The sequence below is a fragment of the Pseudomonas sp. HMSC066A08 genome, assembly GCF_001813025.1.
Taxonomy (GTDB): Bacteria; Pseudomonadota; Gammaproteobacteria; order Pseudomonadales; family Pseudomonadaceae; genus Pseudomonas; species Pseudomonas aeruginosa.
Window position 1 is genome coordinate 13,661 of sequence record NZ_KV811270.1, and the last position, 56,021, is coordinate 69,681.

The window sequence follows — 56,021 nt, forward strand, 5'->3', positions numbered from 1 at the left end:
GCTGCTGCTGGACGAACCGACCAACCACCTGGACGCCGACTCGGTGGCCTGGCTGGAGCATTTCCTGCACGACTTTCCCGGCACCGTGGTGGCGATCACCCACGACCGCTACTTCCTCGACAACGTCGCCGGCTGGATCCTCGAACTCGACCGTGGCCATGGCATCCCGTTCGAAGGCAACTACTCCGGCTGGCTGGAATCCAAGGCCGCCCGCCTGGCCCAGGAGGCCAAGCAGGAAGCCTCCCACGCCAAGGCCATGAAGGCCGAGCTGGAGTGGGTGCGCCAGGGCGCCAAGGGCCGCCAGGCCAAGTCCAAGGCGCGCCTGCAGCGCTTCGAGGAACTGCAGTCGCAGGAATTCCAGAAGCGCAGCGAGACCAACGAGATCTACATCCCGGCCGGTCCGCGCCTGGGCGACAAGGTCATCGAACTGCACAATGTGACCAAGGGCTACGGCGACCGCGTGCTGATCGACAACCTGTCCCTGAGCATTCCCAAGGGCGCCATCGTCGGTGTGATCGGCGGCAACGGCGCGGGCAAGTCGACCCTGTTCCGCATGCTTACCGGCAAGGAGCAGCCGGACTCCGGCACCATCGAGATCGGCGAGACCGTGCAGATCGCCAGCGTCGACCAGAGCCGTGACAGCCTGGAAGGCAACAAGACCGTGTGGGAGCAGGTCTCCGACGGTTTCGAGCAGATCAGGATCGGCAACTACGAAGTCCCGTCGCGCAGCTATGTCGGTCGCTTCAACTTCAAGGGCGCCGACCAGCAGAAGTTCGTCAAGGACCTCTCCGGCGGTGAGCGTGGCCGTCTGCACCTGGCCCTGACCCTGAAGCAGGGTGGCAACGTGCTGCTGCTCGACGAACCGTCCAACGACCTCGACGTGGAAACCCTGCGTGCGCTGGAAGAGGCGCTGCTGGACTTCCCCGGCTCCGCCATCGTGATCTCCCACGACCGCTGGTTCCTCGACCGGATCGCCACCCACATCCTCTCCTACGAGGACGATGGCAAGGTGACCTTCTTCGAAGGCAACTACACCGAGTTCGAGGCGGACCGCAAGAAGCGCCTGGGCGACGCCGCGGCCCAGCCGCACCGCGTGCGCTACAAGAAACTGGCATAAGCGCGCCCTCGAGAAACCGCCCGCCGGCGTTGCCGGCCGGCGGTTTTTTCATGCCTGGAATTCAATGAGCCATGCGCTGGGGAACATGGGAACTGCGCAGGACACCTCCATCGGCGGTACCCGGGGGGAGGCTCCCAAGCAGCATGCCTGAGCCTTCACCTAACTAAAGATGGGGGTGCATCGACGGCCGCGATGGTGTCAGCTCTGCTAGTGGTCTGCGCAGCCGATCCGTGCGCTCAATACCGCCTGCCCGGAGAGGCCGCGCCACATGGCGAAGCCCGGCGGAATCGAGTACCGGCATCGGCCGGGCGGACCAGCCGCTACCTTCGCTCGGCGCTGGCGCCTCGGGGTAGCGTTGCCGGTGGTGGCGGCTTGTGCGCTGTCTCCATCATCAGCAGTATGGCCGTTCGGCCTGTATCGCCGGCCTTGCGGCGGTACGACCGGGCGGGCCTTGAAGGGATGCGAGCGGTCGGGTGCGAATGCCAACAACAAACAAGCACGAATCATTGATCTCCCTGCGGGGGATCGGCAAGGGCTACCTCCTGGGGGGCCAGCCGTTGCAGATACTGAAAGACGTCTGCCTGGACATCTTTCCCGGAGAAAGCTGCGCGATCGTCGGCGCGTCGGGCTCGGGCAAGAGCACCCTGCTGAATATCCTCGGCCTGCTCGACCGCCCGGACAGCGGTGCCTACCGCTTCGCCGAGCACGACATCTTCAGCGTCGACGGGGACCGACTGGCGGCGATCCGCAACCGTCTGATCGGCTTCGTCTTCCAGAGCTTCAACCTGTTGCCGCGGCTGAACGCGCTGGACAACGTCGCGCTGCCCCTGAGCTATCGAGGGGTGTCGCGCCGCGAGGCGCTGGAGCGGGCCGAGGCGATGCTCGCCCGGGTCGGCCTGGCCGAGCGCGCCGGCCATCGTCCGGCGGACCTCTCCGGCGGCCAGCGACAGCGCGTCGCCATCGCTCGCGCGCTGGTCGGCGAGCCGGCGCTGATCCTCGCCGACGAACCAACCGGCAACCTCGACGCGAGCACCGCGAAAGAAGTGCTGGAGCTGCTCCTCACGCTCAACCGCGAGCGCCAGGTGACCCTGGTGGTGGTCACCCACGATCCCGGCCTGGCCGCCCGTCTCGGGCGCCAACTGACAGTGCGGCATGGCGAGGTGCACGAGGACCTGGCGGAGGCCTGCCGGTGAGCGCCAGCCCGTCGCCCCGGCAATTGCTCCACGAGGCCCTCGCCAGTCTTCGTGGGCTGGGGCGCCGCTCGCTGCTGGCGTTGCTGGGCATCGTCATGGGCTGTTCGTCGGTGATCGCGATGCTGAACATCGGCAGCAACGCGACCGACGAAGCGATGAGCATCTTCAAGGACATGGGCACCGACACCCTGGTGGTGCAGTTCCCGTTCGCCCCGCAGGCGCCGATGCCGATGCCGGCGGCGCTCGACACCGGACCGCTGCTCCGCGACGTGGCCGGCCTGGAGCACCTGGCGGCGCTGGGCCTGTACTCGGCCCCGGTGACCTTTCACGGCCGCACCAGCAACGCCAGTATCGTCGGCGCCAGCGCCGGGCTCGCGGCCGCCGCCAGGCTGCGGTTGCGCGAAGGACGTTTCCTCTCGCGCTTCGACGATCACGACACCTACGTGGTGGTGGGCGCGACAATCGCCGAAGCCCTGGGGGCGCCCGGCGATCCGCTGCGCCTCGGCGAGCAACTGACGGTCAACGACTATCTGTTCCGCGTGATCGGCATTCTCCAGCCGCAGGCCAGCGCCGCCCTCTTGCCGTTCGCCGCCAACGACTCGCTGTTCGTGCCGGCGCCGGGCATGCCGCGCCTGCAGCCGGCCGCCGAGGTCAGCCACGTGGTCGCGCGGGTCACGCCGGGAGCGGACGTCTATAGCGTCGGCGCGGCCCTGGGCGCGGCCCTGACGGCGCGGTTGCCCGGTCACGAGGCGCAGGTCCAGGTCTCGCAGCAGGTGCTCGATGGACTCAAGCGGCAGACCCGGACCTTCACCTACCTGCTGGCCGGACTGGGGATCATCTCTCTGCTCGGCGGCGGCGTCGGGGTGATGAACGTGATGCTGATGAGTGTCGCCGAACGCCGCCGGGAAATCGGCGTGCGCATGGCGCTGGGCGCGCGCCAGCGGGACATCCGCAACCTGTTCCTGATCGAGGCGGTGACCCTGACCGCCGCGGGCGCGCTGTCGGGCGCGGTGCTCGGCGTGGCGGCTGCGTATCTCTACGCCAGGTTCTCCGGCTGGACCTTCTCCCTGGCCTACGCGGCCCTGCCGCTGGGGATGGGCAGTACCCTGCTGGTGGGGCTGTTCTTCGGGCTCTATCCGGCGGTCTCGGCGGCTCGCCTGCAACCGGTCGAGGCGCTGCGCGATGAATAGGTGGGGCCTGGGCGTGCTGTGGCTGGTCGCCGTTCTTCCGGTGGCGGCCAGCGTCAACCCGGCGCTGAGTCCGGACGTACCGAGCATGGCCCGCGAGCAGGGCAGGTCGATACTGCTCAGCGAGCAGGTGATCGACCTCAGCCTGAGCGACGCGGTCTATCTTGGCCTGCGCAACAACCGTGGAATCCGTAGCGCCTACCTGCAACGGATCGCGCAGAAGTTCGACCTGCGCGTCGCCGCCGACGCCTTCAACCCGAAGCTGGTGGTGCGCGGCGACTATCGCGCCAACCGCGCCACCGAAGACCGCACGAGGAGCAGCAATGTCTCGCCCACCGCGACCCTGCTTGGCGAATATGGCACTCGCTTCAGCCTGGCCTGGGTCAAGCAGTTCCGCACCGCCGACGAGGCCGGGCGCTACCGCAGCGATGGTCTCGACCTGACCGTCGTCCAGCCGTTGCTGCGCGATGCGGGCTGGGACGTCACCACCGCGCCGCTGCGCCTGGCACGTCTCTCCGAAGACGCCAATCGCCTGCAACTCAAGGCCAGCGTGTCGCAGACCATCAGCCAGGTCATCGGCGCCTACCGGGAGCTGCTGCGCGCCCAGGAGCAGGCGCGCATCGCTCGCGAAGCCCTGGCGCGGACCCAGGAGCTGCTCGAGGTCAACCGGGCGATGATCCGCGCCGGGCGAATGGCCGAATTCGAGATCGTGCAGACCGAGGCCGACGTCGCCAGCCAGGAGCTCAACGTCGAGGAGTCCGCCAACCAGGTCGACAGCGCACGCCTGGCCCTGCTGCAACTGCTGGCACTGGACCTGTCGACGCAGATCCGCGCCAGCGATGCGCTGGCCGCCACGCCGATCGAGGTCGACCGCCAGCAGGCGATCAGGACCGCCCTGCAGCAGCAGCCGGAATACCTGCAACGCCTGATCGGCAGTCGCCAGGCCGATCTCAACCTGGTGCTGGCGAAGAACCAGCGACTGTGGGATGTCTCGCTGGTGGGCGGCGCCAGCCAGATCCGCGACCGCTACAGCGAGGGCGGCGGCGACAATTCACGCAGCTGGGACAGCTACGCCGGGGTACAGGTGGAAATTCCCATCGGCGACCTCAGCCGCCGGCAGGCCGAGGTGCGCGCCCAGGTCGACGTGGAGAACCAGAAGATCCTGATCGAGGATGCCCGGCAGACCCTGGAGCAGAACGTCATCGATGCGGTGCGCGACCTCGGCACGCGCTGGCGCCAGTACCAGATCGCCCAGCGCGCCACCGCGTTGTCGCGGCGCAAGCTGGAGATCGAGCGGGAAAAGCTGCGCGTCGGGCGTTCGAGCAACTTCCAGGTGCTGAGCTTCGAGACCGACCTGCGCAACGTCGAGAACACCCAATTGAATGCCCTGATCTCGTTTCTCAATGCGCAGACGCAGCTCGACCTGATCGTCGGCATGACTCTGGATAGCTGGGAGATTTCGCTCAATGACCACTGACCGGTTTTCCTTCCTGCGCCGGCCGGCATTGCCGCTCGCCGCCGGCCTGGCGGTTGTCGCGGCGCTGGCCTGGCTGGTCCTCGCCGGCGGCACCGCGAAACGCACGCAAGGGGAGCGCTGGGTCGCCGTGCGGGCGGCCCCGCTGGTGCATCAGATCGGCCTGGTCGGACGCCTGGAGCCGGGGCGTGTGGTGACCCTGGCGGCGCCCTTCGCCGGCAATGTCGAGGCGCTGCTGGTGGAGCCGGGACAGCGGGTCGCGGAAGGACAGGAGCTGCTGCGCATGGACACCCGCGAGATCGCCGTGCAGGTGCGCGAGGCACAGTCGGCGCTGCTCAAGGCCCGTCGCACCCTGCAGGACCTGCGCGACTGGGAGCGTGGCGAGGAGATGGCGCGGGTCCGTCGTGCCCTGCGCAGCGCGCAGCTGGCGCAGAGCAGCACCGAGCGCAAGTTGCGCGAGACCCGCGAACTGTTCCAGCGTGGGATCGTCCCGCGCAACGAACTCGACGATCTCGAACAACAGGCCAGCCAGCAGCGCATGGACCTGGAGGCGGCCCGGCGGGAAGTGGAGTCGACCCGCGCCAAGGGGCAGGGCGAGAATCGCCAGATCGCCGAAATGGACCTGGCCAACGCCAGCGTGAAATACGAGACGCTGCAGGCCCAGCTGGATGGCCGTACGGTGCGCGCGCCCTTTGCCGGTATCGTCGTCGCGGCGCCCGGCCTGGCTGGCGAGCAGGGCAGCCGCGAACCGGTGCAGGCCGGTAGCAAGCTGGGGCAGGGGCAGGCGTTGTTCGGCCTGGCCAGCGTCGAACGGCTGAAGGTATCTGCGAAGGTTTCCGAACTGGATATCAACCAGTTGCGCGAAGGGCAGGCGGTGGAAATCAGTGGTGATGGCTTCGAGGGCACCACGCTGGCGGGCGTCATCGCCGCCCTCGGTGGACAGGCTCTGCCCGGCATGGCCCAGGGAGGTAGCCCGCAGTTCGAGGTGACGGTATCGGTAGCGCCGCTCGATCCCCGCCAGTTGCAGAAGATTCGTCTGGGAATGAGCGCCAAGCTGACGGTCACCACCTATCGCAACGAACAGGCCATCGTCGTGCCGCCGGAGGCGATACGCCACGAGGGCGACCGGCTGTTCGTGGACTTTCGCCAGGCTCCCGGCGCCAGTGTGATGGCGCAACAGGTCAAGATCGGACGCTCCACGCCGGAGGGCGTGGAGGTGTTCGAGTTGCAGCCGGGTCTCGTTCGCGTGCCGTCCTCGTCCGACCGATAGTTGGCAACCTAACTTTGGGTTGGCCTGTTCGCTTCGCGAGCTGCCAATTCTGGTAGGTATGCCCCGTCATGGTGCGTTTCTTCCCGACGCGGATGTTGACAGAGGTATCAGGATTCCTTCGTGGCGACGCTTCGTCCGCTCTCCACGGCATTCACCGACCTTCCTTCGGAAGGGCAACCCCCTTCTTTCGCTAGGCTTTTCCAGAGCCGCGCTGACCGTACTCTGGCCCCCGTCGTTGACTGGTCCACTGCCCCCTCGCGGTGTTTGTCAGCCCTGTCAGGCCTGCGTTCGCGGAGGTCGGCCAGGCGGGCATTCCGAGGCGCGGCGGGTTGGCAAACCTATCGGATCTTTCCGATATCCGGTCTGTCCCGGCTCGTCGTGGGGACCGTCAGCGTCGGCACCGGATAGGACTCATGAGGTAAAGCCTCTCCCGAATCCCGGTACGCACGGCCAAGGCGGGTGGTGTGGTTCGCCTGGCAGGTGGATCGGACGGGAAGGCACAAGGTGGTCGTGGGGGCGGGTCGGCGACGATCCTGCCGCATGATCAAGGCTCGGCAACCGCGGGTGTTGCCAACTCACTGGAAGGATACAAAACAATGAAATCCATCAAGTCCCTGCCGTCCTTTGCTGCTCTTGCTCTCTGCCTGAGCGTTTCGTCCATGGCCAGCGCGGCCACCATCACCCCGGTCAACTCGGCCTTCACCGCACCCGGCACCATCAGCGTGAGCTCGCCGGCGTCGCTCAATCTGCCAGTGACCTGCAACATCACCTTCAAGGGCACGACCGCCGCCGATGGCTCCTATGCCTCGATCGACAGCGTCACCGTCAGTGGCAGCAACACCCTGTGCAGCGTGCCGCAGATGACCGGCCTGCCGTGGAAGCTGACCGTTTCCAGCACCACCGCCGGCAAGGTCGATGGCGTCGGCTTCAAGATTCTCTCCTCTACCTGTGGCCCGAGCACTGTCAACGGTTCCTGGAGCAACGCCACCAACACCCTCAGCGCCAGCAATCAGTCGCTGGCTGGCAACTGCAAGATCAACAGCCTGAGTGTGCAGCCGACCCCGGCCTTCGTAGTCAACCCGTAATCCGGGCTGCCGCTGGCGCCCTCGGCGCCAGCGGTTTCGCGCTCCCGCTGCCAGGCGTCCTTCGCGGGCCGGCAGGTCCGAGGGAGTTTCCGCCGGAGGCGGCGCAGAACCTCGTTCGCACATGGAAAACGGTCTGGGGGTGGGTGTCCGCCAGGACGCTCAAGCAGGCCGACCATCGTGCCCCGTGCACTAGCAGTCCACCAGGGGTGAAACCTTGAACAACAAAAACGATATTTCCTGCCTGTTTGCCAGAAAACCATTGCCATTGCTCTGCGCCCTGATCGTCGGCGGACTGTTCGGCACGTCCCAGGCGCAAGCCGGCGGCTTCATGGTGCCGACCACCAACACGGCGGGCTGGGGCCGTGCGATGGCCGGCGGCTCGCTGTTTCCCAACGATCCGAGCGCCGCGTTCAACAACCCGGCGGCCATGGCTTTCATCGACAAGCGGATCGCCCAGTTGACGGTCAACTACGCCGATATCGACATCAAGTACAACGGTGATGCCTACGACTACCAGGGTAATCCCATGACCGGTGGCTACCAGGACGGGCCCGGCACCCCCGAGCTGGGTACCAACGATGGCGGCCAGGCCGGATTCGGCGCGTGGCTGCCGACCGGCTTCCTGGTCGTACCGATCAACGACCGCTTCGCCTTCGGTCTGAGCCAGGTCGTTCCGATGGGAATGCGCAGCACCTGGGACCCGAACTGGAAAGGCCGCGATTTCGCGGTGGACACCAAGATCGAGACGATCGGCCTGACCGGCTCCCTGTCGTTCAAGGTCAACGACAACTTCTCCCTGGGCGCCGGGGTGATCATCCAGCGCACCTCCGGCTTCGTCAGCCAGAACCTCGATCTCTATGCCTCGGCCGCCAACTCCCCGGGCATGGGCGGGATTCCGTTCCCGGCCTCGAACTCGTCCGCGCTGATGCGGGTCAAGGTGGACAACACCTCGCCCGGCTTCTTCGCCGGCGCGGTGTGGAAGCCGACCGACCGCGACACCCTGGGCTTCGCCTACCACGCGAAGATCCGCAATAAGCTGAAGGGGCACTACAACCTCTACGACCACGACGGTGGGCTGACCGAGGGCGCCATCGAGGGCGGCACTCCGGGCCTGGCCTATCCCGGCCTGGACCTGCGGATGGGCGCTTCCGCCTCGGCGCGCCTGGATATCCCCGCCTACGCCTCGCTGGATTGGGTACACCAGTTCAACGACCGTCTGAGCCTGGGCGCCAGCGCCACCTGGACCGAGTGGTCGTCGTTCCAGGACCTGACCCTCAAGTCCCACGGCAACACGATCGTCTCCATCCCCTACACCTACCGGAACACCTGGACCCTGGCGGTGGGCGGCGACTACAAGGTGACCGACCAGTGGACCATGCGCGCCGGGGTCGCCTACGACCAGACGCCGACCCACAATGCCACCCGCGACCCGCGGATTCCCGACGGCGATCGCTACTTCGCCTCCCTGGGCGCCGGCTATCGCTTCCAGTCGATGCCGGAGTTGTCGATCGACGCGGCCTACTCGCGGCAATTCGTCAAGGAGGTGCCGTTGAAGACGGTCAACCAGGATCGCCTGGGCGGCGGGCGCCTGGATGGCAGGGCAACCAGCAAGGGACAGGTGTTCAGCCTGTCCGCGACCTACGACTTCTAGACCCGGCCGTAGGTAGAGGAAGGGTCTCCCCCTGGCGGGGGAGGCCCTTTCGCATCTGGCGCCGGGTGCACGCAAACGGTGCTTTCGTCGCCCGTCAACAGTGCGTGGCCTGCGCGGGAGGCAGCCTGGTTCCGGGCGCGCGCTCTGGCCCGAGCCGTTCTGGCGGACCCGGAAAGTTTCAGTTTTGCACCATAAAGATTCATCAATGCGTCATTTCGCACTTTCTAGGTGCCGCCTGGCTTGTTAGAGTCACGCGCAAAAAATTGTTCACAAAACTAGAAACCGGTGAGAAAAATGACGCAATCCGTCGACGCTTTCCTCGAGCGCCTGAAGCGGCGCGATCCCGATCAGCCCGAATTCCACCAAGCGGTGGAAGAGGTGCTGCGTTCCCTCTGGCCGTTCCTCGAGGCCAACCCGCACTACCTGGAAGCCGGCATCATCGAACGCATCGTCGAACCCGAGCGGGCGATCCTGTTCCGCGTACCCTGGGTCGACGACCAGGGCCGGGTACGGGTCAACCGTGGCTACCGGGTGCAGATGAGCAGCGCTATCGGCCCGTACAAGGGCGGCCTGCGCTTCCATCCCTCGGTCAACCTCGGGGTGCTGAAGTTCCTCGCCTTCGAGCAGGTCTTCAAGAACTCCCTCACCACTCTGCCCATGGGCGGCGGCAAGGGCGGTTCCGACTTCGATCCGAAGGGCAAGAGCGACGCCGAGGTGATGCGTTTCTGCCAGTCGTTCATGAGCGAGCTGTACCGTCACGTCGGCGCCGACCTGGACGTGCCGGCCGGCGACATCGGCGTCGGCGCGCGTGAGATCGGCTACCTGTTCGGCCAGTACAAGCGCCTGTCCAACCAGTTCACCTCGGTGCTGACCGGCAAGGGCCTGAGCTACGGCGGCAGCCTGATCCGCCCGGAGGCGACCGGCTTCGGCTGCGTCTACTTCGCCCAGGAAATGCTCAAGGATCGTGGCCGCGGCTTCGACGGCCAGCGGGTGGCGATCTCCGGCTCGGGCAACGTCGCCCAGTACGCGGCGCGCAAGGTCATGGAAATGGGCGGCAAGGTGATCTCGCTGTCCGATTCCGAAGGCACCCTGTATGCCGAGGCGGGGCTCTCCGACGAGCAGTGGGAATACCTGATGGAGCTGAAGAACGTGCGCCGCGGGCGCATCCGCGAGATGGCGGAGCAGTTTTCCCTGCAGTTCCTCGAAGGGCGCCGGCCCTGGGGCCTGGCCTGCGATATCGCGCTGCCCTGCGCGACCCAGAACGAACTGGATGCCGAGGATGCGCGGCGCCTGTTGGCCAACGGCTGCGTCTGTGTCGCCGAAGGCGCCAACATGCCCTCGACTCTGGAAGCCGTCGACCTGTTCCTCGAGGCCGGTATCCTCTACGCGCCGGGCAAGGCGTCGAACGCCGGCGGGGTGGCGGTGAGCGGTCTGGAGATGTCGCAGAACGCCATGCGCCTGCGCTGGAGCGAGGGCGAGGTGGATACCAAGCTGCACGGCATCATGCAGTCGATCCACCATGCCTGCCTGCTGTACGGCGAGGAGCAGGGGCGGGTCAACTACGTGAAGGGGGCGAACATCGCCGGCTTCGTCAAGGTCGCCGATGCGATGCTGGCGCAGGGCGTGGTCTGAGGTCGTCCCATAGAGGAAAAACGGGGCTCCAGGGAGCCCCGTTTTTCCTTGTGGCGGTTATTCCGCGGGACGCGGCGTGGTCTCCGTGCTGGCCGGCAGAAGCGGATATTCGACGCGCGGCTGCTGGCCGCTCAGGCTGTGCAGGAAGGCGACGATGTTCTCCACGTCGTCCGGCGCCAACTGCTTGCCGAGCTGGGCGTTGCCCATGATCGCCACCGCGTCCTTGAGTTCCCAGACCTGGCCGCTGTGGAAGTACGGCGCGGTGAGGGCGACGTTGCGCAGGGGCGCGGCGCGGAATACGTACTCGTCGCTCTGGGTCTTGGTCACGGCGAAGCGGCCCTTGTCGCCGCTGGGCAGGACGCTGGCGTCGGGCTTCTTCACCAGGCCGAACGGGAAGTAGGCCTGGCCGCCCAGGTTGATGCCGTTGTGGCAGGCGCTGCAGCCACTGTCCATGAATGCCTTGAGGCGCCTTTCTTCTGCTGTGCGTCGAGCGCCTTGTCGTCGCCCTTGAGATACAGGTCGAAGGGCGAGTCCGGAGTCACCAGGGTCGCCTCGTAGGCCTCGATGGCCAGCGCCATGTTGTCGAAGCTGACCGGCTTGCCGGCCTTGGGGAAGGCCTTGCGGAACGCGTCCACGTATTCCGGGATGCTGCCCAGGGTCTGTTCGACCAACTGCGGGGTACTGTGCATCTCGACGCTGTTCTGGATCGGGCCCTTGGCCTGCTCCCCCAGGTCCTTGGCGCGGCCATCCCAGAACTGCGCGGCATTGAACACGGCGTTGAAGACCGTCGGCGAATTGCGTGGCCCCTTCTGCCAGCCGTGACCGACCGACGTCGGTACGTTGTCGGCGCCGCCGGTGCCGACGTTGTGGCAGGTGTTGCAGCTGAGCACATGGCTGCGCGACAGGCGCGGGTCGAAGAACAGTTTCTTGCCGAGTTCGCGCTGTTGCTCGCTGATGGGCTGGCCGCGTAGCTCGGTGACCTGCTCGGGGATGGGTTTGAACAGCGCGCTGGCCTGGTCGTGCAGGGCATCGGCCAGGGCGAGGGGCGTGACGAACGACAGCAACAGGCTGCCAAGCGGGAGCAGTTGCGAGGACTGCATCTTTTTTTCTCCTTATCAGGCGTTACAACCGGTCCTGTGAGGAGAGGCCAGCGGCGCGCTGCCCGGCTTGACGTGGATCAAGTGCACCGGGATCGGTGCTGTGGATGGTTGTCGCAGCGTGCATCAGCGCTCGCGCAAGGCCCTGGCCAGCGCGCGGTCGCGGTCGCGCTGCCAATCGTCGTCGCGGTCGTTCCACTGGCGTTCCTCGAAACGCCGCCGCTCTTCGCTCCGCGCCATCGACCTGCATTGCTCGAAGCCGTCGCCCCAGCCGCTGGCGTAGGTCGCCTCGCGCAGGTAGCGGAGAACGTCCTTGCGGAATTCGCCGCTGATCGAGCCGGCCGCCTGGCGGCCGCTACCGCAGCCGTCGTCGAAACCGTCGGCATAGGCGGGCGGGTAGCCTTGGGCGAGCAGGTGCTGGTGGGTGCTTTCGCAGCCGCCGAGCAGGGTGGCGGTGAGCAGGAGCAGGGCGAGGACAAGCACGCCGAGACGCGAAGAAGACATGGCTGGGACTCCTCGACCGCCGGGACGGGGCTCCCGGAGGTTCGCGCCGGGCCCGCTGGCAGGTCCGGCGCGAGTCTAGGTCGGCATTGGTGAGGAATTCGTCAAGCCGATGTGATGACGATGCGATGACCGCCGCCGTCCAGCGCCTGGTCGCCGATCCTTACCGGCAGGAAGCGTTGGATAACCCGGCGGTTGCTTTGCAGATGGGCGCTCAGCGCAGCGCGTCGATGACGATCTGCCGGGAGAGCAGCCGCTGTTCCTGCAAGGCCTGGAGATGCGCCAGCAGTTCTTCGCGGCGCGCCGCCGATGTGGCGTAGTCGATGGCGCTGCCGCGCCGCTCGCGCCAGGCGAACAACAGTCGCTGCCAATCGTCCGCCGCCAGGCCGGGGCGGGCCCGCAACAGGTAGTCGAGCTGCTGCCAGTACGGTTTGAGCGCCAGCAGGAGGTCGGCCCGCTCGAGCCGGCCGGAGTCGAGCAGGCTCCGCAGCTCATCGTCCAGGCCCTGCGGGCGTTCCTGTGGCGCAACGTTGCGCAGCCACCGCAAGGCGCTGGCGAAGACCTTGGCGGAGGGATCGTGCAGGGCTGGCAGGCAGGCTTCGCCGAGGTTTTCGGCGTGCAGCGCGGAAAGGCTTTCCAGCGCTGCGCCGCGCACCTGCTGTGACGGGTGGCGCAAGGCTTGCCGGGTCAGCGGCAGGACCGCCCGGGCCTGCCGCTCGCGGGCCAGGCCGAGCAGGCCCAGCCACTCGCGCTTGGTTGCCGGTGTCGAAGCAAGCCGTTCGGCGAGGACCCGGTCGACGTCCGTTCCGGCGTTTTTCGCCAGGTACTGCGCCAGGCCGCGCACGCTCGGCGAAGCGTCGAGCAGCGCCCTGGCCATGATCGGTTGCGGCAGCGAGCCGGCGCCCAGCGCCCGCTCGTACAGGTGCAACGCCTGGGCCCGAAGGCTGGCGCTGCTGTCGACGAGCCCGCGCTCCAGCAATCCGGTCGCGCTGGCCTGCGGCAGCTCCGCTGTCGCCAGCAGGGCGAGGCGGCGGACGCTCGGGTCCTGGCTGCGCAGCGCCCGTTCGAGGACCCCGAGCCGCGCGTCCTGCTCCAGGCGCAGCAGGCTCTCCAGGAGAAAGCGCGCAGCGGCGGCACGTTCGTGCAGTAGGGCTTCGAGGACCCCTTCGCGTTGTTCCGGGGCGGCCAGCAGCGCACGCACCTGCTCCAGCAGGGCGGCATGGTCGGCCCGGCTTTTCCTGCCCAGGGCGACCAGTTGCGGCAAGGCACCGAGGAGGGCGGGTACCTGCTCGGGAACCAGGTAGTCCGCCAGGCCCGCCATGGCGGCGGTCCTGACCGGGCCGACCCAATCGTTGACCCGCTCGATCAGCGCCAGCAGCGCCCCCGCCGCGGGGTTGGCGCCGAGCGCGAGGACCGCGGCTTCGCGAACGAAGCCGTTGTGTGCGCGGCTGAGTTCGATCCAGTCGGCGTCGTTTTCCCACAGCCGGCGTTCGACCAGGGCCAAGGCCTCGCGGCGCTGACGCTCGCTCCAGGTGTCCGTGAACTGGGCCTGGCGTTGGCGCTCCAGCCAGAGCTTCAATCGTTGCATTTCTCTCATCCTTTCACGCACACCACCTGACGCAGGGTGTGCAGCACTTCCACCAGCTCGCGCTGGGCTTCCATGACCCGGTCGATGTCCTTGTAGGCCATCGGGATCTCGTCGATCACGTCGGCGTCCTTGCGGCATTCGACGTGGGCGGTGGCACGCGCCTGGTCGGCGACGCTGAAGACCTTCTTCGCCTTGGTCCGGCTCATGGTCCGCCCGGCGCCGTGGCTGCACGAGCAGAACGCTTCCTGGTTGCCGAGGCCGCGGACGATGAAGCTCTTCGCCCCCATCGAGCCGGGAATGATGCCGAGCTGGCCCTTCTGCGCGGACACCGCGCCTTTGCGGGTGACCAGTACCTCCTGGCCGAAGTGGCGCTCCTTCTGCACGTAGTTGTGGTGGCAATCGACCGCCTCCAGGTTGGCTTCGAACGGCTTGCGGATCACCTGGCGCGCCGCCTCGATCACCGCGTGCATCATCAGCGCGCGGTTCTGCCGGGCGAAATCCTGGGCCCAGCCGACCGCTTCCACATAGTCGTCGAAGTGCCGGCTGCCTTCCTCGAAGTAGGCCAGGTCCTTGTCCGGCAGGTTGGCGATGTGCTGGCGCATGTCCGCCTTGGCCAGTTCGATGAACAGGTTGCCGATGGCGTTGCCGACCCCACGCGAACCGCTGTGCAGCATGAACCAGACGCGGTCGGCCTCGTCCAGGCAGACCTCGATGAAGTGGTTGCCGGTGCCGAGGGTTCCCAGGTGCTGGCGGTTGTTGGTCTTCTCCAGCCTCGGGTGCTTGTCGGTGATCGCCTTGAAGCGACCGGCGAGCGCCTTCCAGGCCTGGTCGGCCGCCTCCGGTACCTCGTGCCAGGCGCCGCGGTCGCGGCGGCCGAAGGTCTTGCCGTGGGGTACCGCCTGCTCGATGGCGCTGCGCAGGCCGTGCAGGTTGTCCGGCAGGTCGGCGGCGACCAGCGAGGTGCGCGCGGCGATCATTCCGCAGCCGATATCCACGCCCACCGCGGCCGGGATGATCGCGCCGAGGGTAGGGATCACGCTACCGATGGTCGAGCCCTTGCCCAGGTGTACGTCAGGCATCACCGCCAGGTGCTTGAAGATGAAGGGCATCTTCGCCGTGTTCAGCAACTGCTGGCGCGCTTCCTCCTCCACCGGGACGCCCTGGGTCCAGAGCTTGATCGGCTTGCCGCCGGCCACTTCGAGGATATTCATGTCTTTCATCGTGCTTTCCTTGTGCTCCGCGCCGTCTTGTCGACGGCGCGGCTATCGTTCGTGATCAGGCCTGCTTCAGCGTGACCAGTCCGTTCAATACCTGGTCCAGGCCACCGAATACCGAAATCCGGTCGATGCGCTCGGCCACCCGCTCCAGGGTTTCCAGTTCCTTCAGACGCAGCGCGGTCGGGTTTTCCTCCATGACCTTCGCGGTATTCAGCAGCGAGCGGGTCGCCGAGGTTTCCTCGCGGCGGCGGATCACATTGGCCTGGGCCGCCTTCTCCGCCTCCACCACCTGCGCCAGCAGGGTCTTCATTTCGCCCGGGAGGATGATGTCGCGCACGCCCAGGCCGCTCACTTCCAGGCCGCTGTCTTCCAGCTTGGCGGCCAGGTGGGCGCTGACCGCTTCGTCGATCGACTGCTTGTTCTCCAGCAGTTCGTCGAGGGTGCGGGTGCCCACTGCCGCACGCAGGCCGAACTGCAGCTCGCGGTACAGGTACTCCAGCGGCTTGCTCAGCCGCGAGAAGGCGGTGAGTACGTCGTTGTAGCGCCAGTTGGCGGCGAGGTTCAGGCGCAGGCTGACCTTGTCGCGGGTGAGGATCTCCTGGCCGCTGACCTCCAGCGCCTGGATACGGGTGTCGACCAGTTCCACGCTGACTTGCCGGTTGTAGCGCCAGAAACCGTATTGTCCGGCTTGCAGCAGGCCGGCAAGGGCGCCGTCGACCTTGAGCACGCCGACCTGGAACGCCGGCACCTGGACCAGCAACACTGCGTCCAGGCCCGCCAGGGCGCGGTCGCGCAGGTTCGGCTGGTGCAACTGGGCGACCAGCGCGGCGGACAATCGATAGTCCTGGGTCAGGTCGATGCGCTCCAGGCGCTGCTCGGTCTGGCCTTTCCAGTACAGTCGGCGGCTGCCCGGTGCGAGCAGCTCCACCAGCACGCCGTCCTCGTAGCGCAGGCCGGCCTCGTTGTCGCCCAGGTCCATCCGGGTGAAGTAGCGCTCCACCAGTTGCGGTTCGCACTGCCGCAGGTAGCCGGCCAGGCGGTGTTCGAACTGCGGGGTGTTCAGGCTGAAGCTTTCCAGGCTCAGGCGGTCGTACGGATCGAAGCGGCGGTAGGTGCCCGGTTCGAGCACGGCGAGGAAGTCGCCTTCGGAGTACAGCAGGCCGCGTTCGTTCTTCTTCACGATAAAGCGCTTCAGCATTTTCATCTCTTCATTCCTTTCATTCTTCCGTGGTGCCGGTGTTGCCGGCCCGTCGAGCGTCGCGGGTGGAGCGCGGAGGAGGTTGGCCTGGCGGACGTCCTGTCCATACGATCGATTCCCTCGATCCCCGGCCTGCCTTGCCCCGTGCCCGAACCGCGGGCCGGACGGGCCGGCGGCGGCTTCGGCTCCCTTGCGTTCTCCGGCCTTCCTGGCCGCTTGTGCAGTTCGCCTCGGCCACACCGGCGGGTGTTGCCATTGAGTGATTGCCGTTAAGGCAACGTTCGAGCGGGAGTCGAACCCGCGACAGACCATTTCGTGGATGGTTGCTCTACCAGGCTGAGCTATCGAACCGCGAAGCGGCATTGCCGTCATTCGCGAATGACCGTCGTTGTTGCGGGCGGCATGCACGACGCCGACACCAGGGGTGGGCTCGGGCACCGGCGGGACTGGAGTCCCGACCCGTCGGCCTGCATGGGCGATGCGGTCGAAATCGATATAGCGAGCGGCGTGCCAGGTTTTTCTCGATGAACCTGTTTTTTGTTTAACTATTTGATTTTAAAGGTAAATAAATTTTTTATTGCGCTTCGTCGGCGAATTCGATGGAGAGATGCCTGGCTATTTCTATATATTTTCATATCGTTATTTATCTTGAAGGATAAGAAGTGATGAAACGCACGGTCGCCATCGGCTTCATCGGCGCCACCCTCGACCGTCTCGGCAAGGGCGCGGCGCGCTGGCAAAAGTGGCGGCCGAGCATCGGCCTGTGCCAGCAGCCGGACCTGCCGATCGATCGCCTCGAACTGATCCACGGCAACGACGCCCGCGACCTCGGCCTGGCCGAGCGGATTCGCGCCGACATCGCCGCGGTGTCGCCGCATACCGAGGTCCGCCTGCAGCAGATGGAACTGCGCAACCCCTGGGACTTCGAGGAGGTCTATGGCGCCCTGCACGATTTCGTCGGCGCCTACCCCTTCGACACCGAGCGCGAGGATTACCTGGTGCATATCACCACCGGGACCCATGTCGCGCAGATCTGCTGGTTCCTCCTTACCGAGGCGCGCTACCTGCCGGCCCGGCTGGTGCAGACCTCGCCGTCGCGGCGCAAGGACGAGGCGCGCCATCCCGAGGGCTCGGCGACGCTGATCGACCTCGACCTGTCCCGCTACGACCGCATCGCCTCGCGGTTCCGCCGCGAACAGGAGGAAAGCCTGGCTTTGCTCAAGTCGGGAATCGCCACGCGCAATGCCGCTTTCAACCGCTCCATCGAGCAGATCGAGCGGGTCGCCGTGCGTTCGCGGGCACCCATGCTGCTGGTGGGGCCGACCGGTGCCGGCAAATCGTTCCTCGCCCGGCGCATCTATGAACTCAAGCGCAGCCGGCACCAGCTCGACGGGCGTTTCGTCGAGGTCAACTGCGCCACCTTGCGCGGCGACGGCGCGATGTCGGCACTGTTCGGCCACGTCAAGGGCGCCTTCACCGGCGCGCAGAACGCGCGCGAAGGCCTGCTGCGCGCAGCCGACGGCGGCATGCTGTTCCTCGACGAGATCGGCGAGCTGGGCGCCGACGAACAGGCGATGCTGCTCAAGGCGATCGAAGAAAAGCGCTTCTTCCCGCTGGGTTCGGACCGTGAGGTAGAGAGCGACTTCCAGCTTATCGCCGGGACCCACCGCGACTTGCGCGGACGAGTGGCCGAAGGCCTGTTCCGCGAGGATCTGTTTGCCCGCATCAACCTGTGGACCTTCGAGTTGCCGGGCCTGGCTGGACGCCGCGAGGACATCGAGCCGAACATCGACTTCGAACTGGAGCGGCACGCCCGCGAGCAGGGGCGGCAGGTGCGTTTCAACCTGGAGGCCAAGCGTCGCTACCTGGCCTTCGCCGGTTCCAGCGAAGCGCGCTGGGCCGGCAACTTCCGCGAGCTGTCGGCTTCCATCACACGGATGGCGACCCTGGCCGACAGCGGGCGGATCGACGAGGCGCTGGTCGAGGAGGAGATCCTCCGCCTGCGCCAGGCCTGGGGGCTCGATGCGGGCCGGGAGCCACTGGCTGATCTGCTGGGGCAGCGGGTGGAGGCCCTGGATCTGTTCGACCGCCTGCAACTGCAGGCGGTGCTGGAGGTGTGCCGCGGGGCTAAGACCCTTTCCGAGGCGGGACGCCGGCTTTTCGCCGTTTCGCGCCAGGACAAGCGCAACCCCAACGACGCCGACCGGCTGCGCAAGTACCTGGCGCGTTTCGGCCTGGACTGGGCGCGGATACGCGCCTGAACACCACTTCGGGATATCCTTGGCGTCTTTTCACGGGCTCCAGGGACGAATGCCGATGAGCGAGATAATGGACGTCGAGCGGCTGCGCCAGCGCTGCGCGGCCGGCGAAAGCTTCAAGTACCTGTATTTCTGGGGACATCGCCCGGCGACGGATGACAAGGTCGGCAAGAGCTGTTTCAGCCAGTGGTACGAGGCTTCGTTCAAGCTCGACGGGGTGCGCTACGCCAGCGCCGAGCATTACATGATGGCGGCCAAGGCACGCTTGTTCGACGACCCTAGGCTGCTCGAGCGCATCCTGGCGGCGCGCAGCCCAGGCGAGGCGAAGGCCCTCGGCCGCGAAGTCGCCGGCTTCGACGAGGCACGCTGGAACGCCGAGCGGGTGGGAATCGTGATCGAAGGCAACCTCGGCAAGTTCGGCCAGAACGCTTCGCTGAAGAAATACCTTCTGGGCACCGCCGACCGGGTGCTGGTCGAGGCCAGCCCGGTGGACGCGATCTGGGGCATCGGCCTGGCCGCGAGCGATCCCCTGGCAGCCGAGCCGGCGACCTGGCAAGGCCTCAACCTGCTCGGCTTCGCCCTGATGGAGGTGCGCCGGAGGCTGGCTCAGTAGTAGTACCAGCGCAGCTCCAGCTTCACCTCGTTGATCGGCTTGCCGACATGGCTGAACTCGCGTTCGGCGCTCAGGCGCAGGCCGAGGTCGCGGCCCAGCTCGACCTGCTGGACGAAGCCCAGGCTGCGGCGCACTTCACCGTTGTGGAAGTAGTCGCCCTTGGCCTCCAGGGTCAGGTTGCCCAGCGGGTTGCGCCACAGCAAGCCGCTGTCGAAGCCCATGGCCGGGGCGATGGCGGCGGCGAAATCCCTGTTGTTCTCGATCCGCGCGGTGCCCATGGCGTAGAGCAGCAGGTCGTCGCCGAACATCCAGCTGCCGCCGGCGCCGCCGTTGAGGTGGCTGACCAGGTTTTCGTCGCCGTCCTCGCCCGGCACCCGCTCCAGGCCGCCGGCGACCTGCCAGGACAGCGGCTTGAGCAACTGGTTGCGCGGGGTCAGCGAGCGGATGGTGACCAGATCGAGATTCTGCAACTGCCAGCGGTTGCCTTCGTACTGGCGCAGCTTGAGCTGGCCGATCTCGATCTGCGCGCCGAGGGGGAAGCCATAGGCGTTATCGGCGAGGTCATGGTAGGCCATGCGCAGGCCGTACTCGGCGAAGGCTCGGTCATCGCGGCTGCCGACGCCGAACTGCCAGGTCCGTGACTCGTGGCCGTCTTCCGGCTGGCCGGGGCGCTCGACCTGGAGGTCCGGCGGTGGGTTGCGGTTGATCGCTCGCAACAGGTTGTAGCTGCGCGAGGCGATGCCGCTGTCACGCGCCTGGCCGGTGGCGCGGTAGCGCACCAGGCGGAAGGCGGCGTCCTGGATCAGCGCCTGGCGCGGCATCGGCAGGGCCTTGAAGTCGGGAGCGTCGAGCAGGCTGTCGTCGTCCGCCAGGCGCTTGGCCCAGTCGCGTTCGGCATGGTCGAGCGGTTCGGCGCGGGCGAGCAGTTCCTTCTCGCGCGACGGCCGGTAGTCGATGCGCTCGATCAGCCCGGCGTTCTTCACCGCGCGGACGGTATCGGTGGGGATCGCGGTAAGCGGGAACTGCTCGGTCAGCTCGATGCCCGGGCGGGCGATCTCCATCAGTTCGAGCAGACGGAACGAACAGTTCTCGTCGAAGAAGTAGTAGTCGAAGCGGACCTGCTTGAGTTCCCAGACGTGCTCGACCATGCGCCCGGTCTCCTCGGGCGTCAGGTTCAGCTTGTATTCCCAGAGGTCGCGGTTCTCCAGGCGGCTGTATTCGGCCAGCTTCTCCCGGTACGGGACCAGCGCGAACAGGCCGGGATAGCCGCCCATCAGGCCTTTCCAGGCATAGAGGATACTGTTGTCCATGCCTTCGATGTAGGCGCCGAAGTTCAGCGCGTAGCTGAGCAGGGCGGTGTTGTTGCTGGTGACGTCGGCCTGGTCGATGCGCAGCAGGGTGTGGCCGAACATCGACGACGGGCTGTTCAGGTAGGCCGCGGGGAACACCAGCACCGCACTGTGCGGGTTGATGTCGCGGTACCAGTTGTCGTATTCGCCGCACTGCGGCTGCGGCAGGTCGTCGAGTTGCAGTTGCTGGCGCAGCCAGCGGGTGCGCGCCGGGTAGACGCACTGGGCATGCTTGTCGCCAAGGCCGGGCGAGGCATAGAGCGCCTTTAGCGTGGCCGCCAGTTCGGCGTCCGGATGGCTCTCGCCGTTGTCGGCGAGGAAGAACCGCTCGTCGTCGACGTAGCTGCGCCAACCGCCGAGCTTGCCGCGTTCGTAGTGGCCGAGGGCGATCCAGTAGGGATCGGCGGCCAGTTGCTGGAGGCGGGCCTCGGGAACCGTGGGCGCAGCCAGAAGGGGGGAGCAGGCGCACAGCGCCATCCAGGGCAACAGGCGTTTCGGCATCGGCAAGGCTTAATGCTTGGGGAAAGGGGCCTGCCCGCGAGCGGGCAGGCGGCGAGGCTCAGGCCTGCTCGGCGTACTTGGCCAGGCGGGCATCCTGTTTCAGGATCGCCTGGGTGTTGGCATAGACGTCGGCGGCAGTGGCGTCGGACTTGTTGAAGATCTCGGAGAAATGCTCGTGGGTGACGGCGGCGAAGTGCTCGCGGTCCTGCGGTTGCACGCCCAGCACCACGGCATAGGTGGTCAGTGCTTCGCCATTGCCCTTGGCCATGTCTTCGGACAGCTCGTCCATCATGCTGCCGAGCACCAGCAGGGGCTTGCCGCCATAGGACAGCGCGCCGTTGGTATGGCAGCCGTTGGTGCCGGTGGTCATGCCGAAGGTGTTGTTGCCGGAAGTGCCGTTGGTGGTCGCCGCGACCACGTGGGTGGCCACGCCGCGCTGGCCTTTGAAGAGCATGTTGCCCCAGCCGCAGCCGGCGCCGCCGGGAGCGTCGGCGAAAGCGTTGAAGGAGGCGGCGGCGAACAGGGTACCGAGCAGAATCCGTTTCATCGTTTGTTCTCTCTTGAGGTGGATCGGAGCCATCTGGAGCGGGCCAGCGACGCCGTGAGCTTTTCGGAATGCCACCGGGGTGTCAAGGCACCGAATGGGTGGCAGCGCGCAATGCCGGGCGAAAATTGACCGGCGTCAGCGGCAATCCGCTTGGAACCGTCCAGACTTGGGAAAGTTCTGGTCGGTCTGAGCGAAACCGGCCTTGGTCAGCCGTTCCTCATGCAGGAGGTGGATATGAGCGCTTTCGACCCCGCTACCGCCCTGGAAACCCTGGCGGCCGAGTACGCCGCACGCGCCGCGGCGATCCGCCGGGACCTGGCGCGCAGCCATTCGCCGGACTTCGCCGAGCAGGCGGTGCAGCGCCAGAACGACGAAGTGCTCGAAGGCCTGCTCGCCGAGGCGGAGGCGGGGATGCGCCAGGTCGGCCTTGCCCGCCTGCGCCTGGCGGAAGGTCGCTACGGCCAGTGCGAGCGCTGCGGCGAGGCCATCGAACCGGCGCGCCTGGCCGCCCTGCCTGCGGCGGAATACTGCCTGCGCTGCGCCGACCTGGTACATCGGTGAGATAGCGCCATCCGCGCCTTGTCAGTGGCGCGAGGCTGGGGGGAGAATGCGGGCGACGACACCCCGCGGCGATCTGCCGCCCGATGCAAGGATTCCCGATGCCCGATTCCGTCGCTGCCGGCCTGCGCCTGGCGCCAGAAGAACTGACCCGCCCGTTCGCTCCCGAGCAATTCGCCTTCGATACCACCGATGACCTGGAGCCCTTCCGCGGCGTGCTGGGCCAGGAGCGTGCGGTCGAGGCGCTGCAGTTCGGGGTGGCGATGCCGCGTCCGGGTTACAACGTATTCGTCATGGGCGAGCCGGGCACCGGACGCTTTTCCTTCGTCAAACGCTACCTGCAAGCCGAGGGCAAGCGCGTAGCCACCCCCTCCGACTGGGTCTACCTGAACAATTTCGACGAGCCGCGCGAACCTCGGGTGATCGAGCTGCCGCCGGGCAGCGCGACCGAATTCAGCGCCGACATCGACCGTCTGATCGACAACCTGATGTCGACCTTCCCGGCGGTCTTCGAACATCCGGCCTACCAGCAGAAGAAGAACGCCGTCGACCGCGCCTTCAACCAGCGCTACGACCGCGCCCTGGACTCGGTGGAGCGGCGCGCCCTGGAGAAGGACGTGGCGTTGTACCGCGATAGCGCCAACGTCGCCTTCACCCCGATGAAGGACGGCAAGGCCCTCGACGAGGCCGAATTCGCCCAGTTGCCCGAGGCCGAGCGCGAGCGCTTCCACAAGGACATCGCCGCTCTCGAGGAGTACCTCAACGAGGAACTGGCGAGCCTGCCGCAGTGGAAGCGCGAGTCGAGCAACCAGTTGCGCGAGCTCAACGAGGAAACCATCACCCTGGCCCTGCAGCCCCTGCTGGCGCCTCTGGTGGAGAAGTACAACAACAACCCGGGTGTCTGCGCCTACCTGCAGGCGATGCAACTGAACCTGCTGAAGACCGTGGTCGACCAACTGGTCGACGACAGCCGCACCGACGCCCAGCGCAAGCAAGGGCTGATCGAGCAGTACGCGCCGAACCAGGCTATCGTCCACCACGCGACCAGCGGCGCGCCGGTGGTGTTCGAGTCGCACCCGACCTACGACAACCTGTTCGGCCGCATCGAGTACAGCTCGGACCAGGGGGCGCTCTACACCAGCTACCGGCAGTTGCGTCCGGGGGCGCTGCACCGGGCCAACGGTGGCTTCCTTATCCTGGAAGCGGAAAAGATGCTTGGCGAGCCGTTCGTCTGGGACGCGCTGAAGCGTGCCCTGCAGTCGCGCCAGTTGAAGATGGAGTCGCCGCTGGCCGAACTCGGCCGCCTGGCTGCGGTTTCCCTGACCCCACAGGTGATCCCGCTGCAACTGAAGGTGATCATCATCGGCTCGCGGCAGATCTATTACACCCTGCAGGACCTCGACCCGGACTTCCAGGAGATGTTCCGGGTGCTGGTGGACTTCGACGAGGACATCCCGCTGGGCGAGGACAGCCTCGAACAGTTCGCCCAGTTGCTCAAGACGCGCACCTCGGAAGAGGGCATGGCGCCCCTCAGCGGCGCGGCGGTGGCGCGACTGGCGACCTACAGCGCGCGCCTGGCGGAGCACCAGGGGCGGCTTTCGGCACGGATCGGCGACCTGTTCCAGTTGGTCAGCGAAGCCGATTTCATCCGTCAGCTGGCGAATGAGGAGGTGATTCAGCTCGGCCACATCGAGCGTGCCCTCAAGGCCAAGCAGACCCGCACCGGACGGGTGTCGGCGCGGATCCTCGACGACATGCTGGCGGGGATCATCCTGATCGACACCGCTGGCGCCGCGGTCGGCAAGTGCAACGGACTGACCGTGCTGGAGGTGGGCGACTCGGTGTTCGGCGTGCCGGCGCGGATTTCCGCGACCGTCTATCCGGGCAGCAGCGGCATCGTCGATATCGAGCGCGAGGTCAACCTCGGCCAGCCGATCCACTCCAAGGGCGTGATGATCCTTACCGGCTACCTGGGTAGCCGCTACGCCCAGGAGTTCCCCCTGGAAATCTCCGCCAGCATCGCCCTGGAGCAATCCTACGGCTACGTGGACGGCGACAGCGCCTCGCTCGGCGAGGTCTGCACGTTGATCTCGGCGCTGTCGCGGACGCCCTTGAAGCAGTGCTTCGCCATTACCGGCTCGATCAACCAGTTCGGCGAGGTGCAGGCGGTCGGCGGAGTCAACGAGAAGATCGAAGGCTTCTTCCGCCTCTGCGAAGCACGCGGCCTGACCGGCGAACAGGGCGTGATCATCCCGCGCGCCAACGTCACTACCCTGATGCTCGACGAGCGCGTGTTGCAAGCGGTGCGCGCCGGGCAGTTCCACGTCTACGCGGTGCGCGAGGTGGACGAGGCGCTGGCGCTGCTGGTGGGCAAGCCGGTCGGTGCCCAGGACGAGAAGGGACGCTTCCCGAAAGGCAGCGTGAACGATCTGGTCGTGGCGCGCTTGCAGGAGATATCCGAACTCGGCATGGAAGAGGACGACAAGGAAAAGGACAAGCCGGCGGAGAAAGAGACCGTCGTGGCGAAGGACAAGGCCGCGGCGAAGAAGGACTGAGCCTGGCGCGCTGTCGGAACCTGTCGAGGGCGGGGCTGGAAAGCCACGCCCTCGTGCGTTTCAGCCCTGTGGACAAGTTCCCGCCGGCGCTATGCGGAACCTGGCGGCAGGTGTAGGCTCAAAACTGGGAACCCCCGTGAGGATGCCGCCATGCCGCGTAACCTCTGCCTCATCCGCCCTTGTCTGGGGCTGACCACGCGAATCGAATGCGTGGTCAGGCCGCTGGCCGGAGAGAACGGACTCTGGACCCTGCTTTGCGCCGCCGGCATGTCCGGCTCCCAGCCTTCGGCGATCAAGGCCCAGGGCCCCTTCCACGGACCGCTGGTGGCCGAAGGGGTGTTGCAGGCGATTGCCGACTGCCTGGCCCAGCAAGGCTATATCGAAGCCGTCGACCCGCCGATCTGGCGGCTGCACCTGCAGGGCGAACTGCGCCGACTCAATGGCGAACGACGGCCGCATGTCGGCGACTACCTGTTTCGCCCGGAATCCTGAGCGGCGCCTGGGCAAAGCCTGAGCAATCCGGCCGAGGCCCCGTGCCATCATCGCTGGCGGGATCCATCCCGGCTCGGTGCACATATTTATCCACAGATTTTCTGGATAAAAACCACCGGCCGCTGCGTTATACTCGCTGCCCCATTTTCCCCTGCACATACACACAAGAGACCATGGAACGCTTTTTCGAAAACGCCATGTACGCCTCGCGCTGGCTGCTGGCTCCCATCTACATGGGCCTGTCGCTGGCGCTGCTGGCGTTGACCATCAAGTTCTTCCAGGAAATTTTCCACGTCATCCCGAACATCTTCGCGATGGCCGAGGCCGACCTGATCCTGGTCCTGCTCTCACTGATCGACATGGCTCTGGTCGGCGGCCTGCTGGTCATGGTGATGATCTCCGGCTACGAGAACTTCGTTTCGCAACTGGACATCGACGAAGGCAAGGAAAAGCTCAGTTGGCTGGGCAAGATGGATTCCGGCTCGCTGAAGAACAAGGTGGCCGCCTCCATCGTGGCGATCTCTTCGATCCACCTGTTGCGCATCTTCATGGATGCGAAGAATGTGCCGGACAACAAGCTGATGTGGTACGTGATCATCCACATGACCTTCGTGCTCTCGGCGTTCGCCATGGGCTACCTGGATAAGCAGACCCGGCACTGACGCCCCTCTCCAGCGCTTCGCTCGCGCCGCCCGGCCGTTGCAAAACGGACGGGCGGCGGCGTTTCCGGCTTGCGTTGCCTGGTGCCTGGGCAAGACTTTCCTGTGATATCGGGCGGGCGCCGGGAGCGGGCGTCCTTCGCATCGTCGGGGCCTGGCGGCCGGACGATGCCGGGAATCGGGCCGGCGCTGTCGGGACCGAAGCGGTTGGCGGAAACCTGGAGGCTTCCGCTGCCTGCGCAACCTCGAGAGGTTCGCGATGAACATGCAGGATCTCGCCGGCCGGGTCCAGGCCGGACATATCGACGCCTTGCACCTGGTGTCGCTGGAGGGCGGCATCTATGTCCTGGAGGCGCAGATGGGCGACCGTGCCTATCCGGTGGAGGACGATCTCGGCCAGCCGGTCAGCCTGCGCTCCGTGGAGCATGCGCGCCAGGTACTGCGCGGGCTGGACAGGGTTCCGGTGGAGTTGGTGTGCGCCGATGTCGATGACGAGATGTGTGGCCTCCTGGCCGAGTCGGGTTCGTTTATCGGCGGGCTGCCGCTGTCGATCCGCCAGGGTTGAGCACAAGCGGCTGCGCCGTAGGGGGAAAGGGCCTTCTGTGCTAGGCTGGCCGCCCTTTTTCGACCCCACAGCGGAGCAGCGCCATGAGCGAACTCAACCTGACCACTGACGAAGCCCGTGTCAGCTACGGCATCGGCCGTCAACTGGGCGACCAACTGCGCGAGAACCCGGTTCCGGGCATGACCCTGGACGCGGTCCTGGCCGGCCTGTCCGATGCGTTCGCAGGTATCGACAGCCGGGTTTCCGGAGAGGCGCTGTCGGCCAGCTTCCAGGTGATCCGCGAACGCATGCAGGCCGAAGCCCAGGCCAAGGCCGAAGCCGCCGCTGGCGAAGGCCGCGCCTACCTGGCCGAGAACGCCAAGCGCGAAGGCGTGACCGTGCTGCCGTCGGGCCTGCAATTCGAAGTGCTGAGCACTGGCGAGGGCGCCAAGCCTTCCCGCGAGGATACCGTGCGCACCCACTACCACGGCACCCTGATCGACGGCACCGTATTCGACAGCTCCTACCAGCGCGGCCAGCCGGCCGAGTTCCCGGTGGGCGGCGTGATCGCCGGCTGGGTCGAAGCGCTGCAACTGATGAACGCCGGCTCCAAGTGGCGCCTGCATGTCCCGAGCGAGCTGGCCTATGGCGGCCAGGCGGTCGGCAGCATCCCCCCGCACAGCGTGCTGGTGTTCGACGTCGAACTGCTGGAAATCCTCTGAGGCGCATCGGCCCCAGGAAGGAGCGAAACGCCCCGTCGACGCATCGACGGGGCGTTTTTCATTGCGGCATCAGTAGCGGGCATCCACCGGACGCTTGTCCTTCGGCCAGTCCTTGATCTTGTCCGGGAAGTCAGGGCGCGGCTGGTGCGAAAAGTACTCCGCGACGTCCACTGCGTCCTGGTCGCTGAGGCCGCCCTGGCCGAGCGGGAAGCGTTCCTGGAAGCCGATCGGCATGTTGTGCTTGACGAAGGCGGCAGCGGTGAAGGTCCGTGCCATGCCGGCGCCGATATTGAACGACTCGTCGCCCCACAACGGGGGGAAGAGCATCTCGCCGGCGCTGTTCCTCAACCCCTCGCCATTCTCGCCATGGCACACCGCGCATTGTCGGGCGTAGACCTTGCGGCCGTTCTCCGGGTCGGGTTTCAGCGCCGGGTCGACCTTGCCGACGCCGCGGCCGGCGACCTTGTCCTGCGGCCGGGTGTTGTTCTTCATCCAGTCGAAGTAGGCCACCATCGCCTGCATGTCGGCAGAGTCCGGCGGCAGAGGCTTGCCGTTCATCGAGCGCCGGAAGCAGCCGTTGATGCGTTCCTCCAGGCCGATGACCTTGCCCGCCCGGGGCGCGTAGCTGGGGAAGAACGCCGAGACGCCGACGAAGGGCGAGCCGTCGGCTACGGTTCCGGCGTTCAGGTGGCAACTGGTGCAGTTCAACTGGTTGCCGACGTTCGCCGGCAGCAGCTCGCGGGTCTCCAGGTGCAGGCGCATGCCGCGTACCACCTGTTCGGCGTTCGGCGCCGCGAGCATGTCCGCCAGGCGCGGAGAGACGAAGGTCGTGGCCGGGCCGTTGCCGGCCTCGATCTGCTGGCGCAGTTTCTTCACCTGGCCGGCATCGATCGACGAACCCTGGTTGCCCCAACTGCTGCGGACGAAGCTGAGGATTTCGGCGATTTCGCGGTCTTCCAGCTGGGCGAAGCCGGGCATGGTGTAGACCCGCGAGTGGGTTGCGGTCTCCGCGGTTTTCCAGCCGGTAAGGGTGATATGCAGTAGCGTGCTCGGGTTGGCCGAAGCGACCGTGGGGTTGCCGGCCAGCGGCGGGAACATGCCTGGTACGCCGCTGCCGTCCTTGCGGTGGCAGTCGGAGCAGAACTGCGCGTAGCCGAGACCGCCCCGCGAGCTGTACAGGTCGACCGGTGCTGCCAGTGGGCGTTCGCTGTCGGGCATGGGCAGGTCATCCTTGCCGGCCGGCAGGGACTTCAGGTAGCTGGCGATGGCCAGCAGATCGTCATCGCTGAAGTGCTGGGTGCTGTGGTGGATGACATCGGTCATGCTGCCGGACACCGTGGCGAAGCGGTTCTGCCCGGTCTTCAGCAACTGCACGGTGTCCTCCACCGTCCACAGGTTGCGCAAGCTCAGGGCTTGCCATTGTTCGACGGTTTCGCCGGCGAGGTAGAACTGCCCGGAACGGCCGGCTTCGCTCATGGCTTTTTCCTGGAAGGCGATGCCGCGCGGAGTATGGCAGGCGCCGCAGTGGCCGAGCCCCTGTACCAGGTAGGCGCCGCGGTTGATCGCCGGGTCCGCGTCGCTGGAGGGGGTGAACGGCGCGTCGTCGAGGAACGCCCAGTTCCACAGCGACAGGCCCCAGCGCTGGTTGAACGGCCAGCTCATCGCGCTCGGCGTATTCGCCTGGGTGACGGGTTGCACGCCGTGCATCAGGTAGGCGTACAGCGCACGCATGTCTTCTTCGCTGATCTTGGCATAGGACGGGTAGGGCATCGCCGGATAGAGATTCACCCCCTCGGCGGTCACCCCCTTGCGCATGGCGCGGTCGAACTCTTCGAAGCTGTAGCGGCCGATGCCGGTCTCCCGGTCGGGAGTGATGTTGGTCGAGTAGATGGTGCCCATTGGCGTCTTCAGCTCCAGGCCGCCGGCCATCGGCGCGCCCTGCGGGCCGGTATGGCAGGCGATGCAGTCGCCGAGCTGGGCCACGTAGCGGCCTTTTTCGATGAGCGCAGCGTCCGTGGTCGGTTCGCTGGCATGGAGCAGGGGAACGATGGAGCACAGCGCGCCGAGCAAGCCGAGGCGCGGGAAAGAAGCAGGCATTTCCTCATCCTTAGGCGTAGGCCTGGGGCGGTCCCCTCGGCCACGGTCCATTCTTTTTTTCGTTATGCGGCCGTCGACAGGACGACGGTCACGCCGCTGTTGTAACGGCTTTCAGGCGAGGTCGGCTTGATGTGGATCAGGCAGGAATCCCTATCGCGGCGAGGGGCTGCCGGCGTGCGCGGGCGAGGCGTTGCGGAAGGACCGGGACATGAGGAAAGTGACTCCGGGAAGGTCGTCCGTGACCTTCCCGGAACCGGCCGGAGGCGCCTTTGCCTCCGTTCGTGCGATCCGCCTCCCGGGCAGCGGCGCACGGATGACGCGTCCTGGCGTCATCGCAAAGGCTCAGCGCAGGGCGCGGGCGTAGCAGAAGAGGAACAGGTTGCGTACCAGCTCCTTGAGGATCAGCGGTTCGCTCGAGTTCAACTCGTGCAGGTCCAGGCCGCCCTGGTCACGCAGTTCGTCCAGCGCGTCTTCTTCCAGGACTGCGCAGATTTCCCCGGTTTCTCGGTGCAGGATCCGCAGGTAGGGGTGTGGCCGATCAAGCCAGGCATCGATCAAATAAGTCATGGCGCTCATCTCCGTGACAAGACTGTGAGATGAGAATAATTCTTATTATCGTAATAGCAAGTCTTGATCGTGCCTTTCGTCGCAAAACGAAAACGCCGCCGTGAAAACGGCGGCGTTCGTCACAAGTCGAGCCCGGTTCAGTGGGTACGGGCGACAGCGAATTCGCTGAGTTCGACCAGGGCGGAGCGGTATTCGTTGTCCGGCAGCGTATCCAGGCAGGCGATGGCGCGGGCGGCGTAGTCGCGGGCGAGGTTGGCGGTATAGTCCAGGGCGCCGGCTGCCTCGACGGCGGCACAGACGCTCTCCAGGTCCTGGCTGCCGCCTTGCTGGATGGCCTTGCGTACCAGCGCGGCCTGTTCCTCGGTGCCGTCGCGCATGGTGACGATCAGCGGCAGGGTGGGCTTCCCTTCGGCGAGGTCGTCGCCGACGTTCTTGCCGAGGGTCGCGGCGTCGCCGCGGTAGTCGAGCAGGTCGTCCACCAGTTGGAAGGCGATTCCCAGGTAGTCGCCGAAGCGGCGCAGTGCCTCGGACTGTTCCTCGCCGGCCTGGCACAGCGCGGCGGCGCTGTGGGTCGAGGCCTCGAAAAGCATCGCGGTCTTGCCGCGGATCACTTCCATATAGGTCTCTTCGGTAGTGCTGGCGTCGCGTACCTTGGACAATTGCAGCACTTCGCCCTCGGCGATCACCCGGGTGGCCTGGGATATGATGCGCATGACCGGCATGGAGCCCAGCTCGACCATCATTTCGAAGGAGCGGGCATAAAGGAAGTCGCCTACCAGCACGCTCGGCGCGTTGCCCCACAGGGCATTGGCGGTGGAGCGGCCGCGGCGCAGGCCGGAGGCGTCGACCACGTCGTCGTGCAGCAGGGTGGAGGTGTGCAGGAATTCGATGGTAGCGGCCAGCAGGCAGAGGTCGTCGCCCTTGTAGCCCAGGGTCTTGCCGGCGAGAAGGACCAGCAGCGGGCGCAGGCGCTTGCCGCCGGCGGAGATGATGTAGTCGCCGATCTTTTCCACCAGGGGAACGCGGGAGGTGAGTTGGCGACGGATGATCCCGTCGACGGCGGTGAAATCTTCCGCCACCACGCGGTAGAAGGCCTGGGGTTGCATCAGTGACAATAGCTCCACAAAGATTGCGCGGCATGCTAGGTGGCAGGGGGGGGACTGTCAAGGAAAGGCCCGTGGCACTTGCCTCGGCCTGGACCTTTCCGTACAATCGCGGGCCCTGAACTTCCTTGGCATACCCTGCCTTACGCAATTGCACGGGCGTCCGATCCGACCCCATGCAGCCATGCCGGCCGATTCCTACTTCTATAAAGCGTCGGGTGAGCAGGTTTAACGGAGATACACATGTACGCAGTGATTGTTACCGGTGGCAAGCAGCACAAAGTCACCGAAGGCGAATTCCTCAAGGTCGAGAAACTCGACGTCGCTACCGGCGAAGCGATCGATTTCGACCGCGTCCTGCTGGTTGCCAATGGCGAAGACGTGAAAATCGGCCTGCCGGTCGTCGAAGGTGCGAAGGTTACCGCTGAAGTGGTTTCCCACGGCCGTCACGACAAGGTCCGCATCATCAAGTTCCGCCGTCGTAAGCACCACATGAAGCGCCAGGGCCACCGCCAGTGGTTCACTGAAATCAAGATCACCGGCATTCAGGCCTAATTCCTTTCTGGAGGATATGACTCATGGCACACAAAAAAGCTGGCGGTTCTACCCGCAACGGCCGCGACTCAGAAAGTAAACGCCTTGGCGTGAAACTGTTCGGCGGCCAGGCTGTAAAGGCTGGCAACATCCTGGTTCGTCAGCGCGGCACCAAGTTCCACGCCGGTTACGGCGTTGGCCTGGGCAAGGACCACACCCTGTTCGCGAAAGTGGACGGCGTGGTCAAGTTTGAGACCAAAGGCGCCTTTGGTCGCAAATACGTGAGCATCGTTGCTGCCTAAGCAATAGCTCGCTGAAAAAGCCCTGTCTCGCGACGGGGCTTTTTTGTTTCTGCGCCGGCTTCCGGCCATGCCCTGCTTTCGGGGCATCCTGTATCCTATGTTTTTTTCTGTTAACCCGCCCTCGTGGTGGGAGGCATATCCATGAAATTCGTCGATGAAGTATCAATCCACGTGAAAGCCGGTGACGGCGGCAATGGCCTCATGAGCTTTCGTCGCGAGAAGTTCATCGAAAAGGGCGGTCCCAACGGCGGCGACGGTGGCGACGGCGGTTCCATCTACCTGGAAGCCGACGTCAACCTGAACACCCTGGTCGACTATCGCTATACCCGCCGTTTCGATGCCCAGCGCGGCGAGAACGGCGGCAGCAAGGACTGCACCGGGGCTAAGGGCGACGACCTGATCCTGCCGGTGCCGGTCGGTACCACCGTGATCGACGCCAATACCCAGGAGATCATCGGCGACCTGACCGAGCCCGGTCAGCGGCTGATGGTCGCTCAGGGCGGCTGGCACGGCCTCGGTAACACCCGTTTCAAATCCAGTACCAATCGGGCGCCGCGCCAGACCACCCCCGGCAAGCCGGGCGAGGCGCGCGACCTCAAGCTGGAACTGAAGGTGCTGGCCGACGTCGGCCTGCTGGGACTGCCGAATGCCGGCAAGAGCACTTTCATCCGCGCAGTGTCCGCGGCCAAGCCGAAGGTGGCCGACTATCCGTTCACCACCCTGGTGCCGAACCTCGGCGTGGTCAGCGTCGGTCGCTACAAGAGCTTCGTGGTCGCCGACATTCCCGGCCTGATCGAAGGTGCCGCCGACGGCGCCGGGCTGGGCATCCGTTTCCTCAAGCATCTGGCGCGGACCCGTATCCTCCTGCATCTGGTGGACATGGCGCCGCTGGACGAAAGCGATCCGGCCGATGCCGCCGAGGTCATCGTTCGCGAGCTGGGTCGCTTCAGTCCGGCGCTGACCGAGCGCGAGCGCTGGTTGGTGCTGAACAAGATGGACCAGATCCTCGATCCGGCCGAGCGCGAGGCGCGCAAGCAGGCGGTGATCGAGCGGTTGGGTTGGGAAGGCCCGGTCTATGTGATCTCCGCCCTGGAGCGCGACGGCACCGAGGCGCTCAGCCAGGACATCATGCGCTATCTCGACGAGCGTACCCTGCGCCTGGAAGAAGATCCGCAGTATGCCGAGGAACTGGCCGAACTCGACCGGCGTATCGAGGACGAGGCGCGGGCCCGTCTGCAGGCCCTGGACGATGCGCGCGCGCTGCGGCGTTCGGGTCTTAAGAACGCCGGTGCGGTGGATGACGATGATTTCGATGATGAGGAAGACGACGGCGACGGTCCGGAGATCTTCTACGTTCCCTGATGGCGTGATACCCCGCCGGGCGGGCCGGCGGGGCTGAAGAGTCGAAGCCTGGGCTTCTAAGGTTGAGGGTATGCGGGACAAGGTGACTGGCGCGCGGCGCTGGGTGGTGAAGATCGGTAGCGCCCTGCTGACGGCCGATGGCCGTGGGCTGGATCGCAATGCCATGGCCGTTTGGGTCGAGCAGATGGTGGCGCTGCATTGCGCCGGCATCGAGCTGGTGCTGGTGTCGTCCGGCGCCGTCGCTGCCGGTATGAGTCGCCTGGGCTGGGTGTCCCGACCTAGTGCGATGCATGAGCTCCAGGCCGCTGCCTCGGTGGGACAGATGGGGTTGGTGCAGGCCTGGGAGTCCAGCTTCGCCCTGCATGGCCTGCAGACCGCCCAGGTGTTGCTGACCCATGACGACCTCTCCGACCGCAAGCGCTACCTGAACGCTCGCAGCACCCTGCGGACCCTGGTCGAGCTGGGCGTGGTCCCGGTGATCAACGAGAACGACACGGTGGTCACCGACGAGATCCGCTTCGGCGACAACGACACCCTGGCGGCGTTGGTGGCCAACCTGGTCGAGGCTGACCTACTGGTGATCCTTACCGATCGCGACGGCATGTTCGACGCCGACCCGCGCAGCAATCCCGATGCGCAGCTGATCTACGAGGCGCGTGCCGACGATCCGCAGCTCGATGCGGTGGCCGGCGGCAGTGCCGGCGCCCTGGGTCGCGGCGGAATGCAGACCAAGTTGCGGGCGGCTCGTCTGGCGGCGCGTTCCGGTGGGCATACGGTAATCGTCGGCGGGCGCATCGAGCGTGTCCTCGACCGCCTGCGTGCCGGCGAGCGCCTCGGCACCCTGTTGACCCCTGATCGCAGTCGCAAGGCGGCGCGCAAGCAATGGCTGGCCGGCCACTTGCAGATGCGCGGTACCCTGGTGCTGGACGATGGGGCGGTGAAGGCGGTAAGCCAGGATCACAAGAGCCTGTTGCCGGTTGGGGTCAAGGCGGTCCAGGGCAGCTTCCGTCGCGGCGAGATGGTGGTTTGTGTGGACCAGGGCGGGCGCGAAGTGGCGCGCGGCCTGGTCAACTACAGTGCGCTGGAGGCGCAGAAGATCCTCGGTCAGCCGACGGATGCCATCGAGGCCTTGCTCGGCTACGTGGATGGGCCGGAGCTGGTGCATCGCGACAATCTGGTTCTGGTCTGAGGAGAAGGCGAATGCGCAAGCTCGCGGGGTTGCTGGGTGGTCTGCTGCTGTTGCCGGTACTTGCCGGGGCGGAGGAGATCGGCGAGGTTTCCACGGTGTTCAAATGGGTCGGGCCGAACGACAAGATTGTCGTCGAGGCCTTCGACGATCCCAAGGTGCAGGGCGTGACCTGCTATCTGTCGCGCGCCAAGACCGGTGGGGTCAAGGGCGGCCTGGGGTTGGCGGAGGATCGCGCCGAGGCGTCGATCGCCTGTCGCCAGGTAGGGCCGATCCAGTTCAGGGGCGAACTCAAGGACGGCGAAGAGGTATTCAAGCAGCGTACTTCGCTGGTGTTCAAAAGCATGCAGGTGGTGCGCTTCTTCGATCGCAAGCGCAATGCGTTGGTCTATCTGGTCTACAGCGACCGGGTGATCGAGGGCAGTCCGCAGAACGCGGTGACGGCGATTCCCCTCATGCCATGGCCGGCCGCTCGCTGAGGCGAGCGAGTCGCGGGCAATAAAAAACCGGCCATTGGCCGGTTTCTTATTCGAGCAAGGCGTGCCTTAGGCGGCAGCGGTGCTGAGGGCCTTGATGTGGCCGCTCAGGCGGCTCTTGTGACGAGCAGCCTTGTTCTTGTGGATGATGCCTTTGTCAGCCATGCGGTCGATCACCGGTACAGCGGCGGTGAAGGCGGCTTGGGCTTTTTCCAGGTCCTTGGCGTCGATGGCTTTCACGACGTTCTTGATGTAGGTGCGCACCATGGAGCGCAGGCTGGCGTTGTGGCTGCGACGCTTCTCAGCCTGTTTGGCGCGTTTTTTGGCGGAAGGTGTGTTGGCCACCGTCGAGCTCCTCGAAAAAAACTGGGTAAATAGCGAACAAATTAAGGCCGCGAATAATGCCGTCGCCTCCAGGGGTTGTCAAGGGGCTGCGCATGCGGCCGGAAAGATCGGCGACGGATGTCGCCTGCTTTCTTGCGGGTGATTTATTCCGGCGCGCATTCTACACTCGGCGCGCCCTCGCGGACGGCCGTTCGGCGGCGAGGGCGCATTCGCGCGATGAACCGGCCCGGCCGGTCGCGGTCTTGGACAGGATCAATTTCGACATGCCGGCAGCCCGACATCCATGAATCTTCTCAAATCATTGGCGGCGGTGAGTTCCATCACCATGCTGTCGCGGGTCCTCGGCTTCGTCCGCGATACCATCCTGGCGCGGATCTTCGGTGCCGGCCTCGCCACCGATGCCTTTTTCGTCGCCTTCAAGCTGCCCAACCTGTTGCGGCGGATCTTCGCCGAAGGGGCGTTTTCCCAGGCTTTCGTGCCGATCCTGGCAGAGTACAAGAGCCAGCAGGGCGAGGAGGCGACGCGGACCTTCATCGCCTACGTTTCCGGCCTGCTCACGCTGGTGCTGGCGCTGGTCACGGCGCTCGGCATCCTCGCCGCGCCCTGGGTTATCTGGGTCACCGCGCCGGGCTTCGCCGATACCCCGGAAAAGTTCGCCCTGACCACCGACCTGCTGCGGGTGACCTTTCCTTATATATTGCTGATCTCGCTGTCGTCCCTGGCCGGCGCGATCCTCAACACCTGGAACCGCTTCTCGGTACCGGCCTTCGTGCCGACCCTGCTGAACGTCGCAATGATCGGCTTCGCGCTGTTCCTCACGCCTTATTTCGATCCGCCGGTCATGGTGCTGGGCTGGGCGGTGCTGGCCGGCGGCCTGTTGCAGCTCCTCTATCAACTGCCGCACCTGAGGAAGATCGGCATGCTCGTGCTGCCGCGCCTGAACCTCAGGGACAGCGGCGTCTGGCGGGTGATGAAGCTGATGCTGCCGGCGATCCTGGGGGTCTCGGTGAGCCAGATCTCACTGATCATCAACACCGTCTTCGCCTCGTTCCTGGCAGCCGGTTCGGTGTCCTGGATGTACTACGCCGACCGCCTGATGGAGCTGCCTTCCGGCGTATTGGGCGTGGCGCTGGGGACGATCCTCCTGCCGATGCTGTCGAAGACCTATTCGAACAAGGATCGCCATGAGTACTCGCGCCTGCTCGACTGGGGGCTGCGCCTGTGCTTCCTGCTGGTGCTGCCCTGTTCCCTGGCCCTGGCGATCCTCGCCGAGCCTCTGACCGTCTCGCTGTTCCAGTACGGCAAGTTCACCACGGTGGACGCGGCGATGACCCAGCGCGCGCTGGTCGCCTACTCCGTCGGCCTGCTCGGGATCATCCTGGTCAAGGTTCTGGCGCCGGGCTTCTATGCCCAGCAGAACATCCGTACGCCAGTGAAGATCGCGCTCTTCACCCTGGTTTCCACCCAACTGATGAACCTGGCCTTCATCGGCCCGCTTCAGCATGCCGGCCTGGCCCTCTCCATCGGCCTGGCCGCCTGCCTGAATGCCGGACTGCTCTACTGGCAACTGCGCAAGCAGCGTCTGTACCTGCCGCAACCGGGCTGGGCGAAGTTCCTGGTCAAGCTGGTGGTCGCGGTACTGGCGATGTCGGCGGTGCTGCTGGCCACGATGCACTGGCTGCCGGCCTGGGAGCAGGGCGCCATGCTGGAGCGATTCCTGCGCCTCGGCCTGCTGGTGGTTGCCGGTCTCCTGGCCTATTTCGGTATGCTCGCGCTACTGGGTTTCCGCCTGCGCGACTTTTCCCGTCGGGCGGTGCTGTGAAGCGCGTCCGGGCTGGCGGCGGGATCATGCCGTTTTGCCTGTTGTCCGGCGCCCGGTACGCGTATAATCGACCACTTTCTGAGCAATAAGCGTGCTATGCAGCTGCTTCGCGGACTACACAACCTGCAGCCCCTGGCCGGGGGCTGCGTCGCCACCATCGGTAACTTCGACGGCGTCCACCTCGGGCACCAGGCTATTCTGGCGCGTCTGCGCGAGCGCTCGCTGGAGCTGGGCGTACCCAGCTGCGTGGTGATTTTCGAGCCGCAGCCGCGCGAGTTCTTCTCCCCCGATTCGGCGCCGGTGCGTCTGACCCGCCTGCGCGAGAAACTCGAGTTGCTGCGTGGGCAGGGCGTCGACGTAGTGCTTTGCCTGGCCTTCAACCGCCGCTTGCGCGAGCTGTCGGCAGCCGAGTTCGTCCGCCAGGTCCTGGTCGATGGACTGGCGGTGCGGCACCTGGAAGTGGGCGACGATTTCCGTTTCGGCTGCGACCGTTCCGGTGACTTCGCCTTCCTGGTGAACGCCAGTCGCGAGCAGGGGTTCACCGTCGAGGCGGCCGCCACCGTCGAACTGGATGGCGTGCGGGTGAGCAGCACGCGGGTCCGCCAGGCCCTGGCCGAGGGTGACCTGCATCTCGCCGAGCGCCTTCTGGGGCGTCCCTTCAGCCTGAGCGGACGGGTCCTGCATGGACAGAAACTCGGCCGGCAACTGGGCTCGCCCACGGCCAACATTCAACTGAAACGGCGCAAGGCGCCGTTGAACGGGGTCTACCTGGTCAGTACGCTGGTCGATGGCCAGCGTTGCCAGGGGGTGGCGAACATCGGCACCCGCCCTTCGGTGAACGGCGACGGCCGTCCCCATCTGGAAGTGCACCTGCTCGATTTCGCCGGCGATCTATACGGCCGGCATCTACAGGTGACCTTCCACCAGAAGCTGCGCGACGAGCAGCGTTTTGCCTCCCTGGAGGCACTCAAGGCGGCGATTCTCGCGGATATCGCCGCCGCCCGGGCCTACTGGCTGGGCCAACCGCTTGATTGAAGAGATCCTGAACAGGCCCTGAGATGACCGACTACAAAGCGACGCTAAACCTTCCGGAAACCGCCTTCCCAATGAAAGCCGGCCTGCCCCAGCGCGAGCCGGAAACCCTGAAGTTCTGGAACGACATCGGTCTGTACCAGAAGCTGCGGGCCATTGGCGGCGACCGTCCGAAGTTCGTCCTGCACGATGGCCCCCCGTACGCCAACGGCAGCATTCACATCGGTCACGCGGTCAACAAGATTCTCAAGGACATCATTGTCCGCTCCAAGACCCTGGCGGGCTACGACGCGCCCTATGTGCCGGGCTGGGATTGCCACGGCCTGCCGATCGAGCACAAGGTCGAGACCACCCACGGCAAGAATCTTCCGGCGGACAAGACCCGCGAACTGTGCCGCGAATACGCGGCCGAGCAGATCGAAGGACAGAAGGCCGACTTCATCCGCCTGGGCGTGCTCGGCGAGTGGGACAACCCCTACAAGACCATGAATTTCGCCAACGAGGCGAACGAAATCCGCGCCCTCGCGGAAATGGTCAAGCAGGACTTCGTGTTCAAGGGCCTGAAGCCGGTCAACTGGTGCTTCGACTGTGGCTCGGCGCTGGCCGAGGCCGAGGTCGAGTACGCCGACAAGAAGTCGCCGACCATCGACGTCGGCTTCCCGGTGGCGGATGCCGACAAGCTGGCCGCGGCCTTCGGCCTGGCGGCCCTGGACAAGCCGGCGCAGATCGTCATCTGGACTACCACGCCCTGGACCATCCCGGCCAACCAGGCGCTGAACGTGCATCCGGAGATCGACTACGCGCTGGTCGATGCCGGCGATCGCTACCTGGTGCTGGCCGAGGCCCTGGTCGAGTCCTGCCTGGCGCGCTACCGGCGCGAGGGCAAGGTGGTCGCCACCGCCAAGGGCGAGGCACTGGAACTGATCAACTTCCGCCATCCGTTCTACGAGCGCCTGTCGCCAGTCTACCTGGCCGACTACGTGGCCCTCGACGCCGGCACCGGTATCGTCCACTCGTCGCCGGCTTATGGCGAAGACGACTTCTACACCTGCAAGCGCTACGGGATGAGCAACGACGACATCCTCAGCCCGGTGCAGAGCAACGGCGTCTACGTCGACTCGTTGCCGTTCTTCGGCGGCCAGTTCATCTGGAAGGCCAACCCCAACGTGGTGGCCAAGCTGGAAGAGGTCGGCAGCCTGCTGGCCCACGAAACCATCAATCACAGCTACATGCACTGCTGGCGGCACAAGACGCCACTGATCTATCGCGCCACCGCGCAGTGGTTCGTCGGCATGGACAAGCAGCCCAGGCAGGGTGCCTCCCTGCGCGAGCGAGCGCTGGAAGCCATCACCCAGACCGAATTCGTCCCGGGCTGGGGCCAGGCGCGCCTGCACGGAATGATCGCCGGGCGTCCCGACTGGTGCATCTCGCGCCAACGCAACTGGGGCGTACCGATCCCGTTCTTCCTGCACAAGGCCAGCGGCGAACTGCATCCACGCACCGTCGAGCTGATGGAAGAGGTCGCGCAGCGAGTCGAGAAGGAAGGCATCGAAGCCTGGTTCAAGCTCGACGCCGCCGAGCTGCTCGGCGAGGAGGCCGCGCAGTACGACAAGATCAACGACACCCTGGACGTCTGGTTCGACTCCGGCACCACCCACTGGCACGTGCTGCGTGGCTCCCACCGGATCGGCCATGCCAGCGGGCCGGTCGCCGATCTCTACCTGGAAGGTTCCGACCAGCACCGCGGCTGGTTCCACTCTTCGCTGCTGACCGGCTGCGCGATCGACAACCATGCGCCGTACCGCCAGTTGCTGACCCACGGTTTCACCGTCGACGAGTCCGGCCGCAAGATGTCCAAGTCGCTGGGCAACACCGTGGTGCCGCAGACCGTCATCGATACCCTGGGCGCCGACATCCTGCGCCTGTGGGTGGCTTCGACCGATTACTCGGGCGAGATCGCGGTATCCCAGCAGATTCTCCAGCGCAGCGCCGATGCCTACCGGCGGATCCGCAATACCACGCGCTTCCTGCTGTCCAACCTGAACGGTTTCGATCCGGCCACGGATCTGCTGCCGCCCCAGGAAATGCTGGCCCTGGATCGCTGGGCGGTCGATCGCGCCCTGCTCTTGCAGCGCGAGATCGAAGAGGCGTACCGCGAGTACCGCTTCTGGAACGTCTATTCCAAGGTGCACAACTTCTGCGTACAGGAGCTGGGCGGGTTCTACCTGGACATCATCAAGGACCGCCAGTACACCACCGGCGCCAACAGCGTCGCCCGGCGCTCCTGCCAGACCGCACTGTTCCACATCGCCGAGGCCCTCGTGCGCTGGATCGCCCCGATCCTGGCGTTCACCGCCGAGGAAGTCTGGAAGTTCCTGCCCGGCGAGCGCGCCGAGTCGGTAATGCTCGCCACCTGGTACGACGGCCTCAGCGAACTGCCGGCCGACGTGACGCTGAATCGCCAGTACTGGGAACAGGTCATGGCGGTGAAGGCCGCGGTCAACAAGGAGCTGGAGAACCAGCGCGCGGCCAAGGCCGTGGGCGGCAACCTGCAGGCCGAGGTCACCCTGTATGCAGAAGACGCGCTGCAGGCCCAATTGGCCAAGCTGGGCAACGAGCTACGCTTCGTCCTGATCACCTCGACCGCGACCCTGGCGCCGCTGTCGGCGGCTCCGGCCGACGCGGTGGACAGCGAAGTCGCCGGCCTCAAGCTGAAAGTGGTCAAGTCGACCCACGCCAAGTGCGGTCGTTGCTGGCACCATCGCGAGGACGTCGGTCAGCACGCTGCGCATCCCGACCTGTGCGGTCGCTGCATCGAGAACATCGAAGGCAGCGGCGAGGTTCGCCACTATGCCTGAGGTCGATCGTTTCGGGCGCTTGCCCTGGTTGTGGATCACCGTGCTGGTGTTCGTCCTCGACCAGGTCAGCAAGGCGTTCTTCCAGGCCGAACTGAGCATGTACCAGCAGATCGTGGTGATCCCCGATCTGTTCAGCTGGACCCTGGCCTACAACACCGGTGCCGCCTTCAGCTTCCTGGCCGACAGCTCGGGCTGGCAGCGCTGGCTGTTCGCCCTGATCGCCATCGTCGTCAGCGCTATCCTGGTGGTCTGGCTGAAACGCCTGAAGAAGGGCGAGACCTGGTTGGCCATCGCCTTGGCGCTGGTGCTCGGCGGCGCCCTGGGCAACCTCTACGACCGCATGGTTCTTGGCCACGTGGTGGACTTCATCCTGGTGCACTGGCAGAACCGCTGGTACTTCCCGGCGTTCAACCTGGCCGATAGCGCCATCACCGTCGGCGCCGTCATGCTGGCGCTCGACATGTTCAGATCGAAGAAATCCGGAGAAGCCGCCCATGGCTGAGTCGACCCGCATTGGCCAGGAGAGCCGCGTCACCCTGCATTTCGCCCTCAAGCTGGAGGACGGCAATGTCGTCGACAGCACCTTCGACAAGCAGCCGGCCTCGTTCAAGGTCGGCGACGGCAACCTGCTGCCGGGCTTCGAACAGGCGCTGTTCGGCTTGAAGGCTGGCGACAAGCGCACCCTGAGCATTCTTCCCGAACAGGGCTTCGGCCAGCCGAATCCGCAGAACGTGCAGATCATGCCGCGCGACCAGTTCCAGGACATGGAGCTGGCCGAGGGCCTGCTGGTGATCTTCAACGACGCGGCCAAGACCGAACTGCCGGGCGTGGTCAAGGCGTTCGATGAGCAGCAGGTGACCGTCGACTTCAATCATCCGCTGGCCGGCAAGACCCTGGCCTTCGAAGTCGAGATCATCGACGTTCAGCCGGCCTGAACCGCCGGTCGCTGCGCCCTTCCCAAGCGGGAAGGGCGGTAGCAAGGTTCATTCGTCCAATCACCGCGTCGCCCACGAGACCGCCATGCAAATCAAACTCGCCAATCCCCGCGGCTTCTGCGCCGGCGTGGATCGCGCCATCGAGATCGTCAACCGTGCCCTGGATGTCTTCGGCCCGCCGATCTACGTGCGTCACGAGGTGGTGCACAACAAGTTCGTCGTGGACAACCTGCGCCAGCGCGGCGCCATCTTCGTCGAGGAACTCGATCAGGTGCCGGACAACGTCATCGTCATCTTCAGCGCCCACGGCGTTTCCCAGGCGGTCCGCAAGGAAGCCGAGGGGCGCGGCCTGAAGGTTTTCGACGCGACCTGCCCGCTGGTGACCAAGGTGCACATGGAAGTGGTGCGCTACAGCCGCGACGGCCACGAATGCGTGCTGATCGGGCATGAAGGGCACCCCGAGGTGGAAGGCACCATGGGCCAGTACGATGCCAGCAACGGCGGTGCCATCTACCTGGTGGAGGACGAGGCCGACGTCGCCGCGCTGGAGGTGCGCAAGCCCGAGGCCCTGCACTACGTGACCCAGACCACCCTGTCGATGGACGATACCTCGAAGGTCATCGATGCCCTGCGCGCCAAGTTCCCGCAGATCCAGGGGCCGCGCAAGAACGATATCTGCTATGCCACCCAGAACCGCCAGGATGCCGTGAAGGAACTGGCCGACCAGTGCGACATGGTCCTGGTGGTGGGCAGCCCCAACAGTTCCAACTCCAACCGCCTGCGCGAACTTGCCGAGCGGATGGGCACGCCGGCCTACCTGATCGACGGTGCCGAGGACATGCAACGCGGCTGGTTCGACGGTGTGCGTCGCATCGGAATCACCGCAGGCGCTTCCGCGCCGGAAGTGCTGGTGCGCGGCGTGATCGCCCAGCTACGCGAGTGGGGGGCGTCGGAGGAACAGGAGCTGGACGGGCGAGAGGAGAACATTACCTTCTCGATGCCCAAGGAACTGCGGGTCAAGGCTTTGTGAACCGTGCGCAATGAAAGAGCCCCTCTCGTAGAGGGGCTCTTTCGTTTCAGCGCCAGCAGTCGTTGACGGTGCTGTTGTTGCCGGTCTTGCCGGCTGCGCCGCGTTCGCCGAGCTGATTGAGGGTCAGCTTGCCGCAGGTCTTGTCGCGGGTCTGCGAGTTGATCGGCGTGGCGGTCAGGGTATAGGTGGTGCTGGTGGGCGTCGCTATGGTGAGGTTGTACAGGTTGTTCGGCGAGTTGGCCGAACTCATGCCCAGCTTGGCCACGTCCTTGGTGTAGCCGACCCCGGGGTTCTGCGAATAGTAGCGTTCCTGGCGCGCGGCCGCGTCCGAGAGCAGCGCCTGGCCCTCGGTGCGGTTGGAGCGGATCACGTAGTTCTGGTAGCTGGGAATGGCGATGCCGAGGAGGATGCCGATCACCGCCACTACCATCACCATTTCCAGCAACGTGAAGCCCTTCTGTCTTGTCCTCATCGGGGCTGCTCCTCCCCGTCCTGGCGGGGCTGTTCTTTCTCGATCATCTCGGCCAGCTCCTGTTCGCTCATCTGTTTGTGAATGTAGATATCGGTGATGGTGGACCACGGCTGGCTGACGGTGCCAGAGTAGGACACCACGGAGCCCGGCTTGACCTGGAACAGGCTGGGCATGCCGTTCCTGACGGTGCTGTTGGGCAGGCGGTAGAGCCGGTGGTCGATGTCCACCAGGTTCTTCTCGACCTGGACTTCTAAGACCACGCCAGCGCCTTCGAAGGTCTGGGGCTCTTCGGCCCAGCAGAGGCCGGGAACGGCCAGGGCCAGCAGCATAGGCAGCACTTTCATATCAGTTCTTTCCTTCGATGGGGCGCCAGTTCTGGCGTCCACGGGTGTTCGGACCGGGGTTCACGGTCAGGCATTCGCCCGAGGAGCAGACTTCCGGATTGCCCTGTTCGTTGGTGCTCAGCGTCAAGCCTCCCAGGCCTTTCTGCTCGGTACCGGATACCGCGACGTTCTGCTTGTTGTAGCTGTAGTCGGATTTCGAGTCCACGACGCCCTGGCGTGCCAGGTCGAACACGGTGAAGCTGGTGCGACCGCCGGTATAGGGATCGAGGCCATAGGTCCAGTTGCTGGCGCCGTCGGCACAGGGGTCATCGTTCGGGGTGATGGTCTGCAGCAGCACCACCTGGCCGATGGCGATCATGTCCTCGATCAGCATCTCGCCCTTCAGGGTGCCGTTGACCATGAAGTCCAGATACCAGCCGGACTGCTTGGTGCTGCCGTCATTGTTCAGCCAGTTGACCGGGTTCTGACTGGCGATGCGAATGGTGCGAGCGGTCGAGGCGAAGGTCGAGTCGGCCTGCAGGTCCAGGGTCTGCTGCTGCAGGTTGCCGCGCGTCAGTCGGGGTGTACTGCCCGCGGCTTCGCCCTTGGTCTGCTGGTCCCAGATACCGTAGAGCGTCTGGGCGCGGCTGGTATCGGCCCGGGCGTCGCTGTTCTCGAAATACTTGCCGGTGCCGAAGATCACGATGTAGCCCTTGCGTGTCGGATGACGAACCAGCGAGGGCGCGGCGGTGATCGCTTGCGCCGCGCCAGCGGAGTCGACCGCCGAATAGAGCGGCTGGCCACCGAAAGACACCTTGAAGCTCGAGGCCACCGCCGGGCCGTCGTTGGCTCGGCTGAACGGATCGTCCTGGTTGACCTTGCCGGCGATCAGGTCGAAGCGCCAGAGGTTGCCTTGCAGGTCGCCGGCGTAGGCGTAGTCGGCTACGCCGTCGCTGTTGTTGTCTGCCAGGCGAGGGCTGGATAGACCGTTGGGTACGCCGGTCCTGCCGGTGACTTCCAGTTTGCGGGTGATGGCCCCGGTCTCCAGGTCGATGATCAGCAGCGCGGCCTTGTCGTTCAGGCTGGAATAACCGTTTCCGGTGACCACGGCCCACTTGCCGTTGTGCAGCCGGGCGACCGTGGGTTTGGGGAAGCTGTAGCCCAGGTCGGGCTCCTGGTCCACGCCGATTTCCCAGAGCAGCTTGATGTTGGCGGGGTCGGTCACGTCAAGGGCGAACAGGCCCTTGCCGCCGGCGCGCAGGCTGCCGATCAGCACGGTGTGCCAGGCGCCGCCGAAGAAGGCGTCGGCGACCACCGGCGAGCCGTCGACGTAGAACTGGTGGGCGCCGCCCTGGTAGCCGCGGGCGGTCAACTTGTGGAGCTTCTCGAAGACCGCGCTTGGGATGAAGGCAAAGGTCTCGTTACCGTCGGTATCGAAACCGTGCAGCATGCCGTCGTTGGCGCCGACGTATACCCGCGGGGCACGGGTTTTCTGTGCTTCTGCGAACGTGGCGTAGTTGCCGCTGGGCTCGATCGGCTGGGCCAGGTAGGTCAGGTACTGGGCCTTGCCGACCGTCGCCGGTGAGGAGTTGATGATATCGCCGAGGATCGAGTTGCGGGTGCGGAAGTTGTCGCTGTTCTCCTTGCTGCGATCGCCGCGCAGGAAGGCCACGCGGTCCTGGCCCTTGGTGTCGGCGACGTCGTTGCGGTCCGGGTCGCGGTTCAGTTGACGCTGCTGGTCGGTGCTGAGGCTGCCCCAGGTGAACTCCTTGAGGCCCGAGGTACCGGATCCGGCCATCATGATCTTGCGGCCAGCTCCCCCGTTGGGCATCGCGTCGAGAATGGTCTGCGCGCTCCACAACTTGGTTTGCACGGTGGCCTTGTCCTGGGTGGTCAGGCTGTAGCGGGTCAGGTCGCCGGCCCAGTTCTTGTCGCTGGCGAAGCTGGTCTGGTAGGCGAAGCGGGTCAGCTTGTCGCCGGTGTCGTCTTCCTGCAGGGACGAGCTGATGGCAGGGCGGGATGCCGGCAGGTCCTTGCCCGAGATGCGGTTGAGGATGTCCTGGAAGGCCGCGACCAGTTGGTCCGGCGAGTCGGCGCTGAAGAACTCGCCACGGGAGTTCACCGCGGCGTGCCACAGGTCGTAGACGTTGTTGCCGCTATTGTCCGCGGCGTTGGGCCAGTTGAGTCGCCCCGCGGCAATTTCATCGTAGCCGCCGGAGTAGGTGGATCCTCCCCACTGTGGGTTGGTGAGGCTGGTGGTCAGGCCCAGGCCCAGGGTGTAGGTCACCATGTGTTGCCAGGTCGCGGGGTCGTTGCGCGGATTCCAGTATTCGTTTGAGGGAGTGGTCTTGTCCGGGTAGGGGATGTACGGCTTGATGTTGTTGTCGATGTCGCTCCGTGCGTCGTTGGCCCAGTAATGGAAGGCCAGGTCGGCGAGAGTGTTGGAGGCACTGTCCTTGTAGGGGGCCTGGCTATTGTAGCGTTGCCCGTCGGGAAGATTGCGCGCGGTGCTGTCGGCATTGCCCACGCTCGCAGAATCGCTGTTCCAGAGACCGTCGGTCATCAGGATATGGTAGGAACCCCGGCAACTGTACTCCGGTGCGGTCTGGACGCCGGGACGGTAGGCATAGGGGCCGTTCACCCCGGTCTTGCTGAGGAAGTCGCCGGCGCGGATCATGGCTCGCCGCAGCGGGGTACCACCATTTACCGACAGGTTTTCCAGCCAGTTGAAGAAGTTCACCCGATGCTGGCCGGTGAAGTCCCGCAGGTAGTTGTTGAAGCAATTGCCATAGCTGGAGCCGCTGCCTATCTGGTTACAATTCGAATTGTTCAGCAGTTGCCAGCTTACCCGGGCGTTTTCAGGCAGGCTGTAAAACGCCAGGTTGGCGGCGGTCTGGGTGGCGAGGGCGCGGGTGCGGTAGAACGAGTACCAGTTGGCGAAGTTCTGTCGCTGCTCTGTGCTTACGGAGCGTCGGGTATAGCAGTTCTGGTTGGTGCGGCTGCAACTGGGCGAGCCCGTGAACTCGTAATAGTAGGCTGCGCTGGCACCGATGGTCGACTCCCTGTCATAACCTCGGCCGTACTCTATGGTGACCTTGTAGTAGCGCGATAGATCGATGCCTCCCGTGCGTGTGAAACCGTTGCGCCAGGCGTAGGTGAAGCTGGGGGCTGGATAGTCCTGTATCTGTACCTGGCCGTTAACCAGCGTGAGCTTCTTCGGCAGCTTGTATTCGGTGTTTGGATCGAAGTACATCGGGTTGAAGCTGTTCGAAGCGAAGAACGTATAGTTTCCGTAGCTGGAAATGCCATCTGGCGCATAGGCGAACGCCATACTGCCCGAGTCGTCGAGAGTCACCAGCATGTTCGGGGCGACGCCCTGGATCAGCATCAGCGGCTGCTGGCTGACCGACAGGGCGGCGGCGTGGGTGGTCTGGGCGGAGAGCAGGACGGCGCCGCTGAGCGCGGCTGCCAGCGAGGTCTTGCCGATCTGGTGGAGTGCCGATTTCATGCGAGGCTCGATCAGTTGGTATAGAGACGGGCGAGAACGGTCTGCAGGACGGTTTCGCTGTTGGTCTGGTTGCGCGCGACGCTATTGGTCTCGTAGTAGAAAGTGCCGATGCCGCGCATCAGGTTGCCGTATTCGGGGCTTTCCGCTTCGTTGACCTGGCCGCCCGAGGGGATCGGCAGGTTGTTCCACTGGACCTTGTAGAGCGTTCCGGCGGTGGTCGCGTTGGCGACGTCGCTGCCGCGGTAGTCCATCCAGGCGTTGGCAGTGTTCTTCAGCACGCCGACCGGGTCCTGGTGCGTGTCCTCCAGCTTCATGTTGAGTGCCGCGAGGTTCAGCAGGCAGGGGCGGGCGATGTTGTCGACCGTGCAGCCGGTGCCGGGCTCGGGCGGGCGCAGGGTGTTGACGAAGCGCCGCTCACCTTCGCGGAGTCCGGACTCGGCGGCGTTCTGCAAGCGAGTCTGTTCGATGACGTTGCCGGTGATGCGGCTTTCCAGTACCACTTCGCGCATGCTCGAGACCGCCAGCAGGGTGACGATCACCAGGATCGCCAGGGCGATGACCAGCGTGGCGCCGCGCTGTTGTGCAGGGAAGTTGTTCATGGCACGAGATTCCTGAGTGTCTGGCTGCCCTTGGCGATCTGGTAGAGGCGGTCCTTGTCGTTGCCTTGCAGGCTGGTCTTGGAGGAGGGGTAGAGCGTGATCCAGTCGTCCAGGGTCTTGCTGTCGCCCTGGCGCAGGTTCTTGTCGCTGGCCATCAGAGCGGAGTAGCGCAGGGCACGCACCGGACGGTCGGCGATGTCGGCCTGTTCGACGAAGCTTTCCACCTCGCGTTTGCCGGCCATGGTCGGGCCGACGCCGTACTCGAGCTTGAAGTCGACCAGGCCGCTGACGATCTCCTGGCCTCTGTCCTTGAGGCTCTGCGCCGAGCAGGTAAGCGTTCCGGGAGCATCGGCGGTTGGGGGAATAAAGAGAATGCGGGCGATTATGGCGTCGGCAGTCCCGAATGGATCGCTGGGGGTGGTGATCGAGTTGCCTTCGCAGTCGTAGGCTTCACCTGGCGCCGGTTGATAGCGGTAGCAGAATCCGCTCTGGCCGGCCTTGACCACGGCGGGCACCAGGGTCGAGCCGGCTTTGAATGCCTCGCAATAGGCGGTTTTCTGCTGCACCGGGAAGGCAAACTCGTTGGGATCGTCCGCACGCCTACGGAAACCCACCTTGGCCAGTTGCTGGTCCAGGAACATCATGGCGAAGCGTCCGTTTTCCTGGTTGCCTGCCTGCCCTTGCTGGAACAGGTAGTTGCGCTTGTTGTCCAGGTAGATCTGGGTAATCCCGAGAATCAGGAAGCTGCTGATGGCGAGGGCCACCAATAGTTCGATCATGGACAGACCCGATTGCCGTCGGGAGCGGTTGTTCGTGCTCATGGCTCGACCCTGAGGGTGTAGTAGCAAAGGGAGGTATCGGCGCTGCTGTCGGCGGCGTTGACGCAGGCGCCTTGCTTGCCGCGCCAGGCCAGGCGGATTTCCAGCATGGAGCCCTTGCCGTCGCAGTCGCCCGGCTTCGAGCTGCGGCAGATGTAGTAGTCGCTCTTCAGCAGGTCGCCAGCGCCTGGCAGTTCGTTCTTCACCTGTTCCGCCCAGCATCCCAGGCGGTCCTTGATCGCGTCGGGCAATGGCGTACAGGAGGACGGCGCGGTGGGGAACGCCGACCCCTTGGCCTTGAAGAAGTCGGATTGCGTGGCCATCTGGTCCTTGACGTCGTACAGCGCCTTCGGGCTCGCCCGCATGCTTTCCAGCAGGTTGCTGCCGAGCATGGCTGCCTTGTTGCGCTCGACCGAGTCGGCGGTGTACTGGATGGTCTTGCCCTGCATGGCGATCATGCCCAGCACGCCGATGCTGATCAGCAGCAGGGCGACCAGCACTTCGATCATGCTGAAGCCGGATTGGTACAGCGACCTGTGTCGCGATTTCAATAGCATGACTGGGGCGCCTTGGAGGAAGGTTCGAGTTGGATCCGACCGGCCTGGCTGATGCTCAGCACGCGGCCGCCGTCGGTCTTGCCGTTCTGGCAGATGGCGAAGGTTCGTTCCGTTGGCGGTACGAGGGTACCGTTGGCCGTGAAGGTCAGATGTTCCACGGCGCTCTTTTCCTTCGCTGTCAGCGTGGCGGCACGGAAGCCGTCGTGTTTGCGCAGGGGCGCGGCGATCGAGCCGGAGGCCAGGACACCTATGCTCAGGCCCTTGCCCCAGTCCTTGTCCTTCAGCGCCTGGATGGTGATCGCGCGCCTCTGGGACACGGCTTCGCTGCGAGCGTACTGCAGCATCGCATTGAGTTCCTCGGCGGCGCTCTGCAGTTCGTTGCGTTCTGTCAGCTGCTTGAAGTTCGGAATGGCGAAGCTCGCCATGATGGCCAGCAGGACGACGATGATCAGCAACTCGATCAGGGTGAAGCCGGTCGAGTTGGAACGATATGACATGCGGTTGCTCCAGGGGGTCTACGCCTGGAAAGCATGCCAAACGGGCCTGGGAGCGTCTTGCGGTCGTTGACGGTCGGCCCGTGGGGCAGGACAACTGGTCCATGATCATCCGGAAGTGCTGCATAGCTCACGTTTCTCCCGGTTCTCCCTGGCGCTAGCGGTACGGAGCCGGCCCTGCCGGTTGAGGAGCAGTTGCCAGGCAACGGTATGCTTTCCGCAGAGCAGAAACCGCCCGTTGTGAATGTTGAGCTGGCCGCTGGGGAGGAACCTGAGGCGGTTCGAACGGTTCCAGCGGAGCCTTTCCTTCCTTGCAAGCGCACGTCCCACGAGAAGCCGTTCCCCACCGTCTTCCGCAAGCAGCCAGCCCTCTCCCCAGTCGCTGCCGCAGTGGCGGCCATCGGTCGACGGACAGAGCGTCACCGGGCGTTGGTAGGCGACGGCATGCGCTCTGCCCAGCTGGATGCTCGCGCTCAGCTCGTGCAACACGCTTCGCTGGCGATTGCCGTCCAGCCAGGCTGCCATCCCGGGCAGCGCCAGGCTTCCCAGTATCCCCAGCAGAACCAGCGCAAACAGCAGCTCGGTGAGCGTCAACGCTCTCTGCGACCTTTCGACCATGGCAGGCGGTCCTTTTGCTCGTATCATTCCGCGATGGTCGTATCTCGCCGGATTTTCCCCGTTGCCTCAATCAGCAGCGGGATGAGGCGTATGACCGACTTTTCTGCAACCCCTGTGTGATCGTGGAGGCCCTGGTGTCGGAAAGAGTTGTGGTAGTGGGCGCTGGCGTCATCGGCCTGTTGACCGCCCGGGAGCTGGCGCTCGCCGGACTGCGGGTGACCCTGGTGGAGCGGGGCGAGAGTGGGCGTGAGGCGTCCTGGGCGGGAGGCGGGATCGTCTCGCCGCTCTATCCGTGGCGCTACAGCCCGGCGGTGACCGCCCTGGCGCACTGGTCGCAGGACTTCTACCCGGCCCTGGGGCAGCGTTTGCTCGACGAGACCGGGCTCGATCCCGAGGTCCATACCGTTGGCCTGTACTGGCTGGACCTGGACGACCAGACCGAGGCACTGCAGTGGGCACGCAACCACACCCGGCCGTTGAAGGAAGTGCCGATCGAGGAGGCCTACGCGGCGGTGCCCGGGCTGGGCGCAGGCTTCCAGCGGGCGGTCTACATGTCGGGCGTGGCCAATGTGCGCAATCCTCGCCTGGCGCGCTCGTTGCGGGCATCCCTGCAACAATTCGCCAATCTCGAACTGCATGAGCAGACGGAGGTGCGCGGCTGGTTGCGCGACGGCGATCGAGTGGTCGGCGTGGCGACCTCGCGTGGCGAGATCCGGGGCGACAAGGTGCTGCTGGCGGCGGGCGCCTGGAGCGGCGAGTTGTTGAAGCCGCTGGGCCTGGAACTGCCCGTGGTACCGGTGAAAGGGCAGATGATCCTCTACAAGTGCGCGGCGGATTTCCTGCCGCGCATGGTGCTGGCCAAGGGGCGCTACGCGATTCCGCGGCGCGACGGCCACATCCTGATCGGCAGCACCTTGGAGCATTCGGGCTTCGACAAGACGCCGACCGACGAGGCGCTGGAAAGCCTCAGGGCGTCTGCGGCAGAACTGTTGCCGGAACTGGCAAACATGCAGCCGGTGGCCCACTGGGCAGGGTTGCGCCCGGGCTCTCCCGAAGGCATCCCCTATATCGGTCCGGTGCCTGGCTTCTACGGGCTCTGGCTGAATACCGGGCACTACCGCAACGGGCTGGTCCTGGCGCCGGCGTCGTGCCGTCTGCTGGCGGATCTCATGAGCGGGCGGGAACCGATCATCGACCCGGCGCCCTATGCCCCGGCTGGTCGCCTCTGAGGAGCGTGTCTAGTCCTGAAATAGGTTTACACCTGCTCAGGTAGGCCGGTAGGCCTCAAAACGTCCGATGCACCGCATCGGGCGTTTTGTTTTTCAGGGCCATGTGAGGCCGCTCTGTGTTGTAGATCTGCACGGCTTCAGCAACCATCTTCCTTGCCTGCTCCAGATTTTCAGGGCTACTCAGCAGCAGCTCTGTTTTGAGGATTCCGTTGATGCGCTCAGCTAGCGCGTTCTGGTAGCAGTCATATCCGTCAGTCATCGAGCACTGGACGCCATGTCGTGCATGCAGTGACTGATACAGTGCCGAGCAATATTGAATACCGCGATCCGAGTGATGGACCAGTGACTGGCGACGCTGCCGTTTGCGTAGGGCCTGTCTAAAGGCTTGTGCAACTGACTTGGCATGCAGGCTTTCATGCACATGGTGGCCAACAATTTTTCTGGAATACGCATCCGTTACCAGGCTTAGGTACAGCGGGCCGCTACTGGCTGGCAGGTAAGTAATGTCCGCCACCCAAACATGCTCCGGCCCTGACGGGACAACCAGGTTCGGGCCTGACTTGAGTAGGTTCGGGTGGCGGCAGAAGCGATGAAAGCTTTGTGTTGTCTTGTAATACGCCCGCTTGGGCAACACCAGCAAACGGCGCTCTCCCAGGACCTGAAATAGTCGGTCTCGGCCAACTTGGAGCCGCCTATCAGGCTGGCAATGCAGCAGATAGTGCAGCTTTCGTGTGCCTAGTCGTGGCTGACGCATCCGGACTTGTTGAACAAATTCGACAACCCGATCTGCCTGGCGTGCTTTGCTATCAGCAGCTCGATTGCGCTTGTAGTAAGCCTGTCGGCTCATGCCAAGAAACTGACAAGCCCTAGCAATGCTCAGTCCTGCGACCTGACCTTGCGAGAGGACTTGCCGGATCGCTTTTTTACGACCGATACACCGTAATCATTTTTCAGGACATCAACGACGGTCTCGAAGAACTGAGCCTTCTGGCTCATCAACTCAAGCTGCTGCTCAAGCTCTTTGATCCGCTGCTCTGGAGTGAGCGTTTTGGGGTCAGACATCGCGCAACTCCTCTCGGCCCGAATCGACGCCCCTTGGCTCCAATCCTGCCGACCATGCTTGCGCAACCATACCAGAACCGTCGACCGGCCCTGGATGCCATACCGCATCTGGGCCTGCTTGTAGGTCAGTTCGCCTTTTTCGATCTGATCAACGACGGCCAATTTAAAAGACAGTGAGTAATCTCGCTGCGTGCGCTTTACACCTTGCTCCATCTAGCTCTCCGGAAAATCGGCATGGGAGGTGTAAACCTTATTCAGGACGGGACAGCGAAAACCAAAAGGCCTGTCTTCGGACAGGCCTTTTCACTTTCAGTCGATGCCCAGCTTTTTCAGGCGGTAGCGCATCGAGCGGAACGTCAGGCCCAGGCGCTGGGCCGCGGCGGTGCGGTTCCAGCGCGTCTCCTCGAGTGCCTGCATGATCAGCTTCCGCTCGATGTCTTCCAGGTAGTCCTCGAGGTTGTCGATTTCGCTCAGGCTCGCCGCGCCTTCCTGGCTGGCACCCGGCGCATCGGCCAGGCGCAGGTCGTGAGGCTGGATCTGGTCGTCTTCGCACAGGGTGTAGGCGCGCTCCAGCATGTTTTCCAGCTCGCGGACGTTGCCCGGAAAGCGGTAGTTCTTCAGCTTCTCCTGTGCGTCGCCGGTCAGTCTGGCGGCCGGCAGGCCGGTGTCGCCGGCCAGGCGCTTGAGGATGCGTTCGGCGAGCAGCGGGATGTCCTCGCGGCGCTCGCGCAGCGGCGGTACGCGCAGCTCGATGACGTTGAGGCGGTAGTAGAGGTCTTGGCGGAAGCGCCCGGCGCCGACTTCGGCTGCGAGGTCCTTGTGGGTGGCGCAGAGGATGCGCACGTCGACGGTGACCTCCTGCTGGCCGCCGACCGCGCGCACGGCCTTTTCCTGGATCGCTCGGAGCAGTTTGACCTGCATGGCCATCGGCAGGTCGGCGACTTCGTCGAGGAACAGGGTGCCGCCACTGGCGGCCTGGAACAGGCCCTGCTTGTCTTCGATAGCGCCAGTGAAGCTGCCTTTCTTGTGGCCGAAGAACTCGCTTTCCATCAGTTCGGAGGGAATCGCGCCGCAGTTCACCGGCACGAACGGCCGCTCGATACGTGGCCCCTGCTCATGGATCAGGCGCGCCACCAGCTCCTTGCCGCTGCCGGACTCGCCACTGATGTAGACCGGCGCCTGGCTGCGCGCCAGCTTGCCGATCTGGTTGCGCAGGGCGCGCATCGGCGGTGATTCGCCGAGCAGGCGGTTGTCCACCGGCGCTTCCTCGGCCTCCGGGTTGCGCAGGCGCAGGGCGGTTGCCACCAGCTCCCGCAAGCGACCGAGGTCGACCGGTTTGGTGAGGAAGTCGAAGGCACCGGCCTTGAGCGCCTGGATCGCGGTGTCCAGGCTGCCGTACGCGGTGATCATGGCCACCGGGGTCTGTGGATGGCGCTGCTGGATGTACTGGACCAGATCGAGGCCGCTGCCGTCCGGCAGGCGCATGTCGGTGAGGCACAGGTCGAACGGCTCGCGGGCCAGCAACTCGCGGGCCTCCTTGACGTTGCGGGCGCTGCGGGTGTCCAGCTTCATGCGGCCGAGAGTGATTTCCAGCAGCTCGCGGATATCCGGTTCATCGTCGACGATCAGGGCTTTTTGTCGGCTCATGCGTGCGGCTTCCGTCAGCTGAGTTTGCGCGGGTGGGCGAAGGTGATGCGGAAGCAGCCGCCGCCTTCCTCGCGATTGCGGTAGTCGATCCGTGCCTGGTTGCTCTCGCAGAGCTCGCGGGAGAGATAGAGGCCCAGGCCGGTGCCTTTGCTTTCTGTAGTAAAGAAGGGTTCGAACAGGTTGTTCAGTTTGTCCGTCGGTACGCCGGGACCGTCGTCGATGACTTCCAGCACCGGCAGGTCGCTCTCCGGGTCGCGCACGAGGCTCAGCCAGACCTGGCCGCGCCCGTGCGCCTGGGCGCTGTAGCGAAGACCGTTCTGCACCAGGTTGCTCAGCACCTGGTTCAACTGGTGTGGGTCCATGCGGGTCTGGATGTCGTCGGCACCGAGTTGCAGGTGCAGTTCGCTATCGTTGCGCAGCCTGCCGGGGTATTCGTCGACGAACCGCTGAAGCCACTCCTTCAGGTCGAGCTGCTGCGGTTCGGCCTGGCGGCGACGGGAGAGCTGCAGGACGTTCTCGATGACCAGGTTCATCCGCTTCGACTGGTCCTGGATGATCTGCGTCAGGCGCCGGTCCGGGGCGTCCAGCTCCTCGGACTCCTGCAGCAGCTGGGCGGCGTGGCTGATCGCGCCCAGCGGGTTGCGGATCTCATGGGCGATGCCGGCGGTCAGGCGGCCGAGACCGGCCAGCTTCATCTGCTGCGCCTGCTGGGCGATCTGCGAAATGTCTTCGAGGAAGATCAGCACGTGCTGGTCGTCTTCGCGGTTGAGGCTGATAAAGCTGGGTTGCACCGTCGGGCCATCCGGCAGCACCTTGAGCGTCGGTGGACGGAGGCTGGGATTCAGGCGCCATTGCTTCATGCAGTGCATCAGCATCGGGCTGTGGCGGCCGAGGCTGGCGCCCTGTACGTCGTCCTGCCTGAGCAGGCCGAGGGCGGCCTGGTTGGCGAGGAGGATGGCCTGACGGCTATCGACCACGAGGATGCCGGTGCGCATACGCTGCAGGATCAATGCGTTGAGTTCTTCCAGGTTGGCGACCGTCTCGGCGCGTTCTTCGGCCAGCGTTTCGGTCTGCTCCTGGCGCCGTACCAGGGCCTGGATCACCAGCGCGGCGGCGAAGCACAGGGTGCCGAGGCCGCCGGCCTGGACGTAGTGGTTGGTGGCGTCCGGGCTGCTCAGGCTGAGGAAGAAGGTCAGGTAGAGCAGGCCGAGGCTGGCCGCTGCCGCGATGACCAGGCCGATGCGCCCGCGCAGCAGGATATTGGCAATGGCCACCGCGACCACCAGCAGGCTGCCGATGCCGCTGGGCACGCCGCCACCTGCGTAGAACAGGCCGCAAAGCATCAGCACGTCGGTGAGCGCGAGGATGAAGATCGGCAGCAATTGCCGCGACGGCGGCAGGAACAGCGCGACCAGGATGTTGAAGACCAGGTAGCACCAACTGCCGACATGGAACAGTTCAGGGTGGACGAGCTTGAGGACCTGATCTTCCAGTTCGCTGGAGATCAGCAGGACCAGTACCAGGCCTATGGTCAGGCGGTACAGGTGGTACAGACGGAGGATGCGTTGCCCCTGCTCCTCGCTCAGCCGTAGCCGTTCAGCGCGCACGGTCGCCCTGGTCCTGGCGCAGGTGCGCCTGGCTGCAATACCAGCGTTGTTCGTGGGCGAGGGCGTTGGCCTGCGGCACGTGGACGCCGCAATGGGCGCAGCGGACCATCGGCGATGCGCTCGGCTCGTCCTGCGGACGTTGCTGTTGGCGCGGAGTGGGACGGGTAAAGCGACGCCATAGCCAGAACGCGATGGCGATCAGGGCGATCCAGAACAGGAGGCGGAAAAGGCCCATGGTGATCTCGGAGGCTGGAGAAAGCTGCAGTTTAGCCAAGCCACCGGCTCGATCCCAGCCGGGAAGGTCCAGGCTGTGCGGCGTTTGGCGCTGGGAGAGGCATGGCGACGGGCAAAAAGAAGGGAGGCCTGCGCCTCCCTCCGGTGTTTCGTGCGATCAGTCGAAGAGACCGAAGGTCATGTAGCTCCACCAGGA

Annotated in this window: 51 protein-coding genes, 1 tRNA gene and 1 pseudogene (1 of these 53 cut by a window edge); 28 read left to right on the forward strand and 25 right to left on the reverse strand. The window is 65.3% G+C overall.

Annotated elements, in window-relative coordinates; genetic code table 11:
- The 8 genes from ettA to gdhA form a co-directional block, all read left to right on the forward strand.
- On the forward strand, window positions 1-1,117 hold a 1,117-nt coding region (gene ettA / locus HMPREF2886_RS04920), incomplete at its 5' end, for an energy-dependent translational throttle protein EttA (protein ID WP_083318522.1).
- 506 nt (window positions 1,118-1,623) lie between these two features.
- The gene (locus HMPREF2886_RS04925; protein ID WP_079753964.1) at window positions 1,624-2,310 is read left to right on the forward strand and encodes an ABC transporter ATP-binding protein; all 687 of its coding nucleotides are present in this window, start codon (window positions 1,624-1,626) and stop codon (window positions 2,308-2,310) included.
- The gene (locus HMPREF2886_RS04930) at window positions 2,307-3,500 is read left to right on the forward strand and encodes an ABC transporter permease (protein ID WP_033972941.1); all 1,194 of its coding nucleotides are present in this window, start codon (window positions 2,307-2,309) and stop codon (window positions 3,498-3,500) included. The genes HMPREF2886_RS04925 and HMPREF2886_RS04930 overlap by 4 nt, the downstream gene beginning before the upstream one ends.
- Window positions 3,493-4,974, forward strand: a complete 1,482-nt coding sequence (locus tag HMPREF2886_RS04935; protein ID WP_033972940.1) for a TolC family protein — start codon at window positions 3,493-3,495, stop codon at window positions 4,972-4,974. Before HMPREF2886_RS04930 ends, HMPREF2886_RS04935 begins: the two co-directional genes overlap by 8 nt.
- Window positions 4,964-6,241, forward strand: coding sequence for an efflux RND transporter periplasmic adaptor subunit (locus tag HMPREF2886_RS04940; protein WP_033972939.1), 1,278 nt, complete (start codon window positions 4,964-4,966; stop codon window positions 6,239-6,241). Before HMPREF2886_RS04935 ends, HMPREF2886_RS04940 begins: the two co-directional genes overlap by 11 nt.
- Window positions 6,242-6,837: 596 nt before the next feature.
- On the forward strand, window positions 6,838-7,326 hold the full coding sequence (gene praA / locus HMPREF2886_RS04945; protein ID WP_003094820.1) for an alkane oxidation protein activator PraA: 489 nt from the start codon (window positions 6,838-6,840) through the stop codon (window positions 7,324-7,326).
- Between the two features lie 259 nt (window positions 7,327-7,585).
- Complete coding sequence (locus HMPREF2886_RS04950) at window positions 7,586-8,977, forward strand: outer membrane protein transport protein (protein ID WP_003123403.1); 1,392 nt, start codon at window positions 7,586-7,588, stop codon at window positions 8,975-8,977.
- Window positions 8,978-9,271: 294 nt separating this feature from the next.
- Entirely contained in the window at window positions 9,272-10,609 is a 1,338-nt protein-coding gene (gene gdhA / locus HMPREF2886_RS04955) for an NADP-specific glutamate dehydrogenase (RefSeq protein WP_003094817.1), read from the forward strand.
- Window positions 10,610-10,666: 57 nt separating this feature from the next.
- Here gdhA and ccpA read toward each other — a convergent pair.
- The 6 genes and pseudogenes from ccpA to HMPREF2886_RS04985 all read right to left on the reverse strand — a co-directional run bounded on the left by ccpA (window position 10,667) and on the right by HMPREF2886_RS04985 (window position 16,561).
- Window positions 10,667-11,709 (reverse strand): annotated as a pseudogene (gene ccpA, locus HMPREF2886_RS04960) (cytochrome-c peroxidase CcpA).
- Between the two features lie 123 nt (window positions 11,710-11,832).
- On the reverse strand, window positions 11,833-12,210 hold the full coding sequence (locus tag HMPREF2886_RS04965; protein WP_070746904.1) for a hypothetical protein: 378 nt from the start codon (window positions 12,208-12,210) through the stop codon (window positions 11,833-11,835).
- Window positions 12,211-12,421: 211 nt separating this feature from the next.
- On the reverse strand, window positions 12,422-13,795 hold the full coding sequence (locus HMPREF2886_RS04970) for a hypothetical protein (protein WP_052435812.1): 1,374 nt from the start codon (window positions 13,793-13,795) through the stop codon (window positions 12,422-12,424).
- A 5-nt stretch (window positions 13,796-13,800) separates the two neighbouring features.
- On the reverse strand, window positions 13,801-15,015 hold the full coding sequence (locus HMPREF2886_RS04975; RefSeq protein ID WP_003119410.1) for an RtcB family protein: 1,215 nt from the start codon (window positions 15,013-15,015) through the stop codon (window positions 13,801-13,803).
- Window positions 15,016-15,070: 55 nt separating this feature from the next.
- Entirely contained in the window at window positions 15,071-16,216 is a 1,146-nt protein-coding gene (locus tag HMPREF2886_RS04980; protein WP_033972934.1) for a slipin family protein, read from the reverse strand.
- A gap of 271 nt (window positions 16,217-16,487) precedes the next feature.
- Window positions 16,488-16,561: transfer RNA gene (locus HMPREF2886_RS04985), tRNA-Arg, on the reverse strand.
- A gap of 314 nt (window positions 16,562-16,875) precedes the next feature.
- Here HMPREF2886_RS04985 and rtcR point away from each other — a divergent pair.
- Together rtcR and HMPREF2886_RS04995 are read left to right on the forward strand one after the other, a co-directional pair.
- On the forward strand, window positions 16,876-18,471 hold the full coding sequence (gene rtcR / locus HMPREF2886_RS04990) for an RNA repair transcriptional activator RtcR (protein ID WP_039028123.1): 1,596 nt from the start codon (window positions 16,876-16,878) through the stop codon (window positions 18,469-18,471).
- Between the two features lie 55 nt (window positions 18,472-18,526).
- The gene (locus HMPREF2886_RS04995; protein ID WP_004352744.1) at window positions 18,527-19,081 is read left to right on the forward strand and encodes an NADAR family protein; all 555 of its coding nucleotides are present in this window, start codon (window positions 18,527-18,529) and stop codon (window positions 19,079-19,081) included.
- On the opposite strand, the gene HMPREF2886_RS05000 is transcribed toward HMPREF2886_RS04995, so the two are convergent.
- Together HMPREF2886_RS05000 and HMPREF2886_RS05005 are read right to left on the reverse strand one after the other, a co-directional pair.
- Window positions 19,075-20,931 (reverse strand): Lnb N-terminal periplasmic domain-containing protein, encoded by a 1,857-nt coding sequence (locus HMPREF2886_RS05000; RefSeq protein WP_033976374.1) that lies wholly within the window; start codon window positions 20,929-20,931, stop codon window positions 19,075-19,077. The genes HMPREF2886_RS04995 and HMPREF2886_RS05000 overlap by 7 nt on opposite strands.
- A gap of 58 nt (window positions 20,932-20,989) precedes the next feature.
- Complete coding sequence (locus HMPREF2886_RS05005) at window positions 20,990-21,478, reverse strand: DUF3015 domain-containing protein (RefSeq protein ID WP_003094783.1); 489 nt, start codon at window positions 21,476-21,478, stop codon at window positions 20,990-20,992.
- 234 nt (window positions 21,479-21,712) lie between these two features.
- Here HMPREF2886_RS05005 and HMPREF2886_RS05010 point away from each other — a divergent pair, with 234 nt between their 5' ends.
- From HMPREF2886_RS05010 to HMPREF2886_RS05035, 6 genes are all read left to right on the forward strand, one after another.
- The gene (locus tag HMPREF2886_RS05010; RefSeq protein ID WP_033972931.1) at window positions 21,713-22,039 is read left to right on the forward strand and encodes a TraR/DksA family transcriptional regulator; all 327 of its coding nucleotides are present in this window, start codon (window positions 21,713-21,715) and stop codon (window positions 22,037-22,039) included.
- Between the two features lie 98 nt (window positions 22,040-22,137).
- Entirely contained in the window at window positions 22,138-24,591 is a 2,454-nt protein-coding gene (locus tag HMPREF2886_RS05015) for a Lon protease family protein (protein WP_003105114.1), read from the forward strand.
- A gap of 150 nt (window positions 24,592-24,741) precedes the next feature.
- The gene (locus HMPREF2886_RS05020) at window positions 24,742-25,083 is read left to right on the forward strand and encodes a PA4575 family protein (protein ID WP_003094775.1); all 342 of its coding nucleotides are present in this window, start codon (window positions 24,742-24,744) and stop codon (window positions 25,081-25,083) included.
- Between the two features lie 173 nt (window positions 25,084-25,256).
- Window positions 25,257-25,745 (forward strand): TIGR00645 family protein, encoded by a 489-nt coding sequence (locus HMPREF2886_RS05025; RefSeq protein ID WP_003094773.1) that lies wholly within the window; start codon window positions 25,257-25,259, stop codon window positions 25,743-25,745.
- Window positions 25,746-26,001: 256 nt separating this feature from the next.
- The gene (locus HMPREF2886_RS05030; protein WP_003105116.1) at window positions 26,002-26,307 is read left to right on the forward strand and encodes a DUF6482 family protein; all 306 of its coding nucleotides are present in this window, start codon (window positions 26,002-26,004) and stop codon (window positions 26,305-26,307) included.
- Window positions 26,308-26,390: 83 nt separating this feature from the next.
- Window positions 26,391-27,008, forward strand: coding sequence for a BamJ family beta-barrel-assembly machinery protein (locus tag HMPREF2886_RS05035; RefSeq protein WP_003094769.1), 618 nt, complete (start codon window positions 26,391-26,393; stop codon window positions 27,006-27,008).
- Window positions 27,009-27,077: 69 nt separating this feature from the next.
- On the opposite strand, the gene HMPREF2886_RS05040 is transcribed toward HMPREF2886_RS05035, so the two are convergent.
- From HMPREF2886_RS05040 to HMPREF2886_RS05050, 3 genes are all read right to left on the reverse strand, one after another.
- Window positions 27,078-29,105, reverse strand: a complete 2,028-nt coding sequence (locus HMPREF2886_RS05040; RefSeq protein ID WP_042168468.1) for a c-type cytochrome — start codon at window positions 29,103-29,105, stop codon at window positions 27,078-27,080.
- A gap of 342 nt (window positions 29,106-29,447) precedes the next feature.
- The gene (locus HMPREF2886_RS05045) at window positions 29,448-29,672 is read right to left on the reverse strand and encodes a PA4570 family protein (RefSeq protein WP_003094765.1); all 225 of its coding nucleotides are present in this window, start codon (window positions 29,670-29,672) and stop codon (window positions 29,448-29,450) included.
- 137 nt (window positions 29,673-29,809) lie between these two features.
- Window positions 29,810-30,778, reverse strand: coding sequence for a polyprenyl synthetase family protein (locus HMPREF2886_RS05050; protein ID WP_003094763.1), 969 nt, complete (start codon window positions 30,776-30,778; stop codon window positions 29,810-29,812).
- A gap of 240 nt (window positions 30,779-31,018) precedes the next feature.
- Here HMPREF2886_RS05050 and rplU point away from each other — a divergent pair, with 240 nt between their 5' ends.
- From rplU to HMPREF2886_RS05075, 5 genes are all read left to right on the forward strand, one after another.
- On the forward strand, window positions 31,019-31,330 hold the full coding sequence (gene rplU / locus HMPREF2886_RS05055) for a 50S ribosomal protein L21 (protein WP_003094761.1): 312 nt from the start codon (window positions 31,019-31,021) through the stop codon (window positions 31,328-31,330).
- A 23-nt stretch (window positions 31,331-31,353) separates the two neighbouring features.
- On the forward strand, window positions 31,354-31,611 hold the full coding sequence (gene rpmA / locus HMPREF2886_RS05060; protein WP_003094760.1) for a 50S ribosomal protein L27: 258 nt from the start codon (window positions 31,354-31,356) through the stop codon (window positions 31,609-31,611).
- 141 nt (window positions 31,612-31,752) lie between these two features.
- The gene (cgtA, locus tag HMPREF2886_RS05065; protein ID WP_033976376.1) at window positions 31,753-32,973 is read left to right on the forward strand and encodes an Obg family GTPase CgtA; all 1,221 of its coding nucleotides are present in this window, start codon (window positions 31,753-31,755) and stop codon (window positions 32,971-32,973) included.
- Between the two features lie 70 nt (window positions 32,974-33,043).
- Entirely contained in the window at window positions 33,044-34,162 is a 1,119-nt protein-coding gene (proB, locus tag HMPREF2886_RS05070) for a glutamate 5-kinase (RefSeq protein WP_024914637.1), read from the forward strand.
- A gap of 11 nt (window positions 34,163-34,173) precedes the next feature.
- A complete protein-coding gene (locus tag HMPREF2886_RS05075) occupies window positions 34,174-34,638 on the forward strand; it encodes a CreA family protein (RefSeq protein WP_033976377.1) in 465 nt (154 codons plus the stop codon).
- Window positions 34,639-34,704: 66 nt separating this feature from the next.
- Here HMPREF2886_RS05075 and rpsT read toward each other — a convergent pair whose 3' ends face one another.
- A complete protein-coding gene (gene rpsT / locus HMPREF2886_RS05080; RefSeq protein ID WP_003094744.1) occupies window positions 34,705-34,980 on the reverse strand; it encodes a 30S ribosomal protein S20 in 276 nt (91 codons plus the stop codon).
- Between the two features lie 283 nt (window positions 34,981-35,263).
- Here rpsT and murJ point away from each other — a divergent pair, with 283 nt between their 5' ends.
- From murJ to ispH, 6 genes are all read left to right on the forward strand, one after another.
- The gene (murJ, locus tag HMPREF2886_RS05085; RefSeq protein WP_033972926.1) at window positions 35,264-36,802 is read left to right on the forward strand and encodes a murein biosynthesis integral membrane protein MurJ; all 1,539 of its coding nucleotides are present in this window, start codon (window positions 35,264-35,266) and stop codon (window positions 36,800-36,802) included.
- Between the two features lie 96 nt (window positions 36,803-36,898).
- The gene (gene ribF, locus HMPREF2886_RS05090) at window positions 36,899-37,837 is read left to right on the forward strand and encodes a bifunctional riboflavin kinase/FAD synthetase (RefSeq protein ID WP_003110419.1); all 939 of its coding nucleotides are present in this window, start codon (window positions 36,899-36,901) and stop codon (window positions 37,835-37,837) included.
- 23 nt (window positions 37,838-37,860) lie between these two features.
- Window positions 37,861-40,692, forward strand: coding sequence for an isoleucine--tRNA ligase (gene ileS, locus HMPREF2886_RS05095; RefSeq protein WP_042168473.1), 2,832 nt, complete (start codon window positions 37,861-37,863; stop codon window positions 40,690-40,692).
- Window positions 40,685-41,194: a signal peptidase II gene (lspA, locus tag HMPREF2886_RS05100; protein ID WP_025271359.1), complete on the forward strand. Its 510-nt coding sequence runs from the start codon at window positions 40,685-40,687 to the stop codon at window positions 41,192-41,194. Before ileS ends, lspA begins: the two co-directional genes overlap by 8 nt.
- Entirely contained in the window at window positions 41,187-41,627 is a 441-nt protein-coding gene (gene fkpB, locus HMPREF2886_RS05105) for an FKBP-type peptidyl-prolyl cis-trans isomerase (protein WP_003102613.1), read from the forward strand. Before lspA ends, fkpB begins: the two co-directional genes overlap by 8 nt.
- 85 nt (window positions 41,628-41,712) lie before the next feature.
- Window positions 41,713-42,657 (forward strand): 4-hydroxy-3-methylbut-2-enyl diphosphate reductase, encoded by a 945-nt coding sequence (gene ispH / locus HMPREF2886_RS05110; RefSeq protein ID WP_003134939.1) that lies wholly within the window; start codon window positions 41,713-41,715, stop codon window positions 42,655-42,657.
- A gap of 46 nt (window positions 42,658-42,703) precedes the next feature.
- Here ispH and pilE read toward each other — a convergent pair whose 3' ends face one another.
- From pilE to HMPREF2886_RS05150, 8 genes are all read right to left on the reverse strand, one after another.
- The gene (gene pilE, locus HMPREF2886_RS05115; RefSeq protein ID WP_033976378.1) at window positions 42,704-43,129 is read right to left on the reverse strand and encodes a type 4a pilus minor pilin PilE; all 426 of its coding nucleotides are present in this window, start codon (window positions 43,127-43,129) and stop codon (window positions 42,704-42,706) included.
- The gene (gene pilY2, locus HMPREF2886_RS05120) at window positions 43,126-43,473 is read right to left on the reverse strand and encodes a type 4a fimbrial biogenesis protein PilY2 (RefSeq protein WP_033972924.1); all 348 of its coding nucleotides are present in this window, start codon (window positions 43,471-43,473) and stop codon (window positions 43,126-43,128) included. Before pilY2 ends, pilE begins: the two co-directional genes overlap by 4 nt.
- A 1-nt stretch (window position 43,474) precedes the next feature.
- Entirely contained in the window at window positions 43,475-46,960 is a 3,486-nt protein-coding gene (pilY1, locus tag HMPREF2886_RS05125; RefSeq protein WP_033976379.1) for a type 4a pilus biogenesis protein PilY1, read from the reverse strand.
- A gap of 11 nt (window positions 46,961-46,971) precedes the next feature.
- Window positions 46,972-47,559: a type 4a pilus minor pilin PilX gene (gene pilX, locus HMPREF2886_RS05130; protein WP_070746906.1), complete on the reverse strand. Its 588-nt coding sequence runs from the start codon at window positions 47,557-47,559 to the stop codon at window positions 46,972-46,974.
- Complete coding sequence (pilW, locus tag HMPREF2886_RS05135) at window positions 47,556-48,380, reverse strand: type 4a pilus minor pilin PilW (RefSeq protein WP_070746908.1); 825 nt, start codon at window positions 48,378-48,380, stop codon at window positions 47,556-47,558. The genes pilX and pilW overlap by 4 nt, the downstream gene beginning before the upstream one ends.
- A complete protein-coding gene (pilV, locus tag HMPREF2886_RS05140) occupies window positions 48,377-48,934 on the reverse strand; it encodes a type 4a pilus minor pilin PilV (RefSeq protein ID WP_003125211.1) in 558 nt (185 codons plus the stop codon). The genes pilW and pilV overlap by 4 nt, the downstream gene beginning before the upstream one ends.
- Complete coding sequence (locus tag HMPREF2886_RS05145) at window positions 48,925-49,431, reverse strand: GspH/FimT family pseudopilin (protein WP_003134935.1); 507 nt, start codon at window positions 49,429-49,431, stop codon at window positions 48,925-48,927. The genes pilV and HMPREF2886_RS05145 overlap by 10 nt, the downstream gene beginning before the upstream one ends.
- A 105-nt stretch (window positions 49,432-49,536) precedes the next feature.
- Window positions 49,537-50,046: a GspH/FimT family pseudopilin gene (locus tag HMPREF2886_RS05150; RefSeq protein WP_070746910.1), complete on the reverse strand. Its 510-nt coding sequence runs from the start codon at window positions 50,044-50,046 to the stop codon at window positions 49,537-49,539.
- A gap of 134 nt (window positions 50,047-50,180) precedes the next feature.
- Between HMPREF2886_RS05150 and thiO the strand changes: the two genes are divergently transcribed.
- Entirely contained in the window at window positions 50,181-51,275 is a 1,095-nt protein-coding gene (gene thiO / locus HMPREF2886_RS05155; RefSeq protein WP_070746936.1) for a glycine oxidase ThiO, read from the forward strand.
- A gap of 55 nt (window positions 51,276-51,330) precedes the next feature.
- On the opposite strand, the gene HMPREF2886_RS05160 is transcribed toward thiO, so the two are convergent.
- The 5 genes from HMPREF2886_RS05160 to HMPREF2886_RS05185 form a co-directional block, all read right to left on the reverse strand.
- Window positions 51,331-52,550, reverse strand: a protein-coding gene (locus tag HMPREF2886_RS05160; protein WP_128688736.1) for an IS3 family transposase whose coding sequence is annotated in 2 segments (ribosomal slippage) — window positions 51,331-52,202 and window positions 52,202-52,550 — 1,221 coding nt in all. Because the reading frame shifts where the segments join, the coding sequence is not laid out codon by codon here.
- 96 nt (window positions 52,551-52,646) lie between these two features.
- Window positions 52,647-53,984 (reverse strand): two-component system response regulator PilR, encoded by a 1,338-nt coding sequence (pilR, locus tag HMPREF2886_RS05170; RefSeq protein WP_070746914.1) that lies wholly within the window; start codon window positions 53,982-53,984, stop codon window positions 52,647-52,649.
- Between the two features lie 14 nt (window positions 53,985-53,998).
- Window positions 53,999-55,591 carry a two-component system sensor histidine kinase PilS gene (gene pilS / locus HMPREF2886_RS05175; RefSeq protein WP_039028118.1) on the reverse strand — a complete coding sequence of 531 codons (1,593 nt, stop codon included), beginning with the start codon at window positions 55,589-55,591 and terminating at the stop codon, window positions 53,999-54,001.
- The gene (locus HMPREF2886_RS05180; protein ID WP_003102591.1) at window positions 55,581-55,826 is read right to left on the reverse strand and encodes a PP0621 family protein; all 246 of its coding nucleotides are present in this window, start codon (window positions 55,824-55,826) and stop codon (window positions 55,581-55,583) included. The genes pilS and HMPREF2886_RS05180 overlap by 11 nt, the downstream gene beginning before the upstream one ends.
- 156 nt (window positions 55,827-55,982) lie before the next feature.
- Window positions 55,983-56,021: the 3' end of an outer membrane protein assembly factor BamD gene (locus HMPREF2886_RS05185; protein WP_033972916.1), read on the reverse strand. It continues 987 nt past the right edge of the window; only the last 39 of its 1,026 coding nucleotides appear in the window; the start codon falls outside the window, past its right edge; it ends in the stop codon at window positions 55,983-55,985.

Bases quoted from the DNA above. Each gene is read 5' to 3' on its own strand.
- HMPREF2886_RS04935 (WP_033972940.1), top strand. From the start codon at position 3,493: ATGAATAGGTGGGGCCTGGGCGTGCTGTGGCTGGTCGCCGTTCTTCCG.
- HMPREF2886_RS04940 (WP_033972939.1), top strand. From the start codon at position 4,964: ATGACCACTGACCGGTTTTCCTTCCTGCGCCGGCCGGCATTGCCGCTC.
- praA (WP_003094820.1), top strand. From the start codon at position 6,838: ATGAAATCCATCAAGTCCCTGCCGTCCTTTGCTGCTCTTGCTCTCTGC.
- gdhA (WP_003094817.1), top strand. From the start codon at position 9,272: ATGACGCAATCCGTCGACGCTTTCCTCGAGCGCCTGAAGCGGCGCGAT.
- HMPREF2886_RS04965 (WP_070746904.1), bottom strand. From the start codon at position 12,210: ATGTCTTCTTCGCGTCTCGGCGTGCTTGTCCTCGCCCTGCTCCTGCTC.
- HMPREF2886_RS04970 (WP_052435812.1), bottom strand. From the start codon at position 13,795: ATGCAACGATTGAAGCTCTGGCTGGAGCGCCAACGCCAGGCCCAGTTC.
- HMPREF2886_RS04975 (WP_003119410.1), bottom strand. From the start codon at position 15,015: ATGAAAGACATGAATATCCTCGAAGTGGCCGGCGGCAAGCCGATCAAG.
- HMPREF2886_RS04980 (WP_033972934.1), bottom strand. From the start codon at position 16,216: ATGAAAATGCTGAAGCGCTTTATCGTGAAGAAGAACGAACGCGGCCTG.
- rtcR (WP_039028123.1), top strand. From the start codon at position 16,876: ATGAAACGCACGGTCGCCATCGGCTTCATCGGCGCCACCCTCGACCGT.
- HMPREF2886_RS04995 (WP_004352744.1), top strand. From the start codon at position 18,527: ATGAGCGAGATAATGGACGTCGAGCGGCTGCGCCAGCGCTGCGCGGCC.
- HMPREF2886_RS05000 (WP_033976374.1), bottom strand. From the start codon at position 20,931: ATGCCGAAACGCCTGTTGCCCTGGATGGCGCTGTGCGCCTGCTCCCCC.
- HMPREF2886_RS05005 (WP_003094783.1), bottom strand. From the start codon at position 21,478: ATGAAACGGATTCTGCTCGGTACCCTGTTCGCCGCCGCCTCCTTCAAC.
- HMPREF2886_RS05010 (WP_033972931.1), top strand. From the start codon at position 21,713: ATGAGCGCTTTCGACCCCGCTACCGCCCTGGAAACCCTGGCGGCCGAG.
- HMPREF2886_RS05015 (WP_003105114.1), top strand. From the start codon at position 22,138: ATGCCCGATTCCGTCGCTGCCGGCCTGCGCCTGGCGCCAGAAGAACTG.
- HMPREF2886_RS05020 (WP_003094775.1), top strand. From the start codon at position 24,742: ATGCCGCGTAACCTCTGCCTCATCCGCCCTTGTCTGGGGCTGACCACG.
- HMPREF2886_RS05025 (WP_003094773.1), top strand. From the start codon at position 25,257: ATGGAACGCTTTTTCGAAAACGCCATGTACGCCTCGCGCTGGCTGCTG.
- HMPREF2886_RS05030 (WP_003105116.1), top strand. From the start codon at position 26,002: ATGAACATGCAGGATCTCGCCGGCCGGGTCCAGGCCGGACATATCGAC.
- HMPREF2886_RS05035 (WP_003094769.1), top strand. From the start codon at position 26,391: ATGAGCGAACTCAACCTGACCACTGACGAAGCCCGTGTCAGCTACGGC.
- HMPREF2886_RS05040 (WP_042168468.1), bottom strand. From the start codon at position 29,105: ATGCCTGCTTCTTTCCCGCGCCTCGGCTTGCTCGGCGCGCTGTGCTCC.
- HMPREF2886_RS05045 (WP_003094765.1), bottom strand. From the start codon at position 29,672: ATGACTTATTTGATCGATGCCTGGCTTGATCGGCCACACCCCTACCTG.
- HMPREF2886_RS05050 (WP_003094763.1), bottom strand. From the start codon at position 30,778: ATGCAACCCCAGGCCTTCTACCGCGTGGTGGCGGAAGATTTCACCGCC.
- rplU (WP_003094761.1), top strand. From the start codon at position 31,019: ATGTACGCAGTGATTGTTACCGGTGGCAAGCAGCACAAAGTCACCGAA.
- rpmA (WP_003094760.1), top strand. From the start codon at position 31,354: ATGGCACACAAAAAAGCTGGCGGTTCTACCCGCAACGGCCGCGACTCA.
- cgtA (WP_033976376.1), top strand. From the start codon at position 31,753: ATGAAATTCGTCGATGAAGTATCAATCCACGTGAAAGCCGGTGACGGC.
- proB (WP_024914637.1), top strand. From the start codon at position 33,044: ATGCGGGACAAGGTGACTGGCGCGCGGCGCTGGGTGGTGAAGATCGGT.
- HMPREF2886_RS05075 (WP_033976377.1), top strand. From the start codon at position 34,174: ATGCGCAAGCTCGCGGGGTTGCTGGGTGGTCTGCTGCTGTTGCCGGTA.
- murJ (WP_033972926.1), top strand. From the start codon at position 35,264: ATGAATCTTCTCAAATCATTGGCGGCGGTGAGTTCCATCACCATGCTG.
- ribF (WP_003110419.1), top strand. From the start codon at position 36,899: ATGCAGCTGCTTCGCGGACTACACAACCTGCAGCCCCTGGCCGGGGGC.
- ileS (WP_042168473.1), top strand. From the start codon at position 37,861: ATGACCGACTACAAAGCGACGCTAAACCTTCCGGAAACCGCCTTCCCA.
- lspA (WP_025271359.1), top strand. From the start codon at position 40,685: ATGCCTGAGGTCGATCGTTTCGGGCGCTTGCCCTGGTTGTGGATCACC.
- fkpB (WP_003102613.1), top strand. From the start codon at position 41,187: ATGGCTGAGTCGACCCGCATTGGCCAGGAGAGCCGCGTCACCCTGCAT.
- ispH (WP_003134939.1), top strand. From the start codon at position 41,713: ATGCAAATCAAACTCGCCAATCCCCGCGGCTTCTGCGCCGGCGTGGAT.
- pilE (WP_033976378.1), bottom strand. From the start codon at position 43,129: ATGAGGACAAGACAGAAGGGCTTCACGTTGCTGGAAATGGTGATGGTA.
- pilY2 (WP_033972924.1), bottom strand. From the start codon at position 43,473: ATGAAAGTGCTGCCTATGCTGCTGGCCCTGGCCGTTCCCGGCCTCTGC.
- pilY1 (WP_033976379.1), bottom strand. From the start codon at position 46,960: ATGAAATCGGCACTCCACCAGATCGGCAAGACCTCGCTGGCAGCCGCG.
- pilX (WP_070746906.1), bottom strand. From the start codon at position 47,559: ATGAACAACTTCCCTGCACAACAGCGCGGCGCCACGCTGGTCATCGCC.
- pilW (WP_070746908.1), bottom strand. From the start codon at position 48,380: ATGAGCACGAACAACCGCTCCCGACGGCAATCGGGTCTGTCCATGATC.
- pilV (WP_003125211.1), bottom strand. From the start codon at position 48,934: ATGCTATTGAAATCGCGACACAGGTCGCTGTACCAATCCGGCTTCAGC.
- HMPREF2886_RS05145 (WP_003134935.1), bottom strand. From the start codon at position 49,431: ATGTCATATCGTTCCAACTCGACCGGCTTCACCCTGATCGAGTTGCTG.
- HMPREF2886_RS05150 (WP_070746910.1), bottom strand. From the start codon at position 50,046: ATGGTCGAAAGGTCGCAGAGAGCGTTGACGCTCACCGAGCTGCTGTTT.
- pilR (WP_070746914.1), bottom strand. From the start codon at position 53,984: ATGAGCCGACAAAAAGCCCTGATCGTCGACGATGAACCGGATATCCGC.
- HMPREF2886_RS05180 (WP_003102591.1), bottom strand. From the start codon at position 55,826: ATGGGCCTTTTCCGCCTCCTGTTCTGGATCGCCCTGATCGCCATCGCG.